The organism is Aquabacterium sp. (genome assembly GCF_016195855.1).
In the GTDB taxonomy this organism is placed as follows: Bacteria; Pseudomonadota; Gammaproteobacteria; order Burkholderiales; family Burkholderiaceae_C; genus Aquabacterium.
Genome location: NZ_JACPYU010000010.1, coordinates 113884 through 170887, shown reverse-complemented (window position 1 = coordinate 170887; position 57004 = coordinate 113884). Strand labels below are relative to the sequence as shown.

52 protein-coding genes and 1 pseudogene (2 of these 53 running past the window's edge) are annotated in these 57004 nt (G+C 64.9%); 19 read left to right on the top strand and 34 right to left on the bottom strand.

What is annotated here, in order from left to right:
* Positions 1-182, top strand: partial view of a hybrid sensor histidine kinase/response regulator gene (locus tag HY019_RS09215; RefSeq protein ID WP_290690934.1) — the final stretch only. The gene continues 2218 nt to the left of window position 1, outside the view; 182 of the gene's 2400 nt are visible here — the last part of the coding sequence; its start codon lies beyond the left edge, outside the window; it ends in the stop codon at positions 180-182.
* Here the strand turns inward: HY019_RS09215 and gspF are convergent.
* The 11 genes from gspF to gspG form a co-directional block, all read right to left on the bottom strand.
* Entirely contained in the window at positions 175-1401 is a 1227-nt protein-coding gene (gene gspF, locus HY019_RS09210; RefSeq protein ID WP_290690928.1) for a type II secretion system inner membrane protein GspF, read from the bottom strand. The two genes, HY019_RS09215 and gspF, sit on opposite strands and share 8 nt — an antisense overlap.
* A 35-nt stretch (positions 1402-1436) precedes the next feature.
* The gene (gspE, locus tag HY019_RS09205; protein ID WP_290690925.1) at positions 1437-2861 is read right to left on the bottom strand and encodes a type II secretion system ATPase GspE; all 1425 of its coding nucleotides are present in this window, start codon (positions 2859-2861) and stop codon (positions 1437-1439) included.
* Between the two features lie 13 nt (positions 2862-2874).
* The gene (gene gspD / locus HY019_RS09200) at positions 2875-5133 is read right to left on the bottom strand and encodes a type II secretion system secretin GspD (RefSeq protein ID WP_290690922.1); all 2259 of its coding nucleotides are present in this window, start codon (positions 5131-5133) and stop codon (positions 2875-2877) included.
* Positions 5134-5136: 3 nt separating this feature from the next.
* Entirely contained in the window at positions 5137-6069 is a 933-nt protein-coding gene (gene gspN, locus HY019_RS09195) for a type II secretion system protein N (RefSeq protein WP_290690914.1), read from the bottom strand.
* Between the two features lie 16 nt (positions 6070-6085).
* On the bottom strand, positions 6086-6604 hold the full coding sequence (gene gspM, locus HY019_RS09190) for a type II secretion system protein GspM (RefSeq protein WP_290690912.1): 519 nt from the start codon (positions 6602-6604) through the stop codon (positions 6086-6088).
* Between the two features lie 22 nt (positions 6605-6626).
* Positions 6627-7892: a type II secretion system protein GspL gene (gene gspL / locus HY019_RS09185; protein WP_290690909.1), complete on the bottom strand. Its 1266-nt coding sequence runs from the start codon at positions 7890-7892 to the stop codon at positions 6627-6629.
* Positions 7893-8016: 124 nt separating this feature from the next.
* On the bottom strand, positions 8017-9087 hold the full coding sequence (gene gspK / locus HY019_RS09180; RefSeq protein WP_290690906.1) for a type II secretion system minor pseudopilin GspK: 1071 nt from the start codon (positions 9085-9087) through the stop codon (positions 8017-8019).
* A 20-nt stretch (positions 9088-9107) separates the two neighbouring features.
* Entirely contained in the window at positions 9108-9791 is a 684-nt protein-coding gene (locus HY019_RS09175) for a prepilin-type N-terminal cleavage/methylation domain-containing protein (protein ID WP_290690899.1), read from the bottom strand.
* Positions 9791-10165, bottom strand: a complete 375-nt coding sequence (gspI, locus tag HY019_RS09170; RefSeq protein WP_290690862.1) for a type II secretion system minor pseudopilin GspI — start codon at positions 10163-10165, stop codon at positions 9791-9793. The genes HY019_RS09175 and gspI overlap by 1 nt, the downstream gene beginning before the upstream one ends.
* Positions 10149-10679, bottom strand: coding sequence for a prepilin-type N-terminal cleavage/methylation domain-containing protein (locus HY019_RS09165; RefSeq protein ID WP_290690860.1), 531 nt, complete (start codon positions 10677-10679; stop codon positions 10149-10151). The genes gspI and HY019_RS09165 overlap by 17 nt, the downstream gene beginning before the upstream one ends.
* Complete coding sequence (gspG, locus tag HY019_RS09160) at positions 10654-11106, bottom strand: type II secretion system major pseudopilin GspG (RefSeq protein ID WP_290690858.1); 453 nt, start codon at positions 11104-11106, stop codon at positions 10654-10656. The genes HY019_RS09165 and gspG overlap by 26 nt, the downstream gene beginning before the upstream one ends.
* 187 nt (positions 11107-11293) lie before the next feature.
* Between gspG and HY019_RS09155 the strand changes: the two genes are divergently transcribed.
* Positions 11294-11935 (top strand): hypothetical protein, encoded by a 642-nt coding sequence (locus HY019_RS09155; protein ID WP_290690855.1) that lies wholly within the window; start codon positions 11294-11296, stop codon positions 11933-11935.
* Between the two features lie 4 nt (positions 11936-11939).
* Here the strand turns inward: HY019_RS09155 and ilvA are convergent, their stop codons facing one another.
* Positions 11940-13535 (bottom strand): threonine ammonia-lyase, biosynthetic, encoded by a 1596-nt coding sequence (ilvA, locus tag HY019_RS09150; protein ID WP_290690848.1) that lies wholly within the window; start codon positions 13533-13535, stop codon positions 11940-11942.
* 46 nt (positions 13536-13581) lie between these two features.
* On the bottom strand, positions 13582-14856 hold the full coding sequence (locus tag HY019_RS09145) for an oxygenase MpaB family protein (RefSeq protein WP_290690838.1): 1275 nt from the start codon (positions 14854-14856) through the stop codon (positions 13582-13584).
* A gap of 120 nt (positions 14857-14976) precedes the next feature.
* Here HY019_RS09145 and HY019_RS09140 point away from each other — a divergent pair, with 120 nt between their 5' ends.
* Positions 14977-16065 carry an AraC family transcriptional regulator ligand-binding domain-containing protein gene (locus tag HY019_RS09140; RefSeq protein ID WP_290690835.1) on the top strand — a complete coding sequence of 363 codons (1089 nt, stop codon included), beginning with the start codon at positions 14977-14979 and terminating at the stop codon, positions 16063-16065.
* 83 nt (positions 16066-16148) lie between these two features.
* On the opposite strand, the gene HY019_RS09135 is transcribed toward HY019_RS09140, so the two are convergent.
* The 9 genes and pseudogenes from HY019_RS09135 to HY019_RS09095 all read right to left on the bottom strand — a co-directional run bounded on the left by HY019_RS09135 (position 16149) and on the right by HY019_RS09095 (position 23510).
* On the bottom strand, positions 16149-16565 hold the full coding sequence (locus HY019_RS09135) for a F0F1 ATP synthase subunit epsilon (RefSeq protein WP_290690831.1): 417 nt from the start codon (positions 16563-16565) through the stop codon (positions 16149-16151).
* 140 nt (positions 16566-16705) lie between these two features.
* Positions 16706-18115 (bottom strand): F0F1 ATP synthase subunit beta, encoded by a 1410-nt coding sequence (gene atpD, locus HY019_RS09130; RefSeq protein WP_290690828.1) that lies wholly within the window; start codon positions 18113-18115, stop codon positions 16706-16708.
* Between the two features lie 36 nt (positions 18116-18151).
* The gene (atpG, locus tag HY019_RS09125) at positions 18152-19018 is read right to left on the bottom strand and encodes a F0F1 ATP synthase subunit gamma (RefSeq protein WP_290690824.1); all 867 of its coding nucleotides are present in this window, start codon (positions 19016-19018) and stop codon (positions 18152-18154) included.
* Between the two features lie 13 nt (positions 19019-19031).
* A pseudogene (gene atpA / locus HY019_RS09120) lies at positions 19032-20586 on the bottom strand (F0F1 ATP synthase subunit alpha).
* A gap of 142 nt (positions 20587-20728) precedes the next feature.
* The gene (locus HY019_RS09115) at positions 20729-21262 is read right to left on the bottom strand and encodes a F0F1 ATP synthase subunit delta (RefSeq protein WP_290690822.1); all 534 of its coding nucleotides are present in this window, start codon (positions 21260-21262) and stop codon (positions 20729-20731) included.
* A 2-nt stretch (positions 21263-21264) separates the two neighbouring features.
* On the bottom strand, positions 21265-21735 hold the full coding sequence (locus HY019_RS09110; RefSeq protein WP_290690817.1) for a F0F1 ATP synthase subunit B: 471 nt from the start codon (positions 21733-21735) through the stop codon (positions 21265-21267).
* A 49-nt stretch (positions 21736-21784) separates the two neighbouring features.
* The gene (gene atpE, locus HY019_RS09105; RefSeq protein ID WP_035036753.1) at positions 21785-22042 is read right to left on the bottom strand and encodes a F0F1 ATP synthase subunit C; all 258 of its coding nucleotides are present in this window, start codon (positions 22040-22042) and stop codon (positions 21785-21787) included.
* Positions 22043-22127: 85 nt separating this feature from the next.
* Positions 22128-23036 carry a F0F1 ATP synthase subunit A gene (gene atpB, locus HY019_RS09100; RefSeq protein ID WP_290690814.1) on the bottom strand — a complete coding sequence of 303 codons (909 nt, stop codon included), beginning with the start codon at positions 23034-23036 and terminating at the stop codon, positions 22128-22130.
* A 12-nt stretch (positions 23037-23048) separates the two neighbouring features.
* The gene (locus HY019_RS09095; protein WP_290690810.1) at positions 23049-23510 is read right to left on the bottom strand and encodes an ATP synthase subunit I; all 462 of its coding nucleotides are present in this window, start codon (positions 23508-23510) and stop codon (positions 23049-23051) included.
* Between the two features lie 393 nt (positions 23511-23903).
* Here HY019_RS09095 and HY019_RS09090 point away from each other — a divergent pair, with 393 nt between their 5' ends.
* From HY019_RS09090 to HY019_RS09080, 3 genes are read left to right on the top strand one after another with little or no spacing between them, the layout of a single operon-like run.
* Entirely contained in the window at positions 23904-24770 is an 867-nt protein-coding gene (locus HY019_RS09090) for a hypothetical protein (protein ID WP_290690800.1), read from the top strand.
* Between the two features lie 2 nt (positions 24771-24772).
* Complete coding sequence (locus HY019_RS09085) at positions 24773-26398, top strand: GH3 auxin-responsive promoter family protein (protein ID WP_290690797.1); 1626 nt, start codon at positions 24773-24775, stop codon at positions 26396-26398.
* A gap of 46 nt (positions 26399-26444) precedes the next feature.
* The gene (locus HY019_RS09080) at positions 26445-27542 is read left to right on the top strand and encodes a hypothetical protein (protein ID WP_290690794.1); all 1098 of its coding nucleotides are present in this window, start codon (positions 26445-26447) and stop codon (positions 27540-27542) included.
* Positions 27543-27561: 19 nt separating this feature from the next.
* Here the strand turns inward: HY019_RS09080 and HY019_RS09075 are convergent, their stop codons facing one another.
* A complete protein-coding gene (locus HY019_RS09075) occupies positions 27562-28947 on the bottom strand; it encodes a hypothetical protein (RefSeq protein WP_290690790.1) in 1386 nt (461 codons plus the stop codon).
* A 99-nt stretch (positions 28948-29046) separates the two neighbouring features.
* Between HY019_RS09075 and hemE the strand changes: the two genes are divergently transcribed.
* Entirely contained in the window at positions 29047-30177 is a 1131-nt protein-coding gene (hemE, locus tag HY019_RS09070; protein ID WP_290690788.1) for a uroporphyrinogen decarboxylase, read from the top strand.
* Positions 30178-30200: 23 nt separating this feature from the next.
* On the opposite strand, the gene HY019_RS09065 is transcribed toward hemE, so the two are convergent.
* On the bottom strand, positions 30201-31310 hold the full coding sequence (locus HY019_RS09065) for a septal ring lytic transglycosylase RlpA family protein (RefSeq protein WP_290690781.1): 1110 nt from the start codon (positions 31308-31310) through the stop codon (positions 30201-30203).
* 128 nt (positions 31311-31438) lie between these two features.
* Between HY019_RS09065 and HY019_RS09060 the strand changes: the two genes are divergently transcribed.
* Positions 31439-32698, top strand: a complete 1260-nt coding sequence (locus HY019_RS09060; protein ID WP_290690778.1) for an alpha/beta fold hydrolase — start codon at positions 31439-31441, stop codon at positions 32696-32698.
* A gap of 135 nt (positions 32699-32833) precedes the next feature.
* Here the strand turns inward: HY019_RS09060 and HY019_RS09055 are convergent, their stop codons facing one another.
* Positions 32834-33511 (bottom strand): PEP-CTERM sorting domain-containing protein, encoded by a 678-nt coding sequence (locus HY019_RS09055; protein WP_290690775.1) that lies wholly within the window; start codon positions 33509-33511, stop codon positions 32834-32836.
* A 257-nt stretch (positions 33512-33768) separates the two neighbouring features.
* Between HY019_RS09055 and HY019_RS09050 the strand changes: the two genes are divergently transcribed.
* Both HY019_RS09050 and HY019_RS09045 read left to right on the top strand, forming a co-directional pair.
* Entirely contained in the window at positions 33769-35883 is a 2115-nt protein-coding gene (locus tag HY019_RS09050; protein WP_290690772.1) for a UvrD-helicase domain-containing protein, read from the top strand.
* Positions 35884-36135: 252 nt separating this feature from the next.
* On the top strand, positions 36136-36558 hold the full coding sequence (locus HY019_RS09045; RefSeq protein WP_290690768.1) for an OsmC family protein: 423 nt from the start codon (positions 36136-36138) through the stop codon (positions 36556-36558).
* Between the two features lie 11 nt (positions 36559-36569).
* Here HY019_RS09045 and coq7 read toward each other — a convergent pair whose 3' ends face one another.
* The 6 genes from coq7 to HY019_RS09015 all read right to left on the bottom strand — a co-directional run bounded on the left by coq7 (position 36570) and on the right by HY019_RS09015 (position 43370).
* The gene (gene coq7, locus HY019_RS09040; protein ID WP_290691454.1) at positions 36570-37190 is read right to left on the bottom strand and encodes a 2-polyprenyl-3-methyl-6-methoxy-1,4-benzoquinone monooxygenase; all 621 of its coding nucleotides are present in this window, start codon (positions 37188-37190) and stop codon (positions 36570-36572) included.
* Positions 37191-37336: 146 nt separating this feature from the next.
* Positions 37337-38491, bottom strand: coding sequence for a rod shape-determining protein RodA (gene rodA, locus HY019_RS09035; protein ID WP_290690765.1), 1155 nt, complete (start codon positions 38489-38491; stop codon positions 37337-37339).
* Entirely contained in the window at positions 38488-40749 is a 2262-nt protein-coding gene (gene mrdA, locus HY019_RS09030; protein ID WP_290690763.1) for a penicillin-binding protein 2, read from the bottom strand. The genes rodA and mrdA overlap by 4 nt, the downstream gene beginning before the upstream one ends.
* A 24-nt stretch (positions 40750-40773) precedes the next feature.
* Positions 40774-41289 (bottom strand): rod shape-determining protein MreD, encoded by a 516-nt coding sequence (mreD, locus tag HY019_RS09025; protein ID WP_290690761.1) that lies wholly within the window; start codon positions 41287-41289, stop codon positions 40774-40776.
* Positions 41286-42254: a rod shape-determining protein MreC gene (gene mreC, locus HY019_RS09020; RefSeq protein WP_290690759.1), complete on the bottom strand. Its 969-nt coding sequence runs from the start codon at positions 42252-42254 to the stop codon at positions 41286-41288. The genes mreD and mreC overlap by 4 nt, the downstream gene beginning before the upstream one ends.
* A 72-nt stretch (positions 42255-42326) precedes the next feature.
* Positions 42327-43370: a rod shape-determining protein gene (locus tag HY019_RS09015; protein ID WP_035036785.1), complete on the bottom strand. Its 1044-nt coding sequence runs from the start codon at positions 43368-43370 to the stop codon at positions 42327-42329.
* Positions 43371-43712: 342 nt separating this feature from the next.
* Here HY019_RS09015 and gatC point away from each other — a divergent pair, with 342 nt between their 5' ends.
* The 7 genes from gatC (at position 43713) to HY019_RS08980 (ending at position 51107) form a co-directional block, all read left to right on the top strand.
* Positions 43713-44012, top strand: a complete 300-nt coding sequence (gene gatC, locus HY019_RS09010) for an Asp-tRNA(Asn)/Glu-tRNA(Gln) amidotransferase subunit GatC (RefSeq protein WP_290690756.1) — start codon at positions 43713-43715, stop codon at positions 44010-44012.
* Positions 44009-45502 carry an Asp-tRNA(Asn)/Glu-tRNA(Gln) amidotransferase subunit GatA gene (gene gatA, locus HY019_RS09005; RefSeq protein WP_290690753.1) on the top strand — a complete coding sequence of 498 codons (1494 nt, stop codon included), beginning with the start codon at positions 44009-44011 and terminating at the stop codon, positions 45500-45502. Before gatC ends, gatA begins: the two co-directional genes overlap by 4 nt.
* Before the next feature lie 6 nt (positions 45503-45508).
* Positions 45509-46378, top strand: coding sequence for a metal-dependent hydrolase (locus tag HY019_RS09000; protein ID WP_290690750.1), 870 nt, complete (start codon positions 45509-45511; stop codon positions 46376-46378).
* 5 nt (positions 46379-46383) lie between these two features.
* Positions 46384-47877: an Asp-tRNA(Asn)/Glu-tRNA(Gln) amidotransferase subunit GatB gene (gatB, locus tag HY019_RS08995; protein WP_290690746.1), complete on the top strand. Its 1494-nt coding sequence runs from the start codon at positions 46384-46386 to the stop codon at positions 47875-47877.
* A 113-nt stretch (positions 47878-47990) separates the two neighbouring features.
* Positions 47991-49571 (top strand): DUF2306 domain-containing protein, encoded by a 1581-nt coding sequence (locus HY019_RS08990; RefSeq protein ID WP_290690742.1) that lies wholly within the window; start codon positions 47991-47993, stop codon positions 49569-49571.
* 13 nt (positions 49572-49584) lie between these two features.
* Positions 49585-50661, top strand: a complete 1077-nt coding sequence (locus HY019_RS08985) for an AraC family transcriptional regulator (protein WP_290690739.1) — start codon at positions 49585-49587, stop codon at positions 50659-50661.
* The gene (locus HY019_RS08980) at positions 50658-51107 is read left to right on the top strand and encodes a DUF2834 domain-containing protein (protein ID WP_290690731.1); all 450 of its coding nucleotides are present in this window, start codon (positions 50658-50660) and stop codon (positions 51105-51107) included. The genes HY019_RS08985 and HY019_RS08980 overlap by 4 nt, the downstream gene beginning before the upstream one ends.
* Positions 51108-51129: 22 nt before the next feature.
* Here the strand turns inward: HY019_RS08980 and HY019_RS08975 are convergent, their stop codons facing one another.
* Both HY019_RS08975 and pyrE read right to left on the bottom strand, forming a co-directional pair.
* Positions 51130-51813, bottom strand: coding sequence for a DUF4124 domain-containing protein (locus tag HY019_RS08975; protein ID WP_290690729.1), 684 nt, complete (start codon positions 51811-51813; stop codon positions 51130-51132).
* A gap of 112 nt (positions 51814-51925) precedes the next feature.
* Positions 51926-52603, bottom strand: a complete 678-nt coding sequence (pyrE, locus tag HY019_RS08970) for an orotate phosphoribosyltransferase (RefSeq protein WP_290690727.1) — start codon at positions 52601-52603, stop codon at positions 51926-51928.
* Positions 52604-52618: 15 nt separating this feature from the next.
* On the opposite strand from pyrE, the gene HY019_RS08965 reads away from it, so the two are divergent.
* On the top strand, positions 52619-53431 hold the full coding sequence (locus HY019_RS08965) for an exodeoxyribonuclease III (protein ID WP_290690724.1): 813 nt from the start codon (positions 52619-52621) through the stop codon (positions 53429-53431).
* A 234-nt stretch (positions 53432-53665) separates the two neighbouring features.
* Positions 53666-56440: an EAL domain-containing protein gene (locus HY019_RS08960; RefSeq protein ID WP_290690721.1), complete on the top strand. Its 2775-nt coding sequence runs from the start codon at positions 53666-53668 to the stop codon at positions 56438-56440.
* 16 nt (positions 56441-56456) lie between these two features.
* Here HY019_RS08960 and HY019_RS08955 read toward each other — a convergent pair whose 3' ends face one another.
* Positions 56457-57004, bottom strand: partial view of a class I SAM-dependent methyltransferase gene (locus tag HY019_RS08955; RefSeq protein ID WP_290690718.1) — the 3' portion only. 379 nt of this gene lie beyond the right edge of the window; the window shows 548 of its 927 coding nt (coding positions 380-927); its start codon lies beyond the right edge, outside the window; the stop codon is at positions 56457-56459.

Sequence of the window (57004 nt, the reverse complement as noted above, 5' to 3'; positions counted from 1 at the left end):
GCACTGGCCTGCAGGCCATCGAGATGGCCCGGGCGCGTCATGCGGGGCTGGGGGCTGTGGTGATCACGGGGGACACGGGCGAAGCGCCCATGAAGGCCTTGCAGGCCTGCGGGGCGCCTGTGCTGCACAAGCCCTTCCCCGCCGAGGCTTTGCTCAAAGCCCTTCAGCAGGGTCTTATTTGACCCAGGTGTTCATCTGCATGATCGGCATCATCACCGACATCACGATGAGCATCACGACCAGGCCCATGACCACGATCAGCAAAGGCTCCAGCACGGTCGCAATGGCCAGGGCCTTGCGCTGCACCTCACCCGAGAGCTGATTGGCCGCGCGCTGCAACATGACGGGCAGCTGGCCCGTCTGCTCGCCCAGGCGAGCAAACATCGACAGCAAACCGGGGAAGCGCTTCTTGGCCGCCAGGGCCGAGGCCAGCGGCGCGCCTTCGCGCACCTGCACCAGCGCCTCCATGGCGTCGGCGCGCATGGCGCGGTTCGACAAGGTTTCGGCAGCGGCTTGCAACGCTTTCAGGATGGGTACGCCCGAGCCCGCCAGCATGGCCAGCGTGCCGGCAAAGCGCGCGGCGTTGTAGCCGCGAGAGAGCTTGCCGATCAAGGGCAGCTCCAGCCAGAAGGCATCGAACTTCTGGCGGAAATCCTCGTTGCGGCGCGCGAAGATCAGCGCCGTGAACCCGACGATCAGCACGATCGCCAGCAACCAGCCCCAGTTGCGCATGAAGGCGCTCAGGCCCAGCATGAACTGCGTGAGCGCCGGCAAGGCGCGCTTGCCACTGGAGAACACCTGGGCCACCTGCGGCACCACGAACACCAGCAAGGCGATCACGATCACGATGGCGAACACCGACACGATGGCCGGGTACAAGGTGGCGCCGATCAGCTTGGACTTCAGCGCCTGCTGCTCTTCCAGGTCATTGGCCAGCTTGTCCAGCACACCGCCCAGCTGCCCGCTTTGCTCGCCGGCCGCCACCACGCCACGGTACACATCATCGAACTCGCGCGGGGAGCCCGCCAAAGCCCGCGCAAACGGCGAGCCGGCATTGACCTCGGCCCGCAGGTGCGACACCAGCTCGCGCTGGCGGGGGTCTTCGGCTTCGTCGGCCAGGGCGGTCAAGGCCCGCTCCAGCGGCAGGCCGGCCACCACCAGGCCCGACAACTGCCGCGTCCAGATGGCCAGATCCGATGAGTTGAACACCCGGCGAACGAAGAGCTGCTTGTTGAGGCCCTCGCCCTCACCCGCCGTACCTTGGACGACCGTCTCGACCTTGAGCGGCACCAGTTGCTGCAGGCGCAACTGCGCGCGTGCGGCCTTGGGGTTGTCGGCCTCGACCAGGCCATTGACGGTCTTGCCGGCAGGGTCCAGGGCTTCAAAGCGGAAGGCGGGCATGGTGTGATGGCCTTGTTATGCGCGCTGGCTCACGCTTATTCGCGCGTGACCCGCAGGACTTCTTCCAGCGAGGTCACCCCTTCGGCCACCAAGCGGTCGCCGTCGTCGCGCATGGTCTTCATGCCACCCAGCTGGGCGCGCTCGAAGAGCTTGGCTTCCGATGCCTGCTCGTGGATCAGGGTGCGGATGTCATCATCGGCCACCATCAGCTCGTACACACCGGTACGGCCCTTGTAGCCGCTCATGCCACATTCGCTGCAACCCACCGGATGCCACTTGCCCTGGCCGTCCTGGCGTTTGCAATGCGGGCACAGCTTGCGCACCAGGCGCTGGGCCAGCACGCCCAGCAGCGAACTGGACAGCAGGAAGGGCTCGATGCCCATGTCGGTCAGGCGGGTGACGGCGCTGGGTGCGTCGTTCGTGTGCAGCGTGGCCAGCACCAAGTGGCCAGTCAGCGAAGCCTGCACGGCAATCTGGGCCGTTTCCAGGTCACGGATTTCACCGATCATGATGACGTCCGGGTCCTGACGCAGGATGGCGCGCAGGGCCTTGGCGAAGGTCAGCTCGATGCGGGCGTTGACCTGGGTCTGACCGATGCCGGGCAACTCGTATTCGACCGGGTCTTCCACGGTCAGCACATTGGTGGTGGCCGAATCGACCGTGCTCAGGCCGGCATACAGCGTGGTCGTCTTACCAGAGCCGGTCGGGCCGGTCACCAGCACGATGCCGTGAGGCTGACGCAGCAGGCGCTTGAATCGGTCCAGCGAATCGCCACTCATGCCCAGCGATTCGAGCGTGAACTTGTTGGCGTCGCCCTTGTCCAGCAGACGCAGCACCGCGCGCTCGCCATGGGCGGAAGGCAGGGTCGAGACCCGCACGTCCACCGCACGGCCGCCAATGCGCAGGCTGATGCGCCCGTCTTGCGGCAGGCGCTTTTCGGAGATGTCCAGCTCGGCCATGATCTTCAGGCGCGAGATCAGCGCGGCGTGCAGGGCCTTGTTGGGCTGCACGACCTCACGCAGCGTGCCGTCCACACGGAAGCGCACGGCCGATGAACGCTCGTAAGGCTCGATGTGGATGTCGGAGGCGCCATCCTTGGCCGCTTGCGTCAGCAAGGCATTGAGCATCCGGATGATGGGTGCGTCGTTGCTGGACTCCAGCAGGTCTTCCACCGCCGGCAGGTCCTGCATCATGCGCGACAAGTCCACCGCGCTTTCGACTTCACCGACCACGGCCGCGGCGCTGCCCTCGCCCGCGGCATAAGCCGTGGCAATGCGCTGCGACAGCGTCTCGGCTGGCTCCTGCTCGATGGCATGCACCACGTACAGGCGCATCACCTCGGACAAGGCCGATGGCGACACCGCTGAGCTGGCCCACAGCGTGGCGCGCGTGTCATCGCACTCCAGCAAGATGCCATTGGCCTTGGCAAAGGCATAGGGAAGAGGGTGACGTGCGGCCATGGCCTTCTATCCCTTATTTGCTGCCCGTGGCCGCAGGCTGCTGGCCCGAGGTTTGCGGCGTCAACTTGGGCGCAAAACCCGAGGTTGAGGGCATCACCACCGTGGGCGCGGGCGCATTGGGGTCATCCAGCGGCTGGCGCACGGAAGGCATGCTCAGCTTGTTGCTCAGCTTGAGAGGGTCCAGGTTCGGCCCATCCTGCATGGAAATGGCGCGGCCATCCCCCGTGATGACCGAGTCCTGGCGCTGGCGCATGTAGTCGTAGCGGTCCATCGTGATGTCGTTGCTGGCCTCTTGCGAACGCATCACCACGGGGCGCAGGAAGACCATCAGGTTGGTCTTGGCACGCGTCCTGGAGCGGCTCTTGAACAGGTTACCCAGGATGGGGATGTCGCCCAGCACCGGCACCTGCGAATCGTCGTTGCTGAACTGGTCCTTGAGCAAACCACCCAGCACCAGCGTCTGGCCATCGTCCACCACCACAGTGGTCTCGATCGAGCTCTTGGTGGTGGTCGGGCCCTGCGCGGAGTTCTGCGATTCAACGTCCGACTTTTCCTGGAACACCGTCATGCGCACGGTGCCGCCCTCACCCACCTGCGGGCGCACACGCAGGGTCAGGCCCACGTCCTTGCGCTCCACCGTCGTGAAGGGGTTGACCGTGCCGGAGCTGCTGGTTGCGCCATTGGTGTACTGGCCGGTCACGAAAGGCACGTTGCGGCCCACCACAATCTTGGCTTCTTCGTTGTCCAGCGCCACCATGTTTGGCTTGGACAGGATGTTGGCATCGGCATTGGTTTCCAGGAAGGTCGCCAGGGCACCCAGGTTGTAGGTGCCATCGCTCATCTTGTGCGCGAAGCCCACACTCAAGCCCTTGAGGCTGGATGCGGTCGAACGCGACGCCCCCACCAGGCTGAACAAGCCACCGATGTTGCCGGCCGCCAGGTTGGTGCCCACGCCGACCAGGTTGTTGTTGCCAGCCACATTGGCCCACTGGAAGCCCGCCTCAGCCAGCTTCTGCTCGCTGACCTCCACGATCATGGCCTCGATGTAGATCTGCGCTCGGCGACCATCCAGCTGATCGATGACCGCGCGCAACTGCTTGTACAGCGAGTCGGTGGCCGTGATGATCAGGGAGTTGGTAGAGGGGTCCGCCTGGATGAAACCGCCTGTCGAGGGTTGCGCAGAGGCCCCCACCGGAGAGGTCGACTGCTGCGAAGCGCCACCACTGGCCGCCGCGCCGCCCATGTTGGACGTCGGCAGGCCACTCGCACCCGAGCTCGCACCGCCACCAGATGCGCCGCCACCCGAGCTGCCGCCAGCCCCCGGGAAGGCCGCACGCAGCACCTGCGCCAGCTTCACCGCATCAGCGTTTCTCAGGTAGACCACATGGATGCCGCTGCCACCCAGGCCCGAGGTACCAGGGCGGTCCAGCCGTTGGATCAGGGTGCGCACCAGGGCCATGCGGGCCGCATTGGGCGCGCGCACCATCAGCGTGTTGGTGCGCGAGTCAGACAGCACCATGGTGCTCTGCCCGGCTGCGCCACCACCAGGCGCGCCCGGGGTCGAGCCGCCGCCATCAGCCAGCTTCTGCACCACCGGCGCCAGGTCGGAGGCAATCGCGTACTGCAGCGGGATGGCCTCCATGTCGGTGGCCGTGGGCACGTCCAGCGCGGCAATCATCTGGCCGATGCGCTTGAGGTTGTCCGCGTAGTCCGTGATGACCAGGGTGTTGGTCGAGGCATTGGCGTTGATCGTGTTGTTGGGGCTGATCAGCGGGCGCAGCACGGTCACCAGGTTGTTGGCGCTCTCGTACTGCACGCGGAAGATCTGCGTGACCACCTGGTCACCCGACTGCTTGACCGTGCCCACATCGACCGTGCCGGTCTGCAGCTTGGCTTCGGCTTCAGGCACGACCTTGAGCAGACCCGCCACTTCCACCAGGCTGAAGCCTTGACCACGCAAGGCGGCCAGGAAGTTCAGGTAAGCCTCGCGCGGCGTCAGCGGCTGGTCGCTGTACAGCGTGATGGCGCCCTTGACGCGGGGGTCGACCAGGATCTGACGGTTGATGATCGCGGCCATGGCCCGTGCCACGCCCTCGATCTCGGCGTTCACGAAGTTGAGCGTGACCGTCGGGGCTGAAGCCGCCTTGCGAGGCGCTGGCGGGGCGGCCAGGGCCAGACCGAGCGGGAGCAAGCCACCAGGCCCGAAGGTCAATGCCAGGGCCACGGCCAGTGCGCCAGCACGGGGTCGAGTCAGCAGGGGATGGGTCTTCATGACTTATCCGATCGAAATGACAGAACGGTCGCCTTCGCGGCGGCCGATGATGTTCAACAAATTGTCCAGTGCGCCACGTTCGGCCTCACTGGCGCGGGCTTCGCCACGAAAGCGCATCCCGCCGGAGCTCACGCCCCCTTGGCCGGACAGCTGCAAGGCGCCGTCCAGCGTGGTCAATTGCATCTGCAGCAGGCCTTGGGCATCACCGCCCAGGTTCAGCCGGTAGGAGCCCAGGCGGTCCAGCGTGGTCACGCGCGAAGCCACGTTCTCCAGCATCAGATCAGCCTGCCCCGAAATACGCAGGCGCCCTTGCGCCCACTCGAAAGACAGATCCCGGCTCGACAGGCGCAGCGCACCCGCCAGTTGCAGGGTGTTCCAGGGCGTGCCCAGGCCACCCAGCCAGGCGGCAGGCCAATGCCCGATTTCGCCTGAGGTCTGCAGCGTCGTTGCACCGGCCGCATCGCCAGCGCCTTGCAGCAGCACATCGGTCTTGACGCGCCCCAGGCCAAACTGCACCTGCATCACGACCGGGGTCGGGATGCAGCAGTCTTGCTGCAAGGTCAGGCGCAGCCCCAGGCCACTCAGGCGCATGGTCCAGTTCAGCCGGCCAGGCAGGGCCCGCGCATCGCGGCTGCCGGGGCCGCCGGTCAGCACCGCCACGGCATCACCGTGCCAGATCGTGCCTTGCGATTCAGCCAGCAGCAGGCGCTTGCCGGACAGCTCCACCACGCCCTGGGCCAGCCAGCTGGCCGGCGCATACACCACCAGCCCCACCAGCGCCCCCAGGCCTGCACCCCACCAGCCCCAGCGTCGGCCGGCCTTGCGCATGTTGTCCCAGCGCGCGATCTCCATCGTCGACTCGAGCCAGCGCGTGGTCAAGGCGCCCGCACCCTGCATCCATGCAGGGCGGCGGTTCAGGAAGGGGATGCCAGCCATGTGCGTGTGCCCGGCCTTAACGGCCGCCCCCCGCGCCCGGCCCCATGGCCAGGATGATGTTGCCGGAGTACACCCCCGGCTCGACCTGCATCAGACCGGCTTCGGTGGGCTTGGCGCGCGCGGCACCACGAGCCTCGTCCAGCCAGGTGGCCAGAGCATCACCCGACACCCGGTTGAGCGTGAGCGTGGCGCGATCGCCTTGCAAATTGAGCTTGGCACCCGCCCCCAGCCGCTCGGTGGCCGAACGCAGCGCCGCTTCAGATTGAGCCGGAGGCACGGGCGGACGCTGGCGCAGCATCTGCGCCTCGTCGGCCAGCCGGCGCATCTGATCGAGCTGGCCATCCAGCTCGCGCAACTGCGCCGGGGTTTCCGACAGCGTGCGCCAGGCGGGGCGGATGCCCACGAGCACCAGCAGCGTCACGACCAGCAGCCAGCCCGCTATGGCGGCCATCTGGCGCTCGCGCGGGGCCATGGCCGCCCATTTGGTCTGCAACTCCTGGCGCAGCGCTTGAAGGGAGGAAGCTTGAGAACTCATCTGTGTGCTTTCAATGCGTTCATCAGCCGTTGGCGCGTCGCACGGTCAGGCGCCCATCGGCGGACTCGACCTGCACGCCCGCCGTGCCCAGCTTGCGACGGAACTCGTCCAGCTCGGCCGGGCCCCAGGAAGCCGGCGGCATCAGGGTCAGCGAGGCGCCGTCGTATTGCAAGCCCGCCGTGGGCTGCTCGGGCGGCCAGGCGCTGGCCACCGCCGCCATCAAGGCTTCCAGGTCATTGCCACCAGCCTGGCCCGCCTGCGCGCGCAGGGCCTCGGTTTCGCGGCGCATTTGCGCGGGGGCGTCCAGCACGGCCTGAACCTGAGGGTGCGCCTGCTTGAGCAATTGCACCATGGTCGCGCGCTTGGTCTTGACCAGTTGCGCTTGCTGCCAGGCCCACAGATTGAGACCCAGCACCTGCGCGCCCACCAAGGCCATCAGGCCCATGCGGGCAGGCCGCCATTGCGGGCTCATGAAGCGCCGCCATTGATCACTCAGGGCATACAGGCCCTTGCTGCGCGGCGTCAACTCGAACTGCAGCAGGTTCCAGATCGAGCGGGCGGCCAGCAGCAGGTGCTCAGGCTGGCTTTGCACCGTCACGGCCCGGCCCAACCAGCGTTCGGCCGGCGAGGCCACGGGCGGGGTGGCAAAGAAACGGGCGTTGATGGGCAGCGGATCCGGCAACAAGGCGCGAGACAGGCTGCCAGCCACAGGCCAGGTCGTCACACCATCCGGGGTGGACCAGGTCAGCAGCATCTCGGCACCCGGCTCGGCACCCTCCGGGGCACCGGCTTCGCCGAACTCATGGAAGTAGGCCGAAGGTGGCTCGTCCGGCGCCACGCTGGGCACCACGCGCTCCACGCGGATCTTGGCCTTTTCCAGGGCCATCAGCTGGCTGGTCAGCCCGGTGTGGTCGCACGCTGCGATCCAGGTCGGCTGGCCGGCCTTGGCCATCGGGGCCACGGCCAGGTGCATGTTCTCCGGGTCTTCGAGCAGGGCATCTTCCAGCATGCTGGCCAAGGCGGCACGCAGGCGGCCCGCCGGCGCCTTGGGCAGGCTCAGTCGGTGCCAGCTCAGGTCGGTCGGGGCCATGACGGCCACCACACTGTCCGCCTTGGGCAACATCGGCGCCGTGCAACGCCCCTGCCGTGTGGCCGACATGCCGTCGATGCTGAGCACATAGCTGTACTCCTTCGGCCCGGGCGACGCAGGCGCAGCCCCGGCCTCCGACGCGGTCACGTCGGCGCTCAGACGCGTGCGCGCCGGCAGTTGAATGATGAGAATGCTCATGCCCAGACGGTCAGATATTCAGAATATTTCAGCATCCAGCATAGATGCCCCGGCATTGTAGGAGCGCGGGAATAGCGCCCGTTTAAGGATTGATACCTGCTTTGAGAGTAAAGAATGCCTCCCATCATGGGGGCGTCGCGCCCTCTGCGCCACGGTCCAGCCCCGAAAAACGCGACTGCTGTAGCACCAGCACGTCAGAGCCGCCCGACTGGCGCTGCACCAGGTGACGCTGCTCGATGACGTTGTCTTCATAGCGCAGGCGGCCTTTGACTTCAAAATATTCGGATTTGAAATCCAGCCGGCTGGTGTTCCACTGCGGTTGAGACTGCCCCAGCACATCAATGAGATCGCCCGGCAGTGCCTTGAACGGTTTGCGCTGCCGGGCCTGCACCAGCCTCGCCGCGCGCGCCAGATCCAGGCCATCCACCACCGCAGCGATCACCTCCTTGGGCGCCGTGTTGATGTTCACCAGCGTGCCAGCCGTCGGCAACAAGGTGACATAGGGCCGCAATTTTTCCAGCGTACCCGCGTCCAGCCCCAACCACAACAACTGATCGAAACTTTGCGGCATCAGGGGCGCCTGGGCCCGCCCGGTTTCACCTCCGAGCTTCTCCAGCACGGCCGGGTCATTGCTGACATACGAGGCCTCGGCCAGGGCCGCCTTGGCCATCGAGGCGGCAATGCCATCGGCCAGGGACGGGGGCAGGCTCAGGAACTCCAGCAAGCGCTTGAATACCTTGACCTGGTCATCATTGACTGCAACGCCTTCCACCAGGTGCCGCAGGTTGTACTTGGCATGGGCATCCTCGACCTTGCCTGACAGGAAGGCCTCGGGGGAATCATCCGAATCGGCGGCACTGTTGTTGTTGCCATCTGCCGCCAGGAAGGTGGACAAGCGCGCCTCGGCCAGCGGCATGGCCCAGACCTCGCCCAGGTGATCCACCTGCTCGTTCTTGCCGTCTTCGCGCAGGATGAGCCGCGCCCAGTCCAGCGCCCCGCTGAGCACCCAGGCGGACTGCGAGCGCACCCGCTCGGCGCTCTCGACCTGCACGGCGCGCCATTGCTGCCAGACCATGGACGCCGCCAGCGTGGATACCAGCGTGACGATGACCATGGCCATCAACAAGGCGGCACCGCGCTGCCGCGATCGACCAGGGTGGCGGGCAAGGGAAAGGAGAACAGGCTTGTCGAGCATGATGATCCGGCCTTCCTCGATCAGTTGGCCTGCAGCTGGGGCGCCAGCACGACATCGCGGGTCAAGGTGCCGGCAAAGCCACTGCCCTCGCCCAGCGTCACCTGACAACGCACGGCATTGGGCAGCGACTGACGCTGGCTGATCGCGGCCCCAGCGCCCGCTGTTGCCACACTTTGAGCCGCCCCCACCGCCTTGACGACGTCGCCGGTGGACTGGCAACTGCTCATCGAGCCGCCCCGGAAACAATACACCTGCCAGCGCTCCACGCCTTTCAGCGCCGTCAAGGTGCCGGGCTCACGCCCTTGCAACTGGTAGGAACTCAGCCAGTAGCGCTGCAACTCGCCCACCTTCGTGGTCACCGGGCTGGCCCAGCGCAGCAGGCGGTTGCTCTGCACATACCAGGTCACCACCTGCAGGCCCTCGCCGCTGCGGCGGGTCAGTCGCAGGTGGGCACCATCGAACTGCATCCCATCGACGATCTGCATGTCCATGACCTGGCCCATGTCCGCCTCGAACTGCGTGATCACCGACTGCAGGCGCAGGGTCTGCTTGAGGTTGCCATCGGCCACCTGGCGGGCCGTGCTGATGCTGTCCATGCCCTTCCAGGCGGTGGCAGACAGGACCGCCAGGATGAGCAGGGACACCAGCACCTCGATGAGGGTGAAACCGCGCTGCAGACGGGGCATGAAGAGGGGCTGGTTCATCAGAAGCGCGGCAACACCGTGGACAACTTGACGATGGGCTGACGCTCTTCGTCCATCACCTGGGCGTCCACGCGCCGGAAGTTCAGATTGGGCGTCGGGCGCACGGTCATGTGGCCCGGGAAGGTGCGGCCCAGTTGCTGGCAGCTGAAATCACTGTCGCCCACGGGCGGGTAGATCCTGGACAGCTTGAGGGCGGTGATCTGGTTTTCGGCGCACCACTGCGCCAGGGTCAGGTCGCTCATGCGCTGGGCGTTGAGCGTCAGCCCACCCGCAGCCTTGATGCCAGCCGACAGGGTGATGGCCACGATGGCCAGCGCCACCAGGACCTCGATGAGGGTCATGCCACGAACGGCCTGATCAGCGAGCCGGCGCATTGGCCACCTCCCCCGTTGGACCGGCAGACGGGCCGGCCGCGTCGTCCTCGGCCTCGTTGCCCGTGATCACGGCGAAGGGGCTGAGCCCATCCGTGCCCACGATGATCTGCTTGTCTTCCACCCGAAGGATCACGCTTTGCGCGCCGATCACGGGTTCAGGCCCCAGCACGATGCTGCGCCCCCCCACGACCTCGGCCTTGACGTCGGACTCCAGCCACTTGAGCGGTGGCATCAACGCGGGTGGCAGGCCCAGGAACTGGTAGTCTGCCTCGGGGCCGTTGGGCTGAGGCACCCACAAGACGGTCATGGCGCCAGCACGCGCCTGGGTGCGGGCCGACTCCAGCAAGGCGATCAGGCGCGCGGCCTCGCGCTCCAGGCGGGTCGAAGAAGGATCGGGAATGGCAAAGGCCACCACCGCGGTGGTGATCGCGATCATGGCCACGACCACCATCAACTCCAGCAAGGTGAAGCCGCGTGCGCGGCGCGCCTTACTGCCAGGAGCCGATATCGGCATCGCGGGCTTCGCCACCGGCCTGGCCATCCGCACCGAAGCTGAACACATCCACAGCCCCCTTCACGCCGGGGTTGACGTACTGATAAGTGTGGCCCCACGGGTCATTGGGCAACTTTTCCAGGTAGGGCTTCCAGTTGGGCGGAATGGGCGAAACGGTGGGCTTGGTCACCAGGGCCTGCAGGCCTTGTTCGGCCGTCGGGAAGCGCTGGTTGTCGAGCTTGTAAAGCTTGAGCGCCTGCATCAGGTTGCTGACGTCGGTCTTGGCAGCGGTCACGCGGGCGTCATCGGCCCGGTCCAACACGTTGGGCACGATCAGGGCGGCCAGCAAACCGATGATCACCAGCACGACCATCAGCTCGATCAGCGTGAAACCACGCTGCACGGCTTTGACGGCCTCCCGGGCACGCTGAGGGGTACGCGCAAACATCTTCATGTCCATTTCCGAAAACGATCTTTTCAATCAGACACCGAAACCCTTGCCTTGGTTCCGCACGGTGCTGCGAGGGCGCAAGCATGCACGAGGACCAGGGCGCCTTGATGCGGGATGAACCCGAGGTTCAAAGGCCACTTTTCAGGGCCACGGTGCGTCGAACACCCATCATAATGGCCGGATCATGGCATCACGCATCTTCGCCCTCATCATTTGGGCCGCTGTCGCGGCCAGTCTGGCGTACTGGGGCCTGCGCTGGTTGGCTCGCCCGACCGGTGTGCCCGCCAATGCGACACCCGTGTCGCTGGACAGCGGCGCGCAAGGTGACCTGCACCGCCTGCTGAGCGGCCCGGTGAAGGCCTCCGGCCCGGCGGTAGACCCGTCCGCCGCATCCGCGCTGGCCAGCCGCCTCAAGCTGCTGGGTGTGGTGGCGCCGCGTCACGAAGGTGATGCCGGTGGCGTTGCGCTGCTGTCCATTGATGGCAAACCGCCCAAGGCTTTCCGCATCGGTGCAAGCATCGAAGGCGATCTGGTGCTGAAGTCGCTCACGCAACGCGGCGCGTCCATCGGGACCGCTGACGGCCCGGTCACCACCACCCTGGATCTGCCCCTGCTGCCGCCCCCACTGACTGGCGCCCTGCCGCCGGTCAGCGGCTTCAGCACCACAGGCAATGCGCTGACTCACGCCCCAGGTGGCGTGCCGCCCCCGCCGCCCGGCGGCATGCCTGGCGCCGTTGGCCGCCTGAGCAGCCCCGAAGGCGGCCCGACACCGGGTGGCGCCCCACCGACCTCTGGTGGCATGCCGCCCCCCGGCATGTCTCGCTGAACCCTCAGCGCAGGAACAGGCGGTAGACCGGGTTGCGGGTCTCGTCCACGTAGATGTAACCCAGTCGATCCAGGAAGGGCTTGATCGCCTTCGTTTCGGACTTGGGCACCTGCAGCCCCACCAGAATGCGCCCGTAGTCGGCGCCCTGGTTGCGGTAATGGAACAGGCTGATGTTCCAGCCCGGAGGCAAGCTGGTCAGGAAGGTCATCAAGGCGCCCGGGCGCTCCGGGAAGATGAAGCTGTAGAGGCGCTCACCTTCGGCCAGCGAAGAGCGCCCCCCCACCATGTGGCGGATGTGCGTCTTGGCCAGCTCGTCATGCGTCAGGTCCACCGTCTGGAAGCCCTGCTTTTCAAACAGCTTGGCGATCTTCTTGGATTCGCCCTTTTCGCTGGTCGTCAGGCCCACGAACACGTGCGCCTGCTTCTCGTCCGAGATCCGGTAGTTGAACTCGGTGACGCTGCGCGGCCCGATGGTCTCGCAAAAGCGCTTGAATGAACCGCGCTCCTCCGGGATGCTCACGGCCAGCAGCGCTTCGCGTTGCTCACCCACTTCGGCGCGCTCGGCCACAAAGCGCAGCCGGTCGAAGTTCATGTTGGCGCCGCAGTTGATGGCAATGTAGGTCTTGCCCTGGCCGCCATGCCGCTCGGCGTACTGCTTGATCGCGGCCACGCCTTGTGCACCGGCGGGCTCGACGATGGAGCGCGTGTCCTGGTAGATGTCCTTGATGGCCGCGCACACCTCGTCGGTGCTGACGATCACGAAGTCGTCCACCAGGGCCTTGGTCAGGCGCATGGTTTCTTCGCCCACCAGCTTGACGGCCGTGCCATCAGAGAACAGGCCGACCTCAGGCAAGGTGATGCGCTTGCCCGCCTTGACCGAGCGCACCATGGCGTCGGAGTCACTCATCTGCACACCGATGACCTTGATCTCGGGGCGCACGGCCTTGATGTAGGCGGCCACACCGCTGATCAGGCCGCCGCCACCGATGGCCACGAACACCGCATCGATGGGGCCGCTGTGCTGGCGCAGGATCTCCATGGCCACGGTGCCCTGGCCGGCGATCACATCGGGGTCGTCAAAGGGGTGCACGAAGGTCATGCCCTTCTTGCGCTCCAGCTCCTTGGCATACAGCGCGGAGTCCGAATAGCTCTCGCCGTGCAGGACGATCTGCACGTTGTCCCCACCGAAATAGCGCACCGCGTCGATCTTGACCTGCGGCGTGGTGGTCGGCATCACGATGGTGGCCTGGCAGCCCAGGCGGCGTGCGCCCATGGCCACGCCTTGTGCGTGGTTGCCGGCCGACGCGCAGATCACGCCCTTGGCCAGGTGCGCACGGCTGAGCTGCGCCATCTTGTTGTAGGCCCCGCGCAGCTTGAAGCTGAACACGGGCTGCTGGTCCTCGCGCTTGAGGAAAACCTTGTGGCCCAGGCGGCGCGACAGGCTGCGGGCCTCGTCCAGCGGGCTTTCAATGGCCACGTCGTACACCTTGCTGGTCAGGATCTTTTGCAGATAGTCCTGGATGGTCAACGGTGTGGTCTTGGGTTTGGCTGCCGGCTTCTTGCTTTTCGCTTGAACGGCGGCCTTGCGCGCGGTGGACATAGGCGTGGGCTTTCGGGAACAAACTCAGGGTTTGGAGCCCTACAGTCTAGCTTGCCTGCCTTTTCGCGGGGTGTGCGCCACCGGTCAGATGTGGTGAACCATGCGCCCCCATCAGCACCTTCAGGTAGTCGCGCTGACGCTGCCCCGCCCAGCGGCGCCACACCGGCATCAAGCCCGGCACGGCGTGCAACACCAGCGAGCGCAGCAAGAAGGGCCCACCCACCAGCAAGGGATACCAGGGCAGCGTGGCGGGCAAACCCAGCGCCCGCATGCCCTTGGCGCCCACGAACCACCGCACCAGGCTGAGGTGGCGGGCCTTGTTGAAGCGCCCACGCAGGCCTGCCATATTGGGATAGAGACGCTGCAGGGGCTCATCCATCAAAGCCTGCCCCAGCATCACGCTGGTCTCATCCGCGGGAGCCTGGCTGAGCACGTTCTGATAAAGCAAGGTGCGCCCCTGCTGCTCGTCTTCGCACAGGTAGCGCTCGTCCACGCCCATGAGCCAGCCGATGTAGCGCCACAGGTGCATGACAGCAGCCGACTCGCGGCCGGACAGCCACACCCCCGTGGTCTTCAAGGACAGCAGCTGCACCACGCTGAACGCCAGGTAGGTGGCTTGCATGTCCAGCTGGTTGACGGGCAAGCCCAGGCTGGCCGCATCCCATTTCGGCGATTGGCTCAGTTGATGGCGCACCAGCGCATGCATCACCCGCACCCGCAAGGTCATCATGAAGCCTGGGCCGCCCGGCGCCATGCCACCCTCTTCGGTGCAAGCCAGCCACCACGAGGTGGTCTCTGCCACGCGCCGCTGCGCGCCCTTGTGCAAAGAGCCCGTCATCACCAGCGTCTGGTTGATGGCCGAGGCCTGGTAGCCCGCCATGAGCCCCGCGTCACGCAGGACCATCATGCCGTGCAGGCCCGTGCTGCGCAGTGCCTGCGCGCCTTCACACATCAGGTCTTCGCGCACCCAGTCCGGCCAGCCCGCGGTGCGGCAAACGAATTGACGCAAAGGAGCCGGCGTGCTGCCGGAGAGATCACGCGGCGCACTCAAGGCCCGCTCGAACAGGGGCCAGGCGCGCGCCATGCCGAACTCGTGCATCCACGCCACCAGCTCATCGGCCAGCTTGTCGCCCTCCCACAAGGCCTGCCCCATGGTGGCCCAGGCCTGCTTGTCCGGCTCGGGGTTGCCTTTGACCAGCAGGCGCAGGCGGCTGGCCATCTGCCGGGAGGCCTTCAGGTCGGCGCCCAGGCGGGTCGGTGGCTGGCGTGGTACATCGTGCGCACCGTGAGGCTGGCTCGACGCCGTATCATCGTTTCTCATGGAAGAGGCCTTCATGCTGTGTTCAAGCCGGAGTTCAACTGAAGCCATGATGGCCCTGGGCGCCCCCAGAATCATTGACCCCAGACCCTGCCCGCTTGACCGCAGCACACCAGACAAACCATGAGCGCCGCCCGACCGATCCAGGATGCCCCTGTCAAAGGGATACAAGCCACCTTCGTGCGGGTGCTGCCCGATGCCGTGAGCGCCCGAGGCCTGTCGGCAGCCCCCGTCTGGGACGCTCTGGGCCTGAAGGTGGACGAGGCCCCCGAACACACACGTGTGCCCGTGGCGGCGCTGTGCCGCGCCATTGAAGTCGCCTGCCGCCTGACGGGTGATCCCTTGGTGCTGATGCAGGCCGCGCAAGCAGTACGGCCGCTGCATCTGGGCAGCCTGGGTTACGCGCTGATGAGCAGCCCGCTGGGCGAGGATGGCCTGCTGATGTACGAGCGCTTCCAGACCTTGCTGTGCGACGAATTGCTGGCGCGCCACCGCGTCGCCAAAGGCCTGATCGAAGTGCGGCACGAAGCGGTGGACACGCCCCTGCCCCGGGACGCCCGCTTCTGGTGGCTGCTGCTGGGTGCGCGGCTGGGCTTTGCGCGCTGGGTCTCCGGGCGCGACCTGGTGCCCGTGCGCATCGACATCCCCGCGCCACGCCCAAGCCAGGCCGACGCCTTCGACCGCTTCATTGGCAGCGCCGTTCGCTATGACACGCCAGACTGCCGCGAGCTGATGCCCGCCGACTGGCTGGCCTGGCTCAACCCGAACGCCGACCCGGCCATGCACGCACTCATGCAGGCCCGCACGGCGCAGCAACTGGCCAGCCAACCCCAGGGTGATGCGCTGTTGATGCGGGCCAGGATCGTGCTGTCTGAACGCATGGGCCAGGGGCTGGACCTGAGCCTGGAGGCGGTCAGCCAGGCCCTGCATGCGGACGCCAGCGACCAGGCCCCGACCACCCCACGGCAGCTTCAAAAGCGCGTGTCCGACCAGGGCCTGAGCTTCAAGGATCTGATCGAGGAAGTGCGACGCGAGCGCGCCTTGCGGCTGCTGCGGGACACATCACAAGCCATTGGCGAGATCGCCCAGGCCTGCGGCTACACCGAGGTGAGCCCCTTCCACCGGGCGGTGCGGCGCTGGACGGGCCTCACCCCGGCGCAGGTCCGCCAGCAGGCGCTGACGCAAGCCCCGGCCGCAACGGAACATCCCTGAATGAAAAAAGCCCGCAGCGTGAGCGGCGGGCTTTTGCAAGCCGGGCCCATTTGCATGAGCCATGGGCTTGGGATGTTTGTTGATTACTTCTTGCGCAGACGGGCAATGGCAGCCAGCTGAGCCACCATGACGGCCAGCTCGCTTTGGGCCTTGGCCAGATCCAGCTCGCCCTTGGCGTTCTGAACGGCTTCTTCAGCCAGGCGCTTGGCCTCATTGGCCTTGGCCTCGTCCAGGTCCTTGCCGCGGATGGCTGTGTCGGCCAGAACGGTCACGCAACCAGGCTGCACTTCCAGAATGCCGCCGGCCACGAAGACAAACTCTTCTTCCTTGTTGTCAGCGCGCTGGATACGCACGGCGCCCGGCTTGATCCGGGTGATCAGCGGAGCGTGCTTGGGCAGGATGCCGAGCTCGCCCACTTCACCGGGCAGGGACACCAACGTCGCTTCACCCGAAAAGATCGACTCTTCGGCGGAGACAACATCAACGTGAATGGTGGACATGCTTTGTTCCTTACGCTACGAGAGCGTGTAAGAAAGACTAAGCACCAAGCGATAGCGTGCCAGGCAAGGCGCCGCGCACAGACATAGCGGAAGCTATGGCGAGCACGGCAACGCCGCATGGCGCGCTATGGCGCCGGTGATCAGGCTTTCTTAGCTTTTTCGAAGGCTTCGTCGATGGTGCCGACCATGTAGAAGGCTTGCTCAGGCAGTGCATCGCACTCGCCGTTCACAATCATCTTGAAACCACGGATGGTTTCCTTCAGGGGCACGTACTTGCCAGGCGAGCCCGTGAACACTTCGGCCACGTGGAAAGGCTGCGACAGGAAACGCTGGATCTTACGAGCGCGGGCAACCAGGAGCTTGTCCTCGGGAGCCAGTTCGTCCATACCCAGAATCGCGATGATGTCGCGCAGTTCCTTGTAGCGCTGCAGCGTGTTTTGCACGCCACGGGCCACTTGGTAGTGCTCTTCGCCCACCACGTTCGGGTCCAGCTGACGCGAGGTCGAGTCCAGCGGGTCCACGGCGGGGTAGATACCCAGCGAGGCGATGTCACGAGACAGCACGACGGTGGAGTCCAAGTGAGCGAAAGTCGTCGCAGGAGACGGGTCGGTCAAGTCATCCGCAGGGACGTAAACGGCCTGGATGGAGGTGATCGAACCAATCTTGGTCGAGGTGATGCGCTCTTGCAGACGGCCCATTTCTTCGGCCAGCGTAGGTTGGTAACCCACGGCGGAAGGCATACGACCCAGCAGCGCGGACACTTCGGTACCGGCCAGTGTGTAGCGGTAGATGTTGTCCACGAAGAACAGCACGTCCTTGCCTTCGTCACGGAAGGACTCGGCGATGGTCAGGCCGGTCAGCGCGACGCGCAGACGGTTTCCTGGGGGCTCGTTCATCTGACCGTAAACCATGGCGACCTTGGACTCGCCCAGGCTCTCCAGGTTCACGACGCCAGAGTCGGCCATTTCGTGATAGAAGTCGTTACCTTCACGGGTACGCTCGCCCACACCAGCGAACACCGACAGACCCGAGTGAGCCTTGGCGATGTTGTTGATGAGCTCCATCATGTTCACGGTCTTGCCCACACCGGCGCCACCGAACAAGCCCACCTTACCGCCCTTGGCGAACGGGCACACAAGGTCAATCACCTTGATGCCGGTTTCCAGCAGTTCTTGCGAAGGCGACAGCTCGTCATAAGCGGGGGCCTTGCGGTGGATGGGCGCCGTTTGAGCGGCGTCAACAGGACCACGTTCGTCGATGGGCGCACCCAGCACGTCCATGATGCGACCCAGGGTAGCCGGGCCCACGGGCACGGTGATCTGGGCGTTGGTGTTGTACACCTGGTTGCCGCGGCGCAGGCCGTCAGACGAACCCAGCGCAATGGTACGGACGATGCCGTCACCCAGCTGCTGTTGCACTTCGAGGGTCAGCGTGGAGCCTTCCATCTTCAGAGCGTCGTACACCTTAGGCATCTGGTCGCGGGGAAATTCCACGTCCACCACGGCGCCGATACACTGAACGATCTTGCCCACTGTTTGCGTGTCAGCCATTTTTCGTTCCTTCAATCAATTCAAAATCTGCGTGAATCAAACCGCGGCCGCACCGGCGACGATTTCGGACAGTTCCTTCGTGATGGCGGCCTGACGGGTCTTGTTGTAGACCAGCTTCAGTTCCTTGATCACGTTGCCTGCGTTGTCTGTTGCGGCCTTCATGGCCACCATGCGCGCGGATTGCTCCGACGCCATGTTCTCGGCCACAGCCTGGTAGACCAACGCTTCGACATAGCGAACCATCAACTCATCAATCACCGCGACAGGGTCCGGCTCGTAGATGTAGTCCCACTGGTGCGTGGTCTCGGCCTGCAGCGTGCTCGCGTTCAGCGGCAGCAACTGCTCGACCAAGGGCTCCTGCTTCATCGTGTTGATGAAGCGGGTGAAGCACAGATAGACCGCGCTCAACTCACCAGCCTGATAAGCATCCAGCAGCACCTTGACAGGGCCGATCAGCTTTTCCAGATGGGGGGTGTCCCCCATGCCGACCACGCTCGACACCACGTTGGCGCCGATGCGGTTGAAAAAGCCTGCAGCCTTGTTGCCGATGGCGACGACGTCAGCCTTGACGCCGCTACCTTCGAGCTCCTTGAGCTTGTTGGTGACAGCGCGCAGCACGTTGGTGTTCAAACCACCGCACAAGCCTTTGTCAGTGCTGACCACGATGAAGCCCACCTTCTTGCCACCGGTGTTGGTGACCATGAAGGGATGGACGTACTCGGGGTTGGCATGAGCCAAGTTCGCCGCGATATTGCGCACCTTTTCAGCGTAAGGGCGGGCCGCACGCATGCGGTCCTGCGCCTTGCGCATCTTAGAAGCCGCGACCATTTCCATGGCCTTGGTGATCTTCTTGGTGTTCTCGACGCTCTTGATCTTGCCGCGTATTTCCTTGCCTGCCGCCATGGCGTGCTCCTAGTTAGGCGAAGGTCTTCTTGAACGCGACGATGGCCGATTGCAGTTCGGCTTCAGCGTCCTTGTCCAGGGCCTTCGAGGCTTCGATCTTGCTCAGCAGCGCAGCGTGGCTGGTCTTCAGGAACTGGTGCAGACCAGATTCGAAGGCCAGGATCTTCTTGACGTCCACGTCGTCCATGAAACCCTTGTTCACGGCAAACAGCGTGGCACCCATCAGGGAGATCGGCAGCGGCGAGTACTGAGCTTGCTTCAGCAGTTCGGTCACGCGGGCACCGCGGTCAAGCTGCTTGCGGGTGGCAGCGTCCAGATCGGAAGCGAACTGCGCGAACGCAGCCAGTTCACGGTACTGCGCCAGGTCGGTACGGATACCGCCGGACAGGCCCTTGATGATCTTGGTCTGAGCAGCACCACCCACGCGGGACACGGAGATACCGGCGTTGATGGCAGGACGGATACCAGCGTTGAACAACGACGTTTCCAGGAAGATCTGGCCGTCGGTGATCGAGATCACGTTGGTAGGCACGAAGGCGGACACGTCACCGGCTTGGGTTTCGATGATGGGCAGAGCCGTCAGCGAACCCGTCTTGCCCTTGACTTCACCCTTGGTGAAGGCTTCGACGTAGTCGGCGTTCACGCGGGCTGCACGTTCCAGCAGACGCGAGTGGATGTAGAACACGTCGCCGGGGAAAGCTTCACGACCGGGAGGACGACGCAGCAGCAGCGAAACCTGGCGGTAAGCCACGGCTTGCTTGGACAGGTCGTCGTACACGATCAGGGCATCTTCGCCGCGGTCGCGGAAGTACTCGCCCATGGCGCAACCGGAGTAGGCCGACACGAACTGCATGGCAGCCGAGTCAGAAGCCGAAGCGGCCACCACGATGGTGTATTCCATGGCGCCAGCTTGTTCCAGCGAGCGCACGACGTTCTTGATCGACGAAGCCTTCTGACCGATGGCGACGTAGATACAGGTGACGCCTTGGCCCTTCTGGGCGATGATGGCGTCGATGGCCACAGCCGTTTTACCGGTCTGGCGGTCACCAATGATCAGTTCGCGCTGACCACGGCCCACGGGCACCATCGAGTCGATCGACTTGATGCCGGTTTGCAGAGGCTGCGACACGGATTCACGGGCGATCACACCAGGGGCGATCTTCTCGATGGGAGAAGACAGCTTGGCGTTGATCGGGCCCTTGCCGTCGATAGGCTGACCCAGGGGGGTTCACCACGCGGCCAATCAGCTCGGGGCCGACGGGCACTTCCAGAATGCGACCGGTCGTCTTGACGGTGTCGCCTTCGGAGATGTGCTCGTAGGCACCCAGAATCACGGCGCCGACGGAGTCGCGCTCGAGGTTCAGGGCCAGGCCGTAGGTGGGGACGCCGGAGGCGTCAGCGGGGAACTCCAACATTTCGCCTTGCATGGCATCGGACAGGCCGTGCACACGGACGATACCGTCGGTCACGGAGATGACGGTACCTTGGTTGCGAATGTCGGCAGCCGCGCCGAGACCTTCGATGCGGCTCTTGATCAGTTCGGAAATTTCTGCGGGATTCAGTTGCATTGCTTTGCTCCCAGTCTGGTCAAGGGCTGCACGGAGGCAAACCTCGTTGACAACGACCGGCGGTTGTCAGGAGTGGCATGAAAACCACCGGTAGGAATTGAGCGACTATTGGTTGCGTCGGTTCGGTTACCCGTACTGCGACTCAGGCCAACAGAGTGGACTTCATGCGTTCGAGGCGAGCCTTGACGGAAGTGTCGAGCACTTCGTCACCCACCACGACGCGCACGCCGCCAATCAGTTCAGCGTCGAGTTCGACCTTGGCTTCCAGCTTGCGGCCAAAACGCTTTTCCAGCGGACCGATGATGTCAGCCAGTTGGGCTGCATCGATCGGGAAGGCGCTGAAAATTTGCGCTTCGGACACGCCCTGGCGTGCCTTGACCAGCGCCTGGAACTGCTCGACCATCAAAGGCAGAGCGGCCAGACGACCGTTTTCCAGCACAGTGCGCAGGAAGTTGGTCAAGGACGTAGCCAGTGTCACCTTGGCTGCTGCCACGATCACGTCGAACACCTGGTTCGATGTGACCTTGGGGTTGTCAGCCAGGGCTTGCACTTGCGGATCACGGGCGACAGCTGCCACAGCCTCAAGGGCCTGTTGCCAGGCAATCAGCTCGGCATCAGGCACAGCTTTGAACAGGGCCTCTGCGTAGGGGCGGGCGATAGTGGCAAGCTCAGCCATGATCACAGCTCCGACTTCAGGCGGCTCAGCAGGTCAGCGTGGACCTGGGCTGAAACCTCACGACGCAGGATCTGCTCGGCACCCTTGACGGCCAGGCCGGCAACTTGTTCGCGCAGCGCTTCACGGGCTTGCACGATCAGTTGCGCGGCTTCAGCCTTGGCATCGGCCACGATCTTGTCTGCTTCAGCCGTAGCACGGCCTTTGGCATCTTCGACCAGGGCGTTGCCACGCTTTTCAGCGTCAGCGATGCGCTTGGCGATTTCGTCGCGGGATTGGCTGAGCTGCTCCTGGACGCTTTTGTTGGCGTTAGCCAGTTCAAGCTTGGCCTTGTCAGCCGCAGCCAAACCGTCCGCGATCTTGCTTGCGCGCTCGTCGAGGGCCTTCGTGATCGGGGGCCACACGAATTTCATCGTGAACCACCACAGGATCATGAAGACCACGATCTGCGCAATCAGCGTTGCGTTCAGATTCACGGCTCGGACCTTTCTCGGTTAATTGAAAAATTCAGTCGAGAAAGACCGATTACTTGGCCAGGTTGGCAATGAACGGGTTCGCGAAAGCGAACAGCATGGCGATACCAACACCGATCAGGAAGGCAGCGTCGATCAGACCGGCCAGCAGGAACATCTTGGTTTGCAGTTCGTTCATCAGCTCAGGCTGGCGAGCGGTGGCTTCGAAGTACTTGCCGCCCATCAGGGAGATACCGATACAAGCACCCAGAGCGCCCAGACCAATGATCAGACCGCAAGCCAGAGCGACGTTACCCAACACGATTTCCATGATTGCTCCTAGATAGAAAAAAAGAAAGAGAGGTTAAAAAGAAACTGAAAGTGAAAGCCCAAGGATCAGAGGGGGGGATAACTGATCAGTGGCCCTCGTGAGCCTGACCGATGTACACCAGGGTCAGCATCATGAAGATGAAGGCCTGGAGCGTGATGATCAGGATGTGGAAGATGGCCCAGGCGGTACCGGCGATGATGTGACCCAAAAACAGGCCCCAACCACCCAGCGACGAGAAACCGACTGCACCCATCAAGGCGATCAGCATGAACACCAGCTCACCGGCGTACATGTTGCCCCACAGTCGCATGCCGTGGGAAATGGTCTTGGCGCCGAATTCGATCAGGTTCAGACCGAAGTTGGCAGGGGCCAGCAGGATGATGCCGACCGGGCTGTGTGCGTGGAAAGGCGCCGTGAACAGCTCCTTGATCCAGCCGAACAGGCCCTTGATCTTGACGTTGTAGTACAGGCAGATCAGCAGCACGCTCAGCGACATGCCCAGCGTGACGGACAAGTCAGCCGAAGGCACGATACGCAGGTAGGCGTGGTGAGGATCCAGGCCCTTGGCCTCGTAGACCTTGCCCCAGATGGTGGGCAGCAGGTCCAGGGGCAGCAAGTCCATGGCGTTCATGAAGAAGATCCACACGAACACGGTCAGCGCCACGGGGGCCACCGCCTTGCGCGAGGTCGCGTTGTGGATGATGCCCTTGGCCTGGGTGTCGACCAGCTCGACGATCATTTCGATCGCGGCCTGGAAACGGCCCGGCACGCCGGAGGTGGCCTTGCTGGCGGCACGCCACAGCATGAAGATGGCCAACAGCCCCAGGGTCACAGACCAGAACAGGGAGTCAAAGTTGACGTAGGAAAAATCGGCAATGCTTTGCGCATCTGCATGATTTTGCAGGTGGCGCAAGTGGTGATTGATGTATTCACCGGCCGTTGGCGCGTGGTGCGCGGCGTTTTCAGCCGTCGCGGCGTGAGCATCAGCAGACATCAGCAACTCTCGTCAAACAAAATTCTTCTTGCGACGCTGCCACACGAGCAGCGCCACCCCAATGACTTTCAAGCACAACACCAGGGTCACCAGCATGGCAGCCCAATCCAGGGGCTTGATCCACACAGGCGCCAGCGCGAGCATCGCGCCGGTCATTCCCAGCTTGAGGATCTCCCATACAAGGAGGCCCCCTACGCTGCGCCCCGCATTGCGTCCGAACACCCCACGCGCCATCAGCGCATTGGGCAACACCGCCACCGCAGCGCCATACAAGGCGGACACAGCAGACACCGGACTGCGCGACAGGGCACCCCACACCAGCGCGACAAGCACCCCGAATGCGGCCTGAACGGCCAGCACTTGCCACACGGACATCGAAGGGTGCCGGGCAGAAAGGGCGCTAGCCTCTTCCCGCGTCAGCGGCCGGACAGGGAGGTCGTCGTCTTTGTTCCAGTCGGAGTCGTCAAAGGACATGGCAGATAGCGGCTGTCTGGCGACTGACTCGTTCATGGGCACAAAAACGCCGACCCTGGCGTCGGCAAAACCTAAAGATTATACGCACTTACCCGCGAACAGTCCAAGCCCTAGTTCCGCACTTGTTTGAAACAGGCCCGATCACCCCCCTCAAGCACGGGTGGCGCAGCGACACGCTTAGTCGCCCACGAACCACAGCCCCGTATTACCCCTTACGTTAGACACCCCTCATCCAAGTGGTGCCCTGGGGCAAGCCCGGTGTCGCATCCGGGCCCGCAAAGGCATGCTTCGTAACAAGTTAGTAATAGTGATCGACGCGACTCTCGTCCCTCAGCGTGCGCAAGGGGCCGGGGGTTGTGTTTTCTGAAGCCCGGTGCTCAGGTGGAGTTCAGTATGTCCTCAACGGCGAACAAAGAAAAAGTCAGCACGTTCTTCCGTCCCATCGAATCGGTGACGGTGAGCAACATCAAGCAGATGTATGACATCTACGCCAACTACTACGAGAACACCTCGCTGGACATCTTCCTCAACGACCTGAGCAAGAAGTCGGGCGTGATCCTGGTCACCCGCAAGTCGGACGACAAGATCGTGGGCTTCTCGACCCAGACCTTCTTTGACATCAAGGTCGATGGCAAGCGTGTGCGCGGCATCTTCAGCGGCGACACCATCATCGAGCAGGCCTACTGGGGCAACAACGCGCTGGCCAACACCTTCTACCGCCGCCTGATCATCGAGCGCATCAAGCGCCCGTTCACGCCCTTCTACTGGTTCCTGATCTCCAAGGGCTACAAGACCTATCTGCTGCTGACCAACAACTTCTACAACTACTACCCCAATGTGAACGGCAAGGACGAGAAGTACCGCCGCATCACGGAGCAGTATTGCGAGCAGTTGTTCCCCGAGTACTTCGACAAGGACAAGATGCTGCTGGACTTCGGCCAGAGCTATGTGCGCCTGAAGGGCGAGGTCGCCGAGATCACCCCCGAGCTGAAGGCAGCCAACCCGCACATCGCCTTCTTCGAAAAGATGAACCCCACCTGGCGCCGCGGCACGGAAGTGCCCTGCATTGGTGCGTGCGACTACGAAAGCCTGTTCCGCTCCATCGTGGACGTGCCCTGGAAGTGGATCAAGAAGCACATGCTGGGCACGCACAAGCCGGCCGGCCTGGAGATCGCCAAACAGGCGTCGCAACAACAAGGCCGCCAGGAATGGCTGGAGCCCGGCGCGGATGAAGCCAGCGCAGGGTCCAAGGCTTCCTGAGCATGGGCGTTGGAACCACCTTCGGACACCACCTCCTCAGACTGCTTGTCGCCCCAGGGCGGCGTCGTTTTGAACAGCACCTCGGCGAACTGGAATCTGTCCAGCGCGCGCGGCTTGCCCGTTGGTTGTCCGCCGTATCTCGCTCACCCGAAGGCCAGCGCCGCGGCATCCGCGCAGACTGGTCATGGGAAGAGTTCGTGCGCCAGGTCCCGGTGTCCACTTACCAGGATTACGCCGAGATCATCACCGCGCAGCGTGAACGCAAGCAATCGCTGCTGATCGACTCGCCGGTGATGCGCTACCAGCCCACCAGCGGCTCGACCTCGGGCGTGAAGTGGGTGCCCTATACCAAGATGTTCCTGGACGAGCTCGACCAGGTCATCACGGCCTGGGTCGGGGACCTCTATCGCCAGTTCCCCGGGCAGGGCAATGGCACGCACTATTGGTCGCTGTCGTGGATCCCCACCGAGATGCGCAGCCAGACGGCTGGCGACATCAACGATGACATGAAGATGCTGTCGTGGGGCAAGCGCTTGCTGGCCTACCTGACGCAGGCTGCGCCGCAGGACATCGCGCTGGCCGAGACCTCGGACGACTCGCTGTTTGCCACCATCGCCTACCTGGCCGCTGACGAGAACCTGGGCTTCATCTCGGTGTGGAGCCCCACCTTCGGCCTGGGCCTGCTGGAGCAGATGTCGGTGTGGCGCCAGGACCTGGCTGCGGCTTTGAGCACCGGCCAATGGGGCGAGCGCCAGGCCCGCATGGCCGGCCTGCCCTGCCCCCAGTCCCATCGGGCCGCGCAACTGCTGCTGCACTGGGACGGCCAGTTGGGCGCGAGTTTCTTCGAACAGCTGTGGCCGCAACTGGCCGTGCTCAGTGCCTGGGACACGGCGGCGGCTGCGCCCTGGGCCCAGAAGCTCAAGGGCTTTTTGCCGCACGCCAACTTCCAGGGCAAGGGCCTGTGGGCCACGGAAGGCGTCGTGACCTTCCCGTTTGATGGCCGCTACCCGCTGGCCTACCTGAGCCACTTCTACGAGTTTGCCGATGCCAACGATGGCAAGATCTTCGCGCCCTGGCAGTTGCGTGAAGGCCAGGACGTCATCCCCATCATGACCACGGGCAGCGGCTTTGCACGCTACCAGATGGCCGATGTGATCCGGGTCGAGAAGCCTCTGGGCCAGGTGCCGTGCTTCACCTTCCTGGGCCGCAACGACGGCGTCGATCTGGTCGGCGAAAAGACCAGCGCCACCACGGCCCAGATGGTGCAGGATCAGTTGCAGCTTGATGGCGCGATGCCGGTCACGCTGCTGGCCCTGGACGAAGCCCGCAACCGCACACCCGGCTATGTGCTGCTGGTCGAATGCGCACCTGAAGCACCACGTGAGGCAGTGCAAAAGGCGCTGGCCGATCAGGTCGAGAAGGCGCTGCAAGGCAACTTCCACTACAAGCTGGCGCGCGAGCTGGGCCAGCTGCAGCACGCGGCCTGTGTGGCCCTGCCGCACATGCGGGCTATCTACCTTGACCAATGCCGTGAGCGCGGCATGATCGAGGGCAACATCAAGATCGAACCCCTGAGACATTGGCGTGGCGATGTGCCCGCTGTGTTGAGGCAGTCGCTGGACAGCTGATTGGCGCCAGCATTCAACATCACTCTCTATTGATCACCCGTACACCATGGCCATCACCGTACGACAGGGCACCCCCGCAGACAACGCCAAGATGCAGGATCTGATCACCAAGATCACGATGCCTGGCGTGGCGCAGATGTGCTTCCAGCGCGCCCCCGACTTCTTCGTGGGCGCCAAGGTCATTGGCGACGAGTTCGTGCTGACCGTGGCCGATGACGACGAGCGCCCCGATGTGCTCGCCGGCCTGACCGTGATCTCGGGCCGCGACCTGTACATCAGCGGCAAGAAACGCCGCGTGTACTACTCGGGTGACACGCGCGTGGACCCTTACTACCGCCGCCGGGGTATTGCGTCGAACCTGTTCATCGAGCAGAAGAAGCACCGCTCGAACGACGACCTGCTGCAAGGCATCGTGTTGAAAGAAAACACCGCGCCGCTGGATGCGGCCAAGAACACGGCCGATGGCGTGCTGTTCGACTACTGGATCAGCCACAGCATCGAGACCAGCTTCATCTTCACACGCAAGATCACGCCGCGCATCCCGTCTGGCGTGCAGATGCGTGCGGCCACGGCCGCCGATGTACCCGCCATGCAGGCCTTCTTCGATCGCGAAGCACCACGTCGCAATGGCTACCCGGTCTACGATTTTGAAAAGCTGCTGGCCGGTGACCCGTATTACGCGGGCCTGAGCATTGGCGACTATGTGCTGGCCACGCGCAATGGCCAGATCATCGGCATGGTGGCCGGCTGGAACCAGAAGGCCTACAAGCAGACCCGCATCGTGGGTTTCAAGCCCATCATCAAGCTGCTGCGCCCGGTCTACAACCTGTATGTGGGCCTCACGGGTGGCTTCAAGCTGCCCCCCATTGGCGGCGTGCTGAACTACCTGACGCTGGCCAACATCCTGGTTGCCAATGATGATGCGGCCGTGCTGCAAGGCCTGATCGACTACGTCATGGCCAATCAGGGCCAGAAATACGACGCGCTGGCCACGGCCTTCACCAAAGGTGACCCGCTGGAAAGCGTGCCGCGCGGCTACAAGAGCCAGAAGCTGTACTCCAGCCACTTCTGGCTGAGCTACGGCGCCGACCCGCGCCCGGGCATTGACAACCGCCCCTTGTACGTGGAACTGGGTCGCCTCTGAGCCGATTGGCCCGAAGGCATCAGGCCTTGGCTGGTGGCGGGGGCAGCAAGTCGGCCTCGGCCACCATGCGCTCGAAGGTCTTGTCCAGCCGGCGCAGAAAATCGTCGACATCCTCGAACGAGGTTTCGGCCAGTTGCCATGACAGCGGGATGAACAGCTGGCCATCGGTTTCAACCAGGCCTGGCAGCGGCGCCACGCTGGCCACGCTGGGCATGAAGCGGTCAATGCGGACGGGCACATCCGGCGGGTTGATCACGCTGCTGACATCGCCAATGCTGGTTGCATGCCCGCTGATCTTGGGGAAGCGGTCATTGCGCTTCATCTGCACGCCCACATAACCGACGAGCGTGCGCCCCAGCCAGGGCATGAGCTCTTCAAGCAGGTAGGTCCAGCACATCTCGCGCCGCGTGAAGCGGGCCAGCCCCTCCTTCGTCAAGGCATCCACAGAGCGCACGCGCTCCAGCAGGGGCTTGCGCGGGTCCCGCTCGATGACCAGGAAGGCCCCGACATGGTTGCCCCACAAGGGGCCATGGCCGGCGGACTCCGGGTAGTAACGCCGCAGGTTGACCGAGATGCGGATCACTGCCGCCGCCTTGGGGTCGTTGGGCGCCTGCTCCAGAAAGGTCTGCGCGATGGCCGCCACCTGGAAGGTGTTCATCGACACGCCCAGCTTGCGCGCGGCCTGGCGCATGGCCTTGGTGCCCGTGGGCACCGGGTGATGCCGCAAGCCCGTGGTCGAGAAATTGGGGCTGTGGCGGCGCGGGATCTGCTGGACGTTGAGTTGCTTGAGCAGCCTGGCCTCGGCCACCTTGTGCTGCCGTGAGCGCCAGACCTGCCGTGGCCACTGCCACCAGTGCTCAGGCGCCACCGAGCCCAGCATGGAAGGGGCTTCGATGGCCATGGGCTCCATGGGCAGGCCGTTGAGCCCGCGCACGATCTGGTTGACCAGGTTGAGCATGGTCATGCCATCACCAAAGATGTGCGGCACGGCAAACAGGATCACGGCGCGCTCGGGGTGCGGTACAAAGCGCACGCGCATGCCGATGCCACGCTCCAGCGGCACGACCTCGTTGAGCATGCGCCGGTGCCAGGCCTCCAGCACGACCGGGTCGTCCACATCGATGTGCGCATCCACCTGAAAGGCCAGGTCGAACAACTGGTCCACCACATGGTTGTCGGGCAAGACACGGAAGTGGTAGCGGTGCGGGCCGGCTTCCAGCATGGCGCGCAGCTTGGGGTAGTTGCTCACCAGCTGGCGCAGCACGCGGCGCACCAGCGCTTCGTCCAGGGGCGCGTTGAAGCGCAGGATGTAAGGCTGCATCACCCCGGCTGCCAGCCCCTCGATGGCGGCATAGCCGAACTCGGTGCGGTTGAGGGGGATGATGTCGTTGGTGATGAATGCCATGCATTTGATGGTGCCAGAAGCCGCCCTGCATGGGGCTCATGGCTTGTGCGGATGGCCCCCTGATTCAGGGCCGGCGTCAGGACTGCCTACAATCCGGGGATGACTGCCGCCTCCACCCCTTCCAGCATCGCCCTGCCCGCCCTGGCCAACGACCGTTTTCTGCGCGCCTGCCTGCGCCTGCCAACGGACTACACACCGGTGTGGCTGATGCGCCAGGCGGGCCGCTACCTGCCCGAGTACCGCGCCACGCGCGACAAGGCCGGCAGCTTCATGGGCCTGGCCACCAACAAGGAGGCCGCCTGCGAGGTGACGCTGCAGCCGCTGGACCGCTATGACCTGGACGCCGCCATCCTCTTCAGCGACATCCTGACGGTGCCGGACGCCATGGGCCTGGGCCTGAGCTTTGCTGCGGGCGAAGGCCCCAGGTTTGCCTCGCCCGTGCGTGACGAAGCCGCCGTGGACAAGCTGGCCGTGCCCGACATGGACAAGCTGCGCTATGTGTTCGACGCCGTCAGCACGATCCGCCAGGCCCTGTCAGACGACAAGGGCGTGGGCCGCGTGCCGCTGATCGGCTTCTCGGGCAGCCCCTGGACCCTGGCCTGCTACATGGTGGAGGGCGGCGGCTCGGACGACTACCGCCTGGTCAAGACCCTGATGTACCAGCGCCCTGACCTGATGCACCGCATCCTGGCCGTCAATGCCGATGCCGTGGCCTTGTACCTGAACACCCAGATCGAAGCCGGGGCACAGGCCGTGATGGTGTTTGACTCCTGGGGTGGCGTGCTGGCCGATGGCGCCTTCCAGCAGTTCAGCCTGGCGTACACCAGGCGTGTGCTGGCCCAGTTGAAGAAAGAGCACAACGGCTACCGCATCCCGCACATCGTGTTCACCAAGGGCGGCGGCATCTGGATCGACGAGATCGCCGACAGCGGCTGTGACGTGGTCGGGCTGGACTGGACCATGAACCTGGGCAAGGCCCGCGCCATGGTGGGTGACCGCGTCGCCCTGCAGGGCAACCTGGACCCGAACGTGCTGTTTGCCGACCCCGAGCAGATCCAGGCCGAGGTCATCAAGACGCTGGACAGCTTTGGTGTGCCCGGCCCGCAAAATGGACAGGCGTCCGGCCATGTCTTCAACCTGGGCCATGGCATCAGCCAGTTCACCCCGCCCGAGAATGTGAGCGTGCTGGTGGACACCGTGCACGCCTACAGCCGCAAGCAGCGCGGCTGACCCACCCGGATCGGGCGCGCAGATCAGCGGCGCTCGACCACCAGGGGCAGCAGCTGCAAGGTGGTTCTGGCCTGCTGCGCAGCCGCCAGCGCCTCGCTGCGCGAGCCATAGGGCCCGACCTGCAGCTTGAAATAGGGTGCCTCGTGGAACACCGCCAGCAAGGGCACCAGGGCGGTCATTTCGGAGGCCACCTTCTGCTGCAGGCGGTCTACACCTTCTCGTTTGCCCAGCGCGGCCAGTTGCACCCAGAAGCCCTTGGCATCCGGCGTGTAAGCCCGCGACTGCCCATCCTTGACCGGCACGTTCACGGGCGCAGCAGGCGCTTCAGACAAAGGGGTGACATCGGGCACGATGGGCTGCGCCACCCCCTTGGTCACCACCGACATGATGGGGTCGTCGCCCTGGTCCTTGGCCGCGGGTGAGGCCGCTGACGAGCCCAGTGAAGCGCCCGTTACAGCCCCCCCAGATGCCACCTGCTCGGCATCCGGGTCCATCAAGGTGCCACGTCGCCAGGCGCCCGAGCGGATCTCGTCAAAGGTCAGGCGCTCGATTTCGACAGATGCGCTGCCCGAGCTCACCACGCCAAGCTTGACGGCCGCGGCGTAGCTCAGGTCCATCACCCGGTTGGAGTGGAAGGGGCCGCGGTCGTTGATGCGCACGATGGTCTCCTTGCCATTGGAGAGGTTGCGCACACGGGCATAACTGGGAATGGGCAAGGTGCGGTGCGCAGCCGTCAGGCCGTACATGCTGAACATCTCGCCACTGGCCGTGCGCCGGCCATGGAACTTGGTGCCATACCAGGAGGCCAGCCCCCGCTCCTTCCAGCTGACATCGGCTGCAACAGGCTCGTAGCTCTGGCCCAGCACCACATAGGGCTTGTTGGGGCCACCAGGCTTGATGGGCTCCACCTGAGGGACAGGATCAGGCAAGGTGGCCAGATTGGGCGGTGCGTCGCTGGGCGGGCCGTCCTTGTCGGGATTACGCACGCCGGGCTCGATGGCTCGGCTGGCGGGGGCGGATGCACGCGCGCCACCGGGCTGAGGCCCCGAGGCGCAACCCGCCATCAACGCGACCAGGGCCATCAAGCCCAATGCAGGCCAACGGAGAGAGGGGGACGATGCGCGGCGTGACATGGTGGGCACCATAACCGATACACGGCCAGATGTGCACGCGGTAAGCCCCTGAGCGGTAACGTGATGCATCCATTGCACATCGCGGCACAATGCAAGCTGTCTCTGAAACCGCCTTGCCCCAGCTCATCATGTCCAAACCCCTGGAACACGCCTTCGATCACCCCTTTGAGCGCGGCATGCGCAACCGCCGAGCCGCCCTGGGCGATGCCTGGGTGGACAAGTCCGTGGCCAAGGCCAATGCCTTCAATGCCGAGTTCCAGCACTTCATCACCGACTACGCCTGGCACGGGGTGTGGGGCCGCCCAGGCCTGGACTGGAAGACACGCCGCATCATCGTGATGGCCGTGACCTGCGCCCTGGGCCGCTGGGACGAGTTCGAGATCCACATGCGTGGCTCGCTCACACCAGGCAACGCCCACACCCTGAGCCCGGAAGAAGTCCGCGAGGCCCTGATCCAGATTGCCATCTACGCGGGCGTGCCGGCGGCCAACACGGGTTTCGCCAAGGCCCTGGGCATCATGCGGGAGCTGGGCATCGAGCCGCCGCCGCATCCGGCCGACCAATCCTGGCATCCGGGCGTCGGCCGCTCGGTGTTCACCAGCACCCGCCCCAAACTGCATGCCACCGTGCGCGAAGCACGCCATGGCCAGGCGGCCCACACCATCGTGCTGAGCCACGCCCTGGGCCAGGACAGCTCGATGTGGGACCTGGTGGCCAACGAACTGGCCGCCACCTGTCGGGTGATCTGCCCTGATACCCGGGGCCATGGCCGCTCGCAGATCCCCTCCGAGCCTTTGTCCATGACGGAGCTGGCCGCCGACGCCGCGCGCCTGATCGACGAAATCGCCGAAGGCGAGCCGGTGATCTGGGTGGGCCTGTCCATGGGCGGCATGATCGGCCAGGAACTGGCCATTCGCCACCCGGACAAGGTCAAGGCCCTGGTGCTGGCCAACACCACCAGCGGCTACACGGCCGCGGGCCGCGAAGCCATCGGGCAGCGCATCGAGACGGTGGAGTCCTATGGCCTGAGCGCCATCAGCACCAACACCATGGTGCGCTTTTTCAGCGAAGCCTTCCGCCAGCAGCATGCGGCCACGGTGTCGCGCCACCAGCGCCTGCTGGAAGCCACCGACCCGGAAGGCTACACGGCCTGCGCCGCCGCCCTGTGCGATGCAGACACGGCGGGCAAGCTGAACCTGATCCGCGTGCCGACCCTGGTGATTGCCGGTAGCCACGACGAAGGCACGCCGGTGGACATGGCCCTGGCGCTGGCACGTGGCATCACAGGGTCGCAGATGGTGACCCTGCAGGGCTGCGCGCACCTGAGCGCCGTTGAACAACCTCAGGCCTTTGCCGAGGTACTGGGCGAGTTCGTCGCCAGCGTGTGAGCAGGCCCACACCCGGCATGCGGCCTCATCAAGAGCGCCCATGAAAAAACCCCGCGATGCCCAAAGGCACGCGGGGTTTTCTGTATAAGGCCAGCCAGATGGCCGGCCCGGAATCGCTTGTCTCTTCTACTCTTATCAGGCTGCGCGGCGACGACGCGCCACAGCGGCCACACCAACCAGACCCAGGCCCATCAGGGCGTAGGTGCCAGGCTCGGGGATCGCGGGCGTGCTTGCCAGCGTGCCAATGAAGTGCACGCTGGTGTTCAGGCCCAGCAGACCGGTGTAGGGGCTGGCGACGTTACCCAGGTCGATCATGGGCACCGTGCCAGCCTTGGCAAATGCCGCAGCGGTCACACCGGAGCCAGTGATGGTCAGGGTGGTGGTTTCACCTTCGGCAAAGGTCTTCGACGCGAAGTCGATGTTCCAGGGGTAGGTGTAACCAGCGTCCTTGATCTGGGGCAGCAGCCAGTTGTAGCCGGAACCCGAGGCCAGCGTCGTGTTGGCCGACGTCAGCTTGAGGGTGCCGTTGGGGCCGGCCAGCCACAGGGCCTCGACAAAGGTCCCGCCGGTCTTGGCCGGGAACGCATTGGTGGGCTGGGTCAAGGTCACTTGCACGCCGCCGGTGATATCGGCGATGGTCATCGAGGCCACCGAGTAGTTCAGTGTCTTCGTGTCCAGCAGATCCAGCACGGTGGACGTGTCAAAGAACGTCTTGAAGTCATAGGAATAGCTGGCGGCCCAGCTGGCGGATGAGGCCAGGCTGAGTGCAGCAATGCCGGCGGCCATAGCCGTTCGGCGCACGAACTTGATCATGGAATCTCCTCTCTTGGCGGGTGGGCGTTGAGGACAGTCCACATACTGCTTGAAATGCGTGACTTTTTACCCAACGTTGGGCGATCGTAAAGATTTAATGCTTCGCATCAAAGAGGGGTTGTCCCGCCCCTCACTTATGGGGCACGCAACGACATTTCGCCATATGGCAAATGGCATGACATCCCCCTTGATGACCCGCGCTTGCTCTATGCTTGCCCCCTTGCCTGCCGTCCCGATCTGCCTGTTCCCGAGCCCTGATGTCGTCCCACGCTGCCCACGCCGCCCCGCCCATGATGAACCCGGCCCAGATGGCCGCTGTGCAGCACCTGGACAGCCCTTGCCTGGTGCTGGCCGGCGCCGGCTCGGGCAAGACGCGCGTGATCACCCACAAGATCGCCCGGCTGCTGCAACCTGGCGAAGGCGCAGACCTGGCCCCCTCGCAGATCGGTGCCATCACCTTCACCAACAAGGCCGCGGCGGAAATGCGCGACCGGGTCAAGGCCCTGATTGGCGCCAAGGCCGCCAGCAAGCTGCTGGTGTGCACCTTCCACTCGCTGGGGGTGCGCTTGTTGCGCGAAGACGGCGCCGAGCTGGGGCTCAAGCCGGCCTTCTCGATTCTGGACAGCGACGACGTCACCAGCATCTTGCGTGATGCGGGCGCCACCACCGACGCCAAATTGGCGCGCAGCTGGCAATGGCAGATCAGCCTGTGGAAGAACATGGGCCTGACCAGCGGCCAGGCCATGTCCCACATCAAGACGGACGAAGAGCAGATCGCCGTGCGCGTGATGAAGCTCTATGAAGAACGCCTGCAAGCCTACCAGGCGGTGGATTTCGATGACCTCATCAGCATGCCGCTCAAGCTGCTGACCGAACACGAGCACGTGGCGCACAAATGGCAGCGCCAGTTGCGCCACGTGCTGGTCGACGAATACCAGGACACCAACGCCACCCAGTACGAGCTGCTCAAGCTGCTGGTGGGCCAGCACGGCATCTTCACGGCGGTGGGTGACGACGACCAGTCCATCTATGGCTGGCGCGGCGCCACGCTGGACAACCTCAAGCGCCTGCCGCAGGACTTCCCCAACCTCAAGGTGATCCCGCTGGAGCAGAACTACCGCTCCACCAGCGCCATTTTGCGGGCGGCCAACAACGTCATCGAGAGCAACCCCAAGCTGTTCCAGAAGACGCTGTGGTCGGACCTGGGCGAAGGAGACCCGGTCAAGCTCATGGAGTGCGACAACGAAGAGCACGAGGCCGAGCGCACCGTCTCGCACTTCATGATGCTGCGCATGAACCTGCTGGAGAAGCACCCCGGCGACCCGAGCAAGACGGACTGGAACAACTTCGCCATCCTCTACCGCGCCAACCACCAGGCCCGCCCCTTCGAGCAGGCGCTGCGCAAGGCCAACATCCCCTACAAGGTCTCGGGCGGGCAGAGCTTTTTTGACAAGGCCGAGATCAAGGACCTGTGCGCCTGGCTGCGCCTGCTGCTCAACAACGACGATGACCCGGCCTTCCTGCGCGCGGTGACCACGCCCAAGCGCGGCATCGGCCACCAGACCCTGGGCGCTTTGGGCGAGTTCGCGGGCAAGTGGAAGGTCAGCCTGTTCGAAGCCTTGTTTGCCGATTCGCTGTCGGCCTCGCTGAGTGCCAAGGCCCTGGGCGGCCTGCACGAGTTCGGCCGCTATGTGAACGACCTGGAGTACAAGGCCCGCCAGACCTTCGGCAGCGAAGCGGCCAAGGAGATGCTGCTGGAGTGGCTCAAGGACATCGGCTACGAACAGCACCTGTACGACAACGAAGAGAACGAAAAGGTGGCGGCGGCCCGCTGGACCAATGTGCTGGACTTCATCGACTGGGTGGCCAAGCGCTGTGGTGGCGAGATCGAGAACGATGGCGGCATGAGCCACGAGTCCGAGAAGAAGAGCGTGATCGAGATCGCCCAGCTGATCTCGCTGATCACCAGCCTGGCCGAACGTGAAAGCGACCAGAAGCAGGTGACGCTGTCCACCCTGCACGCCTCCAAGGGGCTGGAATGGCCGCACGTGGTGCTGGCCGGCGTCAACGAGGGCTCCCTGCCCTTCTCACGCGAGGAAGGCGAGATCCTGCCCCAGCAGGTCGAGGAAGAGCGCCGCCTGATGTACGTGGGCATCACCCGCGCGCGGCTGACGCTGGGGGTGAGCGTGCTCAAGCGCCGCAAGAAGGGCCGTGAGTACGTGCAGGCCACACCCAGCCGTTTCGTGGCCGAAATGAAGCTGGGCGAAGGCGGGGGCCCCAAGGAAGACCCGCGCGAGAAGCTCAAACGCTTGCGCGAGGAAATGGCGGCCAAGGCGGCGGCCACCAGGGCTGCGGCCAAAGCGCAGAACTGAGCCCGAGCCCCCTTCAGAACTCATCAGACAAAAAAAAACCCGAGACCAACGATCTCGGGTTTCAGAATCCACCAAAAAGGAGGAGTGGAGGAGACAAACGAAACAAGCACGTGTAGGACGTCTCAAAAGTAGAAAAGTTCCACACGGCTGAAACAAAGTGTAAGACAAACGTGTTTTTTTCGCAAGGGTTCACCCGAGGCACAATGCGGACCCATCGCCAAAACGATTTTTCGGCGCGCAAGGACTCAGCAAATGGAATGCACGATCAACTGGCAACCCACCTCCGGCATGGCATTCATGGCGGAAACCGGCAGCGGCCACATCATCAACATGGATGGCGCCCCGGAAGGCGGTGGCCGCAACCTGGCCCCTCGCCCCATGGAAACCGTGCTGGCCGGCACGGGTGGCTGCACAGCCTATGACGTGGTGCTGATCCTCAAGCGTGGCCGCCATGACATCCGCGGCTGCCAAGTCAAGCTCACCGCCGACCGCGCCGAGACCGACCCCAAGGTGTTCACCAAGATCAACATGCACTTTGTCGTGACGGGCGTGAACCTGCCGGACTCGGCCGTGGCCCGCGCCATCCAGATGTCGCACGAAAAGTACTGCTCGGCCTCGATCATGATCGGCAAGACCGCCGAGATCACGACCAGCTTCGAGATCGTTGCAGCCTGATGCTGGCCTGATCAGATGTAGTGCGCGGTGGTCGTCATGACCTTGGCGGCCAGGCGCATCAGGCCCCGCACGGGCGATGGCAACTCGATGCCACCCGCACGCTGGGCCGCCTCGGCATGGGCGACCTCGTCGTCGCGCATCTGGGCGACCACCGCCTTGGAGGCCACATCCCCGGCGGGCAGGCGGTCCATGTGGCTGTTGAGGTGGTGCTCTACCTGGCGCTCGGTCTCCACCACAAAACCCAGGCTGATCTTGTCGCCGGCCTTGGCGGCCAGCAGGCCGATGCCAAAGGCACCCGCGTACCACAGCGGGTTGAGCAGGCTGGTGCGGCTGCCCAGGGCCTTGAGGCGTTGTTCCGTCCAGGCCAGGTGATCGGTTTCTTCACGCGCGGCGGCCTCGAACTGGGCCTTGAGCGCCGGGCTGTCGGTGCCCCAGGCCTGGGAGGCGTACAGCGCCTGCGCGCACACCTCGCCCACGTGGTTCACCCGCATCAAGGCTGCAGACAGGCGTTTTTCTTCGTCTGACAGGGGCGCCGTCTCGGGCACGGCCGGTTGCGGGCAAGGCCGCGTGGCAACGTGGTCGGCAAAGACCGTGCGCAAGGCCGTGTCGAAGGACATGATCAGGCGGTCCATGCCATCGTGGTGGATGGCCGAGCGGGTGGCCGAAGAAGCGGCGCGGTGGGGCGTGTTCATGGCGCGGATGTTAACGCCCCGGCATGCAGGCTGTCTTGCGCCGGATCAGGCCTCATGGGTATGCACGGCGGCGGCGGGCTCGCGGCTCAGCGCTGCATCAGCCCGCGGCTCTTGGCGATCGACATCAGCATGCCCAGGCCCAGGCCCAGGGTGACCATGGCCGTGCCCCCATAACTGATGAAGGGCAAAGGCACCCCCACCACGGGCAGGATGCCGCTGACCATGCCCATGTTGACAAAGGCATAGGTGAAAAAGCTCAGGGAAATGGCCCCGGCCAGCAAGCGCGAGAACAAGGTCGGTGCCTGCGAGGCGATCACCAGCCCCCGAAAGATCAGGGCCAGAAAGCCCAGCATCAGGGTGATGCCGCCGGCCAGGCCGTGCTCTTCGGCGTAGGCCGCGAACACGAAGTCGGTGGTGCGCTCGGGGATGAACTCCAGGTGGGTCTGCGTGCCTTGCATGAAGCCCTTGCCCGTCACCCCGCCCGAGCCGATGGCGATCATGCCCTGGATGATGTGAAAGCCCTTGCCCAGCGGGTCGGTGGTGGGGTCCAGCAGGGTGCAGACCCGGTTCTTCTGGTACTCGTGCAGGCCCACCCACTTGACCTCCGGCTGGCACAACTGGGTCTGGTAGGACACGATCAGGGTGATGCCCACGGCCCCGGCCAGCAGCACGGGCACGATCAGGCGCCAGTTCAGGCCGGCAAAAAAGATCACGTACAGCCCTGAGGACATGACCAGCATGGCCGTGCCCAGATCAGGCTGCTTGAGGATGAAGGCCGCCGGCAGCAGCACCAGGGCACCTGCGGCGGCAAAGTCCAGCCCACGCAACTGCCCTTCGCGCCGCTGGAACCACCAGGCCAGCATCAGGGGCATGGCGATCTTCATGATCTCGGAGGGCTGGATGACCATGCCGACGTTCAACCAGCGCGTGGCGCCCTTCTTGGTGATACCGAACAAGGCGGTGGCCAGCAGCAGCGCCATGCCCACGGTGTAGAGCGGCACGGCCAGCGCCATCAATTTTTGCGGCGGGATCTGGGCCACCAGAAACAGCATCAGCGCGGCCAGCATCATGTTGCGGGATTGGTCGATGAAGCGGGTGCCGTTGTCGAACCCGACCGAGTACATATTGACCAGGCCCAGCGCGCACATGAAGACCACGATGCAGATCAGGGGCAGGTCAAAGCCCTGGAACACGGGCTTGATGCGCTGCCACCAGGAGGGTTTGTCAAAGGCCACGCTCATGGCTGCTCCCTTGAGGCGGCAGGGCTGGCCGCATTGGACGGATGCCGAGGCACAGGCGCCAGCGCCGGGGCGTCCACCGACGCGGGCTGGGCAGGCGCCGAGGGCGTTGGCCCGGATGACGACAAGGCGGGCGAGATCGCCGGCACGACGCGCGCAGCGCGCGGTGCCGATGAGGCGGCGCTGGCCGGGCTTGATGCGGCCCGGGCAGCGACAGCAGAAGCCGCAGAAGCGGCCGACGCGGCGGAAGCTGCAGATGCGGCCGATGCCGCGCTGTCTGGCGCGCTGGGCACGTCTGCGCCAAAGGCATCCAGGCCACGCGGCAGCGGCATGGCCGAGGCCTTGCGCGGCACGCCGAGGGGGCTGCCGGCCTTGCCGATCTGCACCGCCGCGATGTCGTCTTCACTGGGGTACTGGTCCATCAGGAGGTAGTCCAGCACACGGCGCGCGATGGGCGCCGCCGCCTCGGCGCCAAAGCCCGCGTTTTCGACGATCACGGCCAGCGCCACACGCGGGTTGTCCACCGGGGCAAAGGCCTCGTAAAGCGAATGGTCGCGCTTGTACTCGTCCACCTTGGAGGCCACGTACTTCTCGTTCTGGCGCAGGCCCACGGCCTGGGCCGTGCCGGTCTTGCCGCCACTCTGGTAGCCCGCCCCGATGAACACGCGCGTCGACGTGCCCTCCTGGGTCACCCCGAACATGGCCTCGCGGATGAAGGCCGTGTGCTCGGGCTTGTAGACCAGCGGGGCAAGCGCCTGGCTGGAGCTGACGCGGCGCTCACGGGTCAGCACGTTCTCGATCTCGCGCACCACGCGCGGCTGAAAGCGCTGCCCGTCACTGGCCACGGTGGCCAGGGCCGTGGCCATCTGCAGCATCGTGAAGGTGTTGTAGCCCTGGCCGATGCCCAGCGAAATGGTCTCACCGGCATACCACCGGCGCTGTTCGGCACGTTTGTAGGCGTTGCGCTTCCATTCGGTGGACGGCAGGATCCCGGTCACCTCGCCTTTGAGGTCGATGCCCGTGAGGCGGCCAAAACCCAGCGGGGCCATCTGGTCGTGGATGGTGTCCACGCCCAGGTCATTGGCCAGTGAATAGAAGTACACATTGCTGGACTCGACGATGGCGCGGCGCATGTTCATGGCCCCGCCGCGTTCGTTCTCGGGGCTGCGGAACTTGTGCCCACCGAACATGAAGAAGCCGTTGTCCATGATGATGGCGCTGGGGCTGCGCCGGCCCGTGTTGAGCGCCGCCAGGGCCATGAAGGGCTTGTAGGTGGAGCCCGGCGGGTAGGTGCCGCGCAAGGCCCGGTTGAGCAGGGGCTTGTCGGCCGATTCGTTGAGCTCTTTCCAGTTCTCGCTGTCGATGCCGTCGACGAACAGATTGGGGTCGAAGGTGGGCTTGGACACGAAGGCCAGCACCTCGCCATTGCGCGGGTCGATGGCCACCAGCGCGCCGCGGCGGTCGCCGTACAGGCGCTCGATCAAGGCCTGCAGCTTGATGTCGATCGACAGGTGGACCGTGTTGCCCGGTGTGGCGGGGTTGGAGCGCAAGCGCCGCACGGCGCGGCCACCGGCACTGGTCTCGACCTCTTCGAAGCCGGTGATGCCGTGCAGCTCTCGCTCGTAACTCTGCTCGATGCCCAGCTTGCCGATGTACTCGGTGCCACGGTAGTTGGCCTGGTCCTCATCGGACCAGTCGTCCATGGCATCGACCTCTCTCTGGTTGATGCGCCCGATGTAGCCCAGCACATGGCTGGCCAGCTCGCCGTAGGGGTAGTGGCGGAACAGGCGGGCCTGGATGTCGACGCCAGGGAAGCGGAAACGCTGCGCGGTGAAGCGGGCCACTTCCTCATCCGTCAGGCGGGTGCGGATGGGGATGGACTCGAAGCTCTTGGACTCTTCGCGCAGGCGTTTGAAGCGGCGACGGTCACGCGCCTGGATCTCGACGATGTGCGACAGTGCATCGATGGTGGCCTCGACGTCATCGACCTTGGAGGGGGTGATCTCCAACGTGTAGGCCGAGTAGTTGTTGGCCAGCACCACGCCGTTGCGGTCCACGATCAGGCCCCGGTTGGGCACGATGGGCACCACGGCGATGCGGTTGTTTTCGGCCTGCGTGGCCAGGTCGTCATGGCGCACGATCTGCAGCGTGTAAAGGCGAAACACCAGCAAACCAAAGCAGAAGATCACGAAGCCGGCAGCCGCCCACAGGCGGGCCCTGAATCGGCTCAGCTCCTGTTCGAGGTTCTTGAGTTCGGTCATGCGGTGCGCGGCTGAGAACCCGCCTTACAGCGGACGGTTCTTGTCGCGGTCCGGCGCACGGCGCTGCGGCGCCAGCAGCACGAAGGACGCCACCGGCCACAACAGCGACTCGATCAGCGGTGCGCCCAGCAGCCCCCAGCCGGGGAAGCCGGCGCCCGCAATCATGCGCACCAGCAGCGAGACCGCATGGGCCGCCACGAACAGCGGCACGATCTGCACGGCCTGCGAGGCCACCGTGAACCACAGCAGGCGGCGGTGCACGGTGATGGCAAAAAAGCTCAGCAGCGTGTAGGCCAGGGCATGTTGGCCCAGCAGCGCGCCCTGGTGCACGTCCATCAGCAGGCCCAGCACGAAAGCGCCACCCACGCCCACGCGGCGAGGCTGGTGCACGTTCCAGAACACCAGTGCGACGGCCAGGAAGTCCGGCACTCCGGCGGCCCGGCCCCAGGGCAGCATGTTCAAGCTCAGGGCCAGGAACAGCGAGAACCAGATGAACAGCGGGTTGGCGGGGAGCAGCAGTTCGCTGCCACGCGGCATCATGGTTTGCCTCCGGTTTCTTTCTTGCTGGCCGCGTGGTGCCCCTTGCCATGGCGGCTGCTGTTTTCTGCAGCGGAGGCAGACGCAGAGGCCGCATCGGCCGGGCGCTCGGGCATCTTGCCGGCGGTGGGCTCCAGCAGCAGCACATGGCGCGTGCTGTCCGGGCTGGACAGGGGCACCAGGCTGATGCGGGCAAAGGCCGAATCGGCACGGCGATCCACCTGCAGCACCTTGGCCACAGGCAGGCCGGCCGGGTACACGCCATCCAGGCCGGAGGTCTGCAGCACATCGCCCACCTGCACGTCGGCGTTACCGGCCATGAAGCGCAGTTCCATGTCACGCGCATGCGGTGTGCCGTAGGCCACGCCGCGTTGCTGGGTGCGCACATTGACCACGGGCACGGCTGCGTCCTTGTCGGTCACCAGGGTCACTTCCGAGGTCAACGGGTAGACCCGTGTGACCTGGCCCAGCACGCCGGATTCGTCGATCACGGGCGAGCCCAGCACGACCCTGGAGGCACTGCCCTGGTCGATCACGACCTTGCGGGTGAAGGGATCAGGCGCGTCGTACTGGATTTCGGCGGCCATGCTGGCCACCTCGATGCGCGGGCGCAAGGCCAGCAAACCACGCAGGCGGGCGTTCTCACGCTCCAGCTGGTCGGCACGCATCACGCGTTCGGCCTGCTGGGTCACCAGGCGCTGGGCACGGGCCTGCGCCTGCCTGGCCTCGTCCAGCCCGGACAGGTAATGCCCTGCCGTTTCCCACCAGCGCGCCGGCGCCATCAACACCTCCTGCACCGGATGCAGGCCTGTGGCGACAAAGGCACGCAGGGGTTGGGTGACCTTCCAGCGCGAGTCGGCCACCATCATGAATACCGCCAGCGCCGAGAAGAACATCAGGCGTGTGAACGCCGAAGGCCCTTGCTTGAAGAAGGGCGGTGGTGAACGGTCCAGCGTGGCCAGGGGCATGGTGGCGGGTCAGCTCCCAATAACAACTCAGGCGCCATGTTGGGGGCGCCTGTTGGTCACGACAAGGGTGGGTTATTCCGAAGTGAAGATGCTGCCCAGGCGCTCCATGCGCTCCAGGGCCATGCCGCAACCACGCACCACGCAGGTCAGCGGGTCTTCGGCCACGAGCACCGGCAGGCCGGTTTCTTCGGCCAGCAGGCGGTCCAGATCGCGCAGCAGCGCACCGCCGCCGGTCAGCATCATGCCGCGCTCGGCGATGTCGGCGCCCAGCTCGGGCGGGGTCTGCTCCAGCGCGTTCTTGACGGCCGACACGATCTGGTTGAGCGGGTCGGTCAGGGCTTCGAGGATCTCGTTGGACGAGATGGTGAAGCTGCGGGGCACGCCTTCGGACAGGTTGCGGCCCTTGACTTCCATCTCCTTGACCTCGGAGCCAGGGAAGGCCGAACCGATTTCCTTCTTGATGGCTTCGGCCGTGGGCTCACCGATCAACATGCCGTAGTTGCGGCGGATGTAGTTGATGATGGATTCGTCGAACTTGTCGCCGCCCACGCGCACAGAGCCCTTGTAGACCATGCCGCCCAGGGAGATCACGCCGACTTCGGTCGTGCCGCCGCCGATGTCGACCACCATGGAGCCGGACGCCTCGGACACCGGCAGGCCGGCACCGATGGCCGCGGCCATGGGTTCTTCGATCAGGTAGACCTCGGAGGCACCAGCACCCAGGGCCGATTCACGGATGGCGCGGCGCTCGACCTGGGTGGAGCCGCAGGGCACGCAGATGATGATCCGGGGGCTGGGCTTGAGCACCGAGCGCGGGTGGACCATCTTGATGAACTGCTTGAGCATCTGCTCGGTGACGGTGAAGTCGGCGATCACGCCGTCTTTCATCGGGCGGATGGCCTCGATGTTGCCGGGGACCTTGCCCAGCATGGCCTTGGCCTCGGCGCCCACGGCCTGGATGGTTTTCTTGCCGTTGGGGCCACCTTCGTGGCGGATCGACACCACAGAAGGCTCGTCCAGCACGATGCCCTTGTCACGCACATAGATCAGCGTGTTGGCCGTGCCCAGGTCGATGGCCAGGTCGGTAGAAAAATACTTGCGAAACATTCCGTACATGCGGCGAACTCCGGCTCCGGGCCTTGTGCCGCTACCGCCCTGGCGCAAAACCGATCAACGGCTCACCCGACAAAACGGGGAGCACGTCTGGTGCGAGGCGGAACGCTGGCGGGCAAAGGCCCCTGAAACAACGCGCGCAGCCTGCCTGAATGACCCGGCTGCGCGACAAAACAATCTCCCTGACCGCAAATGCGCCAATTCAGTGCAAATACGGCTTGTGGATAACCTAGGATAATACCCCAAGGCCCTGCCCTTTCCCGCCTGCGCGGGGGTGAATTCCGCTTGTAAACGCAACGTAAACCACCCGGCAACGGCCACTGTCTGTTACCCCTGGATGAAGCCATGGCCCTGACCCCTGCCGACGTCAGCCGCATTGCCCAACTCGCCCGCCTCGAACTGAGCGGCGAGGAGCAAGGCGCGATGCTGACGCAATTGAACGAATTCTTCGACATCGTCGAGAAGATGCGCGCGGTGGACACCTCCGGTGTCGAACCCCTGTACACCCCCCTGTCGGCCATCGAGGACGTGACCTTGCGCCTGCGCGAGGATGCCGTCACCGAGCCCAACAACCGGGAGGCCAATATGGCCAACGCCCCCGCCCAGGATGGCGGCCTGTTCCTGGTGCCCAAGGTGATCGAATGAGCACAGCCCTGCACGACCTGACCCTGGCCGAACAGAGCCAGCAACTGGCATCAGGCCAGACCACCAGCGTGGCGCTGACGCAGCACGCGCTGGACCGCATCGCCGCGCACACCGAGCTGGGCGCCTTCCTGCATGTGGACGCCGCCGGCGCCCTGGCTGCTGCAGCGGCCTCGGACGCCCGCCGCGCGGTGGGCCAGCCCTTTGGCCCGCTGGACGGCGTGCCCATTGCCCACAAGGACATCTTCGTGACGCACGGCCTGCCGACCACGGCCGCCTCGAAGATGCTCAAGGGCTACCAGAGCCCGTTTGACGCCACCGTCGTGGCGCAGCTCAAGGCTGCGGGCGCGGTGACCGTGGGCAAGCTCAACTGCGACGAGTTCGCCATGGGCGGCGCCAACGAGAACTCCGCTTATGGCGTGGCCCGCAACCCCTGGGACACGAACCGCATCCCGGGTGGCTCGTCGGGCGCCTCGGCCGTGGCCGTGTCGGCCCGCCTGGTGGCGGCCACCACCGGCACCGACACCGGCGGCTCGATCCGCCAACCCGCGGCGCTCACGGGCATCACCGGCATCAAGCCCACCTATGGCCGCTGCTCGCGCTACGGCATGATTGCGTTTGCCTCGTCACTCGACCAGGCCGGCCCCATGGCCCGCACCGCCGAAGACTGCGCCATGTTGCTGCAGGCCATGAGCGGCTTCGACCAGTGTGACGCCACCAGCGCGCAAGAGCCCGTGCCCGACTTCATGGCCGTGATCAACACGCCGCGCGCCGAGGCCACCACCGCCCAGCCGCTCAAAGGCCTGCGCGTGGGTGTGCCCAAGGAGTTCTTCGGTGAAGGTGTGAGTGCCGATGTGCTCGCGGCCACGCGTGCTGCGCTGGCACAACTCGAAACCATGGGCGCCACGCTGGTAAACATCAGCCTGCCGCGCACCGAGTTGTCCATCCCCGTGTACTACATCATCGCGCCGGCCGAGGCCTCGTCCAACCTGAGCCGCTTTGATGGCGTCAAGTTCGGCCATCGTGCAGCCAAGTACGGCGATCTCAACGACATGTACCGAAAGACCCGTGCAGAAGGCTTCGGTGCCGAGGTCAAGCGCCGCATCATGATCGGCACCTATGTGCTGTCGCATGGTTATTACGATGCCTATTACTTGCAGGCCCAGAAGCTGCGGCGCATGATCGCGGATGACTTCCAGGCGGCCTTCAAGGTGTGCGACGTGATCGCCGGCCCCGTTTCACCCAGTGTGGCGCGCCCCATCGGTTCGCAAACAGACCCGGTGGCCGAGTACCTGGCCGACATCTTCACGCTGCCTGCTTCGCTGGCGGGCCTGCCCGGCATGAGCGTGCCTTGTGGTTTTGGTGAACACGGTTTGCCAGTGGGTTTGCAACTGATCGGCAACTACTGGCAAGAGGCCGGGTTGCTGCACACGGCGCACGCCTTCCAGCAAGCCACCGACTGGCACCAGCGCCGCCCGACCAGCCTGTCATAAGCTGCCATGAACACCACCGCTGCGCCCCTCCACTCGGACGGCATGACCGTGCGCCACCTCGATGTGGACATCAGTCAGGGCTTTCCGATCTACTGGAACAACCACGATGCCTACCGTTCGCAATTGCTGAACGCGCTGTCGTTCATGTTCCCGGTGGGCGAGCAGTTCTTCATCGACAGCGTGCGCCACTTCGCCAAGGAGGTGGCGGCGCAAGGCCTCACCGAGCTGTCACAAGACATCAAGCACTTTGCCGGCCAGGAAGCCACGCACCGCCATCTGCACCAGCAGTACAACGACTTCCTCGTGTCCAAGGGCTACACGCCCTGGGTCGAACACGCGCTGGAGCGGGTCATCCGCTACACGGCGTTTTTCGACCCGCTCACCAAGCTGTCGATCACGGTGGCTTACGAGCACTTCACGGCCATCCTGGGTGACGGCTTGCTGCGCCACCAAAGCTGGTCTGAAGGCATGGACCCGACCATGCGCACCATCTGGCTGTGGCATGCGGCCGAGGAGTCCGAGCACAAGGCCGTGGCCATCGACACCTACCGTGCGATGGGCGGCGGCTACCTGCGCCGCGTGGCCCTGTACCTGCTGATCTCGCTGGAGTTCCTGGTGTATGCCTTCGTGCAAAGCACGATGATGCTGCTCAAGGACGGCCAGTTCTTCAAACGCAAGACCTGGGGCAGCGCCTTGCGCTTCTGGTTCGGCCACGAGGGCATCCTCTGGCACACCCTGCCGCACTGGTGGGCTTTCCTCAAGCCCAGCTTCCACCCCTGGCAACACGACAACCGGGCCCTGGTAGCCCGCTGGCGAGAAGACTTCGCCAATGCCTACCGCCCCTTGACCCCTCAACCTACGCGACACCCCGCCTGACGCCCATGAGCTCTCTGTTGATCCGCGGCTACGAAGTCGTCATTGGCCTGGAAACCCACGTCCAGCTGTCAACGCAATCCAAGATCTTCTCCGGTGCCTCGACGCAATTCGGCGCCGAGCCCAATACCCAATCCTGCCCGGTGGACCTGGCCCTGCCCGGCACCCTGCCTGTGATGAACAAGGGCGCAGTCGAACGCGCCATTGCCTTCGGCCTGTCGGTGGGCTCGCACATCGCGCCGCGCTCGATCTTCGCGCGCAAGAACTACTTCTACCCTGACCTGCCCAAGGGCTACCAGATCAGCCAGTACGAGATCCCCGTGGTGCAAGGCGGCACGGTCAGCTTCTTCGTGGGCGACAAGGAACACACCGTGCGCCTGGTGCGCGCCCACCTGGAAGAAGACGCAGGCAAGTCGCTGCACGATGACTTCATCGGCTTCAACGGCGAGAAGTCGTCCGGCATCGACCTCAACCGCGCCGGCACACCGCTGATCGAGATCGTGACCGAGCCCGACATGCACGCCAGCGTCGAGGCCGCCGAGTACGCCAAGGCCCTGCACACCCTGGTGGTGTGGCTGGGCATCTGCGACGGCAACATGCAGGAAGGCTCCTTCCGCTGCGACGTGAACATCTCGGTGCGCAAGCCCGGTGCGCCGCTGGGCACACGCCGCGAGATCAAGAACCTCAACAGCTTCAAGCACATCGTGCAGGCCGCTGACTACGAGATCAACTGGCAGATCGACGAGCTCGAAGATGGCCGCGCCATCCAGCAAGCCACCGTGCTGTTCAACCCCGACACGGGCGAGACGCGCGCGATGCGCACCAAGGAAGACGCGCACGACTACCGCTACTTCCCCGACCCCGATCTGCCCCCGCTGGTGATTTCGCCGGAGTGGGTGGAGCGTGTGCGCGCCACGATGCCCGAGCTGCCGCGTGTGATGGCCGCGCGCTTTGAAAGCGAATTCGGCCTGCCGGCTTACGACGCTTCGCTGATGACGCAGTCCAAGGCGTTTGGTGCTTACTTTGAAGCGGCAGCCAAGGCGTGTGGCCAGCCCAAGCTGGTGTCGAACTGGCTGATGGGCGAGGTCTCGCGCCGCCTGAACGCGGCCGAGCAGACCATCGAGCAATCGCCCATCAGCGCCGAGCTGCTGGCCGCGATGATCCAGCGCATTGCCGATGGCACCATCTCGAACAACGGCGCCAAGCAGGTGTTCGAGGCGCTGTGGAACGGCGAAGGCATCGACGAGGCCACCGTGGTGGAGAACCTCACACGCGTGGACGATGTGATCGCCGCCAAGGGCCTCAAGCAGATGAGCGACACCGGCGAGCTGGACAAGATCCTCGACGACATCCTGGCGGCCAATGCCAAGTCGGTCGAAGAGTTCCGCGCCGGCAAGGAGAAGGCCTTCAACGCGCTGGTGGGCCAGGCCATGAAGGCCACCAAGGGCAAGGCCAACCCGGCCACCGTCAACGAGCTGCTCAAGAAGAAGCTGGCGGGTTGATCCGGTCCGCCATACCGGGCTCGCACATTGGCGAGTCCGGCATGGCATTGGCGCGCAGGGCACTGGCATCGTCCCTAGGATGACGTCACCCTGACGCTCGCCCCGCCCGCACCATGAGCCTGACCGCCCCGATCCCCCTGTCTCCTGCCGCGCCGTGGCGCGCCTGGCTGCTGCGCGCCCTGGCCGTGGCCCTGACCCTGGCCATGCTGCTGTATGGCCTGGCCGCCATTGACGCCGGCATCGTGAACTACCGCAGCGCAGGCAATGCCGAGATCGCCGCCAAGCGCGTGGCCATGCAGCGCGCCGCCGAAGCCGGCCAGACCGTGGGCGACACGCGCGAGATCGCCGCGCACTCCAGCATCATGCTGGCCCTGCTCAGCCGCGTCAGTTCACCCACCTATGCTTATGGCAAGAACGGCCTGAGCGAGCCGCTGATCCACTACGCCACCATGCCCAAGGCCAATGGCATCGTGCTGTCCGTGCACAACGTGCTGGGCGGCACCTGCATGCTGTTTGGTGCCTTGCAGTTCTGGCCTGCCTTCCGCCGTCGCTTTCCGCTGTGGCACCGCACGTTTGGCGCCATCTACCTGCTGGCCGCGCAGTCCGCGATGGTCGCCTCGATGGTCTACCTGGTGCGCACGCCCATTGCCGACATCTACGACCAGCTCACCTTCTACGTGGGCCTGTGGGGCCTGGCCATCGGCGTGACGGTCAGTTTGTGGATGGCCGTCTATTCGATGTGGCGCAAGCAAATTGCCCAGCACCAGGCCTGGATGTGCCTGAACTACGGCATGTTGCTGACCGCCCCCATCCAGCGTTATGGCTGGCTGGCCTTCGGTGCCGCGGCGCCCGAGTTGCGCCAACTGGAGGCCAACTACGCCGTCACCGGCGTGCTGGTGCCGCTGTGCGTGATGATCGGCTACGGCCTGTTCACCCTCAACCGCTGGGCGCAGGACGGCCGCTCGGCCAAGTCCATGGCGAAGGTCGCACAGGCCTTCACGGGGCAAGCTCGGCTGGGCCGCACCCTGGCGCTGCTGGGCCTGCCTGTGCTGCTGGCAGCGGGTGTCAGCACGGTGCAGCACTACATGCTGAACCCCGGCCTGGGCCAGGCGGCCAACGCGGCCACACTGATCCCCGCCGGCGTCATCCAGATGGAAGACGCGGTGATCGCCGGCCACGCGCCAACACGCACCTTGTTCGCACTGGCCACGCTGCTGGGCCTGCTGGGTGGCGCGCGCCTGCTGTGGACGGCCTTTGCCACGCAACAGGCCGCGGCCCGCATCATGGACGCAAGCGCCTGGGCACTGGCTGCCGGTGGCGCGGTGGTGGGTGCCGTGCTGGTGCACTGGGGCATGCAGATGGGCCTGCCCAGCTTTGCCACGGTATCCGGCGGCGCGCTGTATGTGTTTGGCGGCACCACGACCCTGCTGTTTGCCGCCCTGCTCGCATGGGCCCTGCGCCGGCGCCAGGCCGCCTGGGCCAAGGAGTGGGGCTTGTTCGTGATCGCCTGCCTGGTGGCCACACCCAGCTTCTACTGGGCCCTGCCCGCGCTCGGCGCGATGGGCTTTGATGCGCAGTTCGTGCAGACGGGCCATGTGTTCCGCCTGGCCAGTTATGGCCAATGGATGCTGCTGATCGGCGCCTTCGTGTACGCCATCTACAGCGAAGCCACGCACAGTAAACTGGCCCGCTGAACACGACCCGCCCATGGTGAGCCCAGACCGCATCCTCAAGAGCCTGACCTTCCCCATCCAGTACCTGGAGATCGGGGAATCGCTCGCCAGGGAATTGCACCAGGACGTCGAAGCCCTGTACCGCTACTGCGGCATCGACCTGCCCCGGCCCTTCATGCCCTGGCAGACCATCAATGGCAAGCAGATGCAGCAGGCGCTGGTGTACTTCCTGAAGCTGTGCCCGCCCGGCCCGCCGCCGCTGGTCACCTTCATGGCGCACTTCCCGCTGACCACACACGGCCCCGTGGGCATGCTGGCCATCACCTCGGCCAACCTGGGTGAGGCGCTGCAAGGCGCCTTGAAGTATGCGAGCCTGGTGATGCCGGCCTACAGCATGCGCCGCCAGGATGTGGGCGACGAAGTGCACATGATCATCGAACGCCAGTACGACTTTGGCGACATCAATGACTTCTTCACCGAGACGGTGGTGACGGCCCCGCTCAAGATCATGCCCTTCCTGACCCAGCCCATCTCCGGCGGCACGGTCTACCTGATGCACAGCCCCATGGGGGACCCGGCCGAGTACGAAGCGGCCTTTGGTGTGAAGTTCGTGTTCAACGCGCGGCAAAACAAGGTGGTGCTGCCCCGGCAGGATCTGAGCATCCCGCTGATTGCCCGCAGCCGCGCCTCGCACATGCTGATGAAGGCCACGCTGGAGCAGCAGAGCCAGGCCCGCGTCGACATGAAGCCCACCACGCAGGAGGTCAAGCGCCGCCTGCAGACGGCCGTGCGCCAGAAGCAGATCCTGGACGCTGACGCCCTGGCGCAGGTCCTGGCCATGTCGCCCCGCACGCTCAGCCGCCGGCTGAAAGACGAGGGCACGACGCTGCCGCAGCTGCGCACCGAGGTGGGCGTTGAATACGCCGAGGTCCTGCTGCTGGAGACCGACAAGTCCATCGCGCAGGTGGCGCATGCCGCCGGTTTTGCCGACGCCGCCGCCTTCACCCGGGCCTTCAAGCGCGCCACCGGGCAGACACCCTCGCAACGGCGCACCGGCTCTGCCATCACGGACGCATCCGCCAACCCAACCGTCACACCACCCTCTCCATGACCATGACACGTCGGCAAACCGCGCTGTGTGCGCTTTACGCATTGATCGCCGTGGCCGCCCTGGCGGGCACCGCCTCGCAACTCAAGCCTTATCTGGCCCTGGGCGTGGTGCAGGGCAACGTGCACTTCTGGCAGGACACGCTGCTCAACGCGGCCAGCCGCTTCATCACGGTGGACATCATGTTTGTGTTCGCGGTGGTCTGGCGCTGGATGCTGACCGAGGCGCGCCGCCTGAAGATGGGCGGCTACGGCTGGTACTTTCCAGCCTCCTTGCTGATCGCCTTCAGCGCCACGCTGCCGGTGTTCATGATCCACCGTGAGATCGCGCGCAGCCGCCTGCGCACGGTCGAGCCAGAAGACACGGGCCTGCTGGGGGGCTTGAGCGTGCTGCTGGTTTGCGCCGTGGCGCTGGGCTACACCTGGCGTGCGGTGATGCTGGCGAGCTGAAGCGCGCAGCGGCGAAGGCCACTCAACGGGGCACAGAAGCCCCGTCGCCCGACGTCCCTGGTGTGGCCCCGGCCCACAGGCGCTTGAGGCGGGTCAGTTCGGCGTCATACAGCGCATTCACACGGGCGATTTCGGCCGTCTGCTGCGCAATGATGTCTTTCTGGGCTTGCTGCTGGGCATCGTTGGCCTCCAGCTTGCTCTTGAGCTTGTAGGGCAGGCGCCGGCCCTTGTAGAACTCGGTCTCGGCCGTCAGGGGCTTGCGGTCTTCCTGCAACTCCTTGAGGTGCAGCTCGGAGGCGGCAATGCCGCGGCGCAGGTCATCCAGCGCAGACTCGCGCGCCTTGCTGTGTACCGACTCATTGGGGTAGCGCAGCATCAGGTTGCGGTCACGCCGCACGGCGTCTTTCAGGGTGGCTTCGGCCAGGGCCTTCTGGCGCTGGCGCTCTTCTGCCGCGGCCCGCTCCTCGGCATTCATGCGCGGCGGCAGGGTCTTGCGCTGCGAGCCATCCTTGTTGAGCACGCGCTGCTCGCGGTCCAGGCACTCCGGGATCGGGCGATCCGAGGTGAGCCGCTTGCCGGTCGAGTCCACACAGGAGTAGATGCCGGCCGCATTGGCCGTGTTGCCCGATGACGAGGAGGCCGCGAACGCGCAGGGCGCCAAGGCCAGCATGCACGCCGCGACCAGCCTCGCCCCAATCTGGGGCATGGTCAAGCGTTCAAGGGCTCCCGGCTCAAACCTCATCATGGCTCCGTGGTGTGGCGCGTGCATCGCGCACCTTTATCCGCTTATTGTGAACTGATCCTGCTCTTTCAACGGATCAGACGCCATAGCGTTGACGGTATGCCAGCACAGCGGGATGGAAGGCGGTCAAGGCAGGGTCGGACTCCGTCTGCAGATACTGCAGCAAATCGGCCAGCGTGGCGATGGCAACAACGGGCAGACCGTAGTGCTGTTCCACTTGCTGCACGGCGCTTTCATTGGCGTCCTGCCCATTGGCCGTGGCCTTTTCCTGGCGATCCAGGGCAATGGTGACACCAGCCGGCTTGGCGCCCGCCTTCAGAATCAGGTCAATCGACTCACGCACCGAGGTGCCTGCGGAAATCACGTCGTCGATGATCAGCACACGGCCTTGCACGGGCGCGCCCACCAGGGTGCCGCCTTCGCCGTGGTCCTTGGCTTCCTTGCGGTTGTAGGCAAAGGGCTTGTTGTGGCCCAGGCGCGCCAGCTCGATGGACACGGCCGCCGCCAGGGTGATGCCCTTGTAGGCCGGGCCGAAGAGCATGTCGAACTCGACGCCGGACGCAATCAGCCGACGTGCATAGAATTGCGCCAGGCGGCCCAGCTTGGCGCCGTCATCGAACAAGCCGGCATTGAAGAAATAGGGCGACAGGCGCCCGGCCTTGGTCTTGAATTCCCCGAACCGCAGCACCTTGGATTGCACTGCGAAGGCCACGAAGTCCTGGGCCAACGTGTCGTTTGAAGAGGTGTTGCTCATATCAATGGGTATCTCGTGTTTCGTCTGGTCTCACTCAACCTCAACGGCATCCGATCTGCCGCCACCAAGGGGCTCGTGCCCTGGGCTGAAGCCATGTCTGCCGATTGTATGGGCGTGCAGGAACTCAAGGTCCATGTCGACGACATGCCCGCCCCCCTCAAAGCCATGGCCGGCATGAACGGGCACTTCCATCATGCAGAAAAGAAGGGCTACTCCGGCGTCGGGCTGTACACGAAGCACGAGCCGTCGGACGTGATCATCGGCCTGGGCGGCCAGGACCCCAGCGGCGAGTTCGACCCGGAAGGCCGCTATGTGGAGCTGCGCTTCGACAAACCCGGGCGCAAGCTGTCCATCATCAGCTGCTACTTCCCCAGTGGCTCCAGCTCGGAAGAACGCCAGGAGGCCAAGTACCGCTTCCTTGACGTCATTTACCCCCACCTGACCTCCTTGCGAGGCGAGCGCGAATTCATCCTGATCGGTGACGTCAACATTGCGCACCAGGAAGCCGACCTGAAGAACTGGAAGGGCAACCTCAAGAACAGCGGCTTCCTGCCTGAAGAACGCGCCTGGATGACGAAGCTGCTGGACCCGGCTGGCGACACGCGCCTGGTCGACGTCTACCGCCGCCTGCACCCCGACACCACCGACGCGTGCTACACATGGTGGAGCAACCGAGGCCAGGCCCGCGCCAAGAACGTGGGGTGGCGCATCGACTACCACCTGGCCACGCCCGCGCTGGCCGAGACCGCCCGGCAGGCCGCCGTGTTCAAGGAACAGTGGTTCAGCGACCATGCCCCGCTGACAATCGACTACGACTTCAAGCTGTGAGCCCCATGGCGGCGGGGGATGCGCCCGCCGCCCATCCACAAAGAAGACTGGTGTCCGTGCCGCTAAACCGGTCTAATTGAAAAATTTGTTCGATTACCCTTTCAGGGCCATCCTGGTGCAAATCGGGATGCGCAGGTTCGCGCCGCATGGCGCTTCAAGGCAGGGGTGACGTGACGTACTGACGAGGCCTCGATCCGCTGACACATCCCTGAACCAGAGAAAGAGGGGGCGTCCATGTTGGGCTTTCGCGGGCATTCGCTGAAAACGCGGGTCACGCTGCTGACGCTGGCGATCTTGCTGGCCATCATCTGGTCGCTGGCCCTGATCACCGGTCGGGCCTTGCAACACGACCTGAGCGAAGTGCTGGGCGCGCAGCAGATCGGCACGGCGGCCATCATTGCCGCCAACATCGACAACCAGTTGCAGGAGCGCCAACGCTCGATCGAGCGCGTGGCCGCCAGCCTGAATACCACCGACCTGCGTGACCCCACGCTGCTTCAACACAAGCTGGCGCAACACCTGATCTTTCAAAGCCTGTTCAACGGCGGCACGTTCGTGACCCGGGCAGACGGCATCGCCCTGGCCTCGCTGCCTCTGTCCGCACAAAGGCAGGGCACCAGCTACATGGACCGCGACTACCTCCAGGAAGCGCTCCGAAACGGCAAGACCAGCTTTGGCCGCCCGGTGATGGGCCGCAAGATCGGCGCCCCGGCGCTTGCCCTGGCCACGCCCATTCGGGACGGGCAACACATCGTCGGTGCGCTGGTCGGCGTCATCAACCTGAGCCAGTCGAGCTTTCTGGACTCGTCCAACTACAGCCAGATCAGCAAGGTGGGCAATTACCTGCTGGTGGACGCCCGCCATCGCGTCATCGTCACCGATGCCCGCAAGCAACGTGTTCTGGAGGCCTTGCCAGGCCCCGGGGTCAGGCCCTGGGCAGATCGTTTCATCGCCGGCTTTGAAGGCAACGCCACCTTCGTGAACGCCGCTGGCGTGGAGGTGTTTTCGTCCATCAAGCAGATCCCGTCAGCAGGCTGGTACGTGGCCGTTCAGATCCCGACAGCCGAGGCCTTTGCGCCCATCACCGCCATGCAGCGGCAGATCTGGCTGACCGCCCTGGGCCTGACGCTGCTGGCCAGCACCTTGATCTGGTGGATGCTCACCAGCGAGCTGGCGCCGCTGCAACAGACCGAACAAGCCTTGACCGTCCTGCGCCATGGCGGCGGGCCACTCCAGCCCTTGCCGCTCACCCGCAGCAAGGAGATCAACAGCCTGATCGAGGCCATCAACAGCCTGATCGCCGCACTCGCCGAGCGGCAAGCCGCCCTCAATGAAAGCGAAACGCTGTACAGAACGGCGTTCCGCACCAACCCCGACGCGGTGAGCATTGGCCGTGTGTCCGATGGCCACTTCATCGACGTCAACGATGGCTTCACCCGTGTCTATGGCTGGCAGCGCGAGGAGACCTTCGGGCAAAGCGCGGAATCGCTGGGCATCTGGACCGCCGCGGACCGGGCGGCGCTGGTCGAGGCGCTCGGCCCCGACGGGCACTGCCAGGACCTGGAGGTCGAACGCCGGGACAAGCATGGCCGGGTCTTCAGCGCGCTGGTCTCGTCCACCCGGATCACGCTGGCGGGCGAGCCCTGCGTGCTGACCGTGACCCGCGACATCACCGATCAAAAAGCCGTGGCCGAGCAGATCCAGCAACTGGCCTACACCGACCCGCTGACCTACCTGCCCAACCGGCGCCTGCTGATGGACCGGCTGCAGCAGTCCATTGCCAGCAGCGTTCGCCACCAGTGGCTGGGCGCGCTGGTCTACATCGATCTGGATGACTTCAAGACGCTCAACGACACCCTGGGGCACGACAAGGGCGACCTCTTTCTGGTGGAGGTGGCCGACCGCCTGAGCGCCAGCATCCGCTGCGGCGACACGGTGGCGCGCCTGGGCGGCGACGAGTTTGTCGTGCTGCTGGAGCACCTGAGCGTCCATCTCGATGAAGCCGCCACCCAGGCCAGGCAGGTGGCCGAGAAGATCCTCGCCGCGCTGAACAAACCCAGTCACCTCGAAGGCATTGCCCACCATGGCACGGCCAGCATCGGCATCACCTTGTTTGGCGACAAGCCCGAGAGCGCGACCGAGCCTTTGAAACGCGCCGACCTGGCCATGTACCAGGCCAAGGCAGCCGGGCGCAAGACGCTGTGCTTCTTCGACCCGCAGATGCAGGCCAAGATCAGCGCCCGCGTGGCGCTGGAAGCCCGCCTGCGCGACGCGCTGACACAGCAGCATTTCGAGCTGCACTACCAGGCCCAGGTCAATGAAGCCCAGCAGATACTGGGCGTGGAGGCCCTGGTGCGCTGGCTGGACCCGCTGCGAGGCATGGTCTCACCCGCCGAGTTCATCCCGCTGGCCGAAGAGACGGGCTTGATCCTGCCCCTGGGTGCCTGGGTGCTGGAGACCGCGTGCCGGCAGTTGCATGACTGGGCCCAGCGGCCCGACAAGGCGCACCTGAAGATCTCGGTCAACGTCAGCGCCCGCCAGATGCACGGCGACGGCTTTGTCGAGCAGGTCAAGGACGTGCTGGCACGCACCGGTGCGCCACCGCACAGGCTGATGCTGGAGCTCACCGAGAGCCTGCTGGTCACCAACATCGAGGCCACCATTGCCAAGATGACGGCGATCAAGGCGCTGGGGGTGAGCTTCTCGCTCGATGACTTCGGCACGGGCTTTTCATCGCTGTCCTACCTCAAGCGCCTGCCCCTGGACCAGCTCAAGATCGACCGCAGCTTTGTGCGCGACATCCTGGTGGACCCCAATGACACGGCGATTGCCAAGATGGTGGTGGCGCTGGGCAACAGCCTGGGCCTGTCCGTGATCGCCGAGGGCGTGGAAACCGCCGCACAACGCGATGCGCTGGCCGCACTGGGCTGTTTCAGCTACCAGGGCTTTTACTTCAGCAAGCCGCTGCCGGTCGCGCAATTCGAGTCGCTGCAACTGAGCCCGGCCTGAGCCGGGGCCACCGGGCTCAGCGCGTCAGCCGCATCCCCACCGCCGCGATCCGCTCCACATCGGCATAGGTGGCCAGCGACAACTCTTCGCCGAACACATCGGGGTCGATCTCCAGGTAGTCCAGTTGCACCGATTGCTGCGCCGCCAGCGCAGTGACCTGCGCACGGATGGCGTCCACCCCGGCCACGATCGCACTGCCGGTGTACAGGACCAGCGACTGGCCGGCCCTGGCGCGCATCAGCCACTCGCGCACGATGCGCATGGACAGGCCTTCACCATGCCGCCCGCCCCCATCGCGATAGGCCCGTTGCTGGGTGTCGCGCATATAGGGCGGGTTGGCCGCGCACAGGTCGGGCAGCTCGGGCAAGGCCGCGAACAGGTCGCTTTGCACGGTGCGCACCTCGATGCCTGCCATCGCGGCGTTGGCACACGCCACGTCGAGCGCACGCACGTTGATGTCCGTGAGGATCACCTCGCGCCGAGGCTGCGCACAGGCCAGCCACAGCCCGCCCGCGCCAGAGCCACACCCGATGTCCGCCACCACATCGGCCTGGGTGGCCAAAC

Coding starts and splice junctions, on each gene's coding strand:
- gspF (WP_290690928.1), bottom strand. CDS start 1,401: ATGCCCGCCTTCCGCTTTGAAGCCCTGGACCCTGCCGGCAAGACCGTC.
- gspE (WP_290690925.1), bottom strand. CDS start 2,861: ATGGCCGCACGTCACCCTCTTCCCTATGCCTTTGCCAAGGCCAATGGC.
- gspD (WP_290690922.1), bottom strand. CDS start 5,133: ATGAAGACCCATCCCCTGCTGACTCGACCCCGTGCTGGCGCACTGGCC.
- gspN (WP_290690914.1), bottom strand. CDS start 6,069: ATGGCTGGCATCCCCTTCCTGAACCGCCGCCCTGCATGGATGCAGGGT.
- gspM (WP_290690912.1), bottom strand. CDS start 6,604: ATGAGTTCTCAAGCTTCCTCCCTTCAAGCGCTGCGCCAGGAGTTGCAG.
- gspL (WP_290690909.1), bottom strand. CDS start 7,892: ATGAGCATTCTCATCATTCAACTGCCGGCGCGCACGCGTCTGAGCGCC.
- gspK (WP_290690906.1), bottom strand. CDS start 9,087: ATGCTCGACAAGCCTGTTCTCCTTTCCCTTGCCCGCCACCCTGGTCGA.
- HY019_RS09175 (WP_290690899.1), bottom strand. CDS start 9,791: ATGAACCAGCCCCTCTTCATGCCCCGTCTGCAGCGCGGTTTCACCCTC.
- gspI (WP_290690862.1), bottom strand. CDS start 10,165: ATGCGCCGGCTCGCTGATCAGGCCGTTCGTGGCATGACCCTCATCGAG.
- HY019_RS09165 (WP_290690860.1), bottom strand. CDS start 10,679: ATGCCGATATCGGCTCCTGGCAGTAAGGCGCGCCGCGCACGCGGCTTC.
- gspG (WP_290690858.1), bottom strand. CDS start 11,106: ATGTTTGCGCGTACCCCTCAGCGTGCCCGGGAGGCCGTCAAAGCCGTG.
- HY019_RS09155 (WP_290690855.1), top strand. CDS start 11,294: ATGGCATCACGCATCTTCGCCCTCATCATTTGGGCCGCTGTCGCGGCC.
- ilvA (WP_290690848.1), bottom strand. CDS start 13,535: ATGTCCACCGCGCGCAAGGCCGCCGTTCAAGCGAAAAGCAAGAAGCCG.
- HY019_RS09145 (WP_290690838.1), bottom strand. CDS start 14,856: ATGAGAAACGATGATACGGCGTCGAGCCAGCCTCACGGTGCGCACGAT.
- HY019_RS09140 (WP_290690835.1), top strand. CDS start 14,977: ATGAGCGCCGCCCGACCGATCCAGGATGCCCCTGTCAAAGGGATACAA.
- HY019_RS09135 (WP_290690831.1), bottom strand. CDS start 16,565: ATGTCCACCATTCACGTTGATGTTGTCTCCGCCGAAGAGTCGATCTTT.
- atpD (WP_290690828.1), bottom strand. CDS start 18,115: ATGGCTGACACGCAAACAGTGGGCAAGATCGTTCAGTGTATCGGCGCC.
- atpG (WP_290690824.1), bottom strand. CDS start 19,018: ATGGCGGCAGGCAAGGAAATACGCGGCAAGATCAAGAGCGTCGAGAAC.
- HY019_RS09115 (WP_290690822.1), bottom strand. CDS start 21,262: ATGGCTGAGCTTGCCACTATCGCCCGCCCCTACGCAGAGGCCCTGTTC.
- atpE (WP_035036753.1), bottom strand. CDS start 22,042: ATGGAAATCGTGTTGGGTAACGTCGCTCTGGCTTGCGGTCTGATCATT.
- atpB (WP_290690814.1), bottom strand. CDS start 23,036: ATGTCTGCTGATGCTCACGCCGCGACGGCTGAAAACGCCGCGCACCAC.
- HY019_RS09095 (WP_290690810.1), bottom strand. CDS start 23,510: ATGTCCTTTGACGACTCCGACTGGAACAAAGACGACGACCTCCCTGTC.
- HY019_RS09090 (WP_290690800.1), top strand. CDS start 23,904: ATGTCCTCAACGGCGAACAAAGAAAAAGTCAGCACGTTCTTCCGTCCC.
- HY019_RS09085 (WP_290690797.1), top strand. CDS start 24,773: ATGGGCGTTGGAACCACCTTCGGACACCACCTCCTCAGACTGCTTGTC.
- HY019_RS09080 (WP_290690794.1), top strand. CDS start 26,445: ATGGCCATCACCGTACGACAGGGCACCCCCGCAGACAACGCCAAGATG.
- HY019_RS09075 (WP_290690790.1), bottom strand. CDS start 28,947: ATGGCATTCATCACCAACGACATCATCCCCCTCAACCGCACCGAGTTC.
- hemE (WP_290690788.1), top strand. CDS start 29,047: ATGACTGCCGCCTCCACCCCTTCCAGCATCGCCCTGCCCGCCCTGGCC.
- HY019_RS09065 (WP_290690781.1), bottom strand. CDS start 31,310: ATGTCACGCCGCGCATCGTCCCCCTCTCTCCGTTGGCCTGCATTGGGC.
- HY019_RS09060 (WP_290690778.1), top strand. CDS start 31,439: ATGTCCAAACCCCTGGAACACGCCTTCGATCACCCCTTTGAGCGCGGC.
- HY019_RS09055 (WP_290690775.1), bottom strand. CDS start 33,511: ATGATCAAGTTCGTGCGCCGAACGGCTATGGCCGCCGGCATTGCTGCA.
- HY019_RS09050 (WP_290690772.1), top strand. CDS start 33,769: ATGTCGTCCCACGCTGCCCACGCCGCCCCGCCCATGATGAACCCGGCC.
- HY019_RS09045 (WP_290690768.1), top strand. CDS start 36,136: ATGGAATGCACGATCAACTGGCAACCCACCTCCGGCATGGCATTCATG.
- coq7 (WP_290691454.1), bottom strand. CDS start 37,190: ATGGACCGCCTGATCATGTCCTTCGACACGGCCTTGCGCACGGTCTTT.
- rodA (WP_290690765.1), bottom strand. CDS start 38,491: ATGAGCGTGGCCTTTGACAAACCCTCCTGGTGGCAGCGCATCAAGCCC.
- mrdA (WP_290690763.1), bottom strand. CDS start 40,749: ATGACCGAACTCAAGAACCTCGAACAGGAGCTGAGCCGATTCAGGGCC.
- mreD (WP_290690761.1), bottom strand. CDS start 41,289: ATGATGCCGCGTGGCAGCGAACTGCTGCTCCCCGCCAACCCGCTGTTC.
- mreC (WP_290690759.1), bottom strand. CDS start 42,254: ATGCCCCTGGCCACGCTGGACCGTTCACCACCGCCCTTCTTCAAGCAA.
- HY019_RS09015 (WP_035036785.1), bottom strand. CDS start 43,370: ATGTACGGAATGTTTCGCAAGTATTTTTCTACCGACCTGGCCATCGAC.
- gatC (WP_290690756.1), top strand. CDS start 43,713: ATGGCCCTGACCCCTGCCGACGTCAGCCGCATTGCCCAACTCGCCCGC.
- gatA (WP_290690753.1), top strand. CDS start 44,009: ATGAGCACAGCCCTGCACGACCTGACCCTGGCCGAACAGAGCCAGCAA.
- HY019_RS09000 (WP_290690750.1), top strand. CDS start 45,509: ATGAACACCACCGCTGCGCCCCTCCACTCGGACGGCATGACCGTGCGC.
- gatB (WP_290690746.1), top strand. CDS start 46,384: ATGAGCTCTCTGTTGATCCGCGGCTACGAAGTCGTCATTGGCCTGGAA.
- HY019_RS08990 (WP_290690742.1), top strand. CDS start 47,991: ATGAGCCTGACCGCCCCGATCCCCCTGTCTCCTGCCGCGCCGTGGCGC.
- HY019_RS08985 (WP_290690739.1), top strand. CDS start 49,585: ATGGTGAGCCCAGACCGCATCCTCAAGAGCCTGACCTTCCCCATCCAG.
- HY019_RS08980 (WP_290690731.1), top strand. CDS start 50,658: ATGACCATGACACGTCGGCAAACCGCGCTGTGTGCGCTTTACGCATTG.
- HY019_RS08975 (WP_290690729.1), bottom strand. CDS start 51,813: ATGCCCCAGATTGGGGCGAGGCTGGTCGCGGCGTGCATGCTGGCCTTG.
- pyrE (WP_290690727.1), bottom strand. CDS start 52,603: ATGAGCAACACCTCTTCAAACGACACGTTGGCCCAGGACTTCGTGGCC.
- HY019_RS08960 (WP_290690721.1), top strand. CDS start 53,666: ATGTTGGGCTTTCGCGGGCATTCGCTGAAAACGCGGGTCACGCTGCTG.